The 55528-nt window shown below is 60.2% G+C and carries 55 protein-coding genes and 1 pseudogene (1 of these 56 running past the window's edge); 34 read left to right on the forward strand and 22 right to left on the reverse strand.

Translation table 11 applies throughout. The annotated features are described in order from the left end of the window. Nucleotides 1-88: 88 nt before the first annotated feature. A complete protein-coding gene (locus tag OC445_RS01935) occupies nt 89-1090 on the reverse strand; it encodes an LLM class flavin-dependent oxidoreductase (protein ID WP_198790682.1) in 1002 nt (333 codons plus the stop codon). Between the two features lie 217 nt (nt 1091-1307). Here OC445_RS01935 and OC445_RS01940 point away from each other — a divergent pair, with 217 nt between their 5' ends. Beyond that, entirely contained in the window at nt 1308-1739 is a 432-nt protein-coding gene (locus OC445_RS01940; protein WP_003187311.1) for an OsmC family protein, read from the forward strand. A 211-nt stretch (nt 1740-1950) separates the two neighbouring features. Further along, nucleotides 1951-2190, forward strand: a complete 240-nt coding sequence (locus OC445_RS01945; RefSeq protein ID WP_003187312.1) for a DUF1161 domain-containing protein — start codon at nt 1951-1953, stop codon at nt 2188-2190. A gap of 1 nt (nt 2191) precedes the next feature. Here the strand turns inward: OC445_RS01945 and OC445_RS01950 are convergent, their stop codons facing one another. Beyond that, the gene (locus OC445_RS01950; RefSeq protein WP_034134140.1) at nt 2192-2614 is read right to left on the reverse strand and encodes a hypothetical protein; all 423 of its coding nucleotides are present in this window, start codon (nt 2612-2614) and stop codon (nt 2192-2194) included. Between the two features lie 110 nt (nt 2615-2724). On the opposite strand from OC445_RS01950, the gene OC445_RS01955 reads away from it, so the two are divergent. After that, entirely contained in the window at nt 2725-3768 is a 1044-nt protein-coding gene (locus OC445_RS01955) for an aminopeptidase (RefSeq protein ID WP_181125164.1), read from the forward strand. 95 nt (nt 3769-3863) lie between these two features. Here the strand turns inward: OC445_RS01955 and OC445_RS01960 are convergent, their stop codons facing one another. Beyond that, nucleotides 3864-4523 (reverse strand): HAD family hydrolase, encoded by a 660-nt coding sequence (locus tag OC445_RS01960; protein ID WP_034129215.1) that lies wholly within the window; start codon nt 4521-4523, stop codon nt 3864-3866. Then, a complete protein-coding gene (locus OC445_RS01965; RefSeq protein ID WP_127880299.1) occupies nt 4520-5062 on the reverse strand; it encodes a gamma carbonic anhydrase family protein in 543 nt (180 codons plus the stop codon). The genes OC445_RS01960 and OC445_RS01965 overlap by 4 nt, the downstream gene beginning before the upstream one ends. A 101-nt stretch (nt 5063-5163) precedes the next feature. On the opposite strand from OC445_RS01965, the gene prlC reads away from it, so the two are divergent. Next, nucleotides 5164-7215 carry an oligopeptidase A gene (gene prlC / locus OC445_RS01970; RefSeq protein ID WP_054897247.1) on the forward strand — a complete coding sequence of 684 codons (2052 nt, stop codon included), beginning with the start codon at nt 5164-5166 and terminating at the stop codon, nt 7213-7215. Further along, nucleotides 7212-7487: a YheV family putative zinc ribbon protein gene (locus tag OC445_RS01975; RefSeq protein WP_020301415.1), complete on the forward strand. Its 276-nt coding sequence runs from the start codon at nt 7212-7214 to the stop codon at nt 7485-7487. Before prlC ends, OC445_RS01975 begins: the two co-directional genes overlap by 4 nt. Before the next feature lie 108 nt (nt 7488-7595). Here OC445_RS01975 and OC445_RS01980 read toward each other — a convergent pair whose 3' ends face one another. After that, nucleotides 7596-8246: a dual specificity protein phosphatase family protein gene (locus OC445_RS01980; protein WP_181125177.1), complete on the reverse strand. Its 651-nt coding sequence runs from the start codon at nt 8244-8246 to the stop codon at nt 7596-7598. A gap of 275 nt (nt 8247-8521) precedes the next feature. Here OC445_RS01980 and OC445_RS01985 point away from each other — a divergent pair, with 275 nt between their 5' ends. The 6 genes from OC445_RS01985 (at nt 8522) to OC445_RS02010 (ending at nt 16100) form a co-directional block, all read left to right on the forward strand. Then, the gene (locus OC445_RS01985; RefSeq protein ID WP_072445699.1) at nt 8522-9274 is read left to right on the forward strand and encodes a gluconate 2-dehydrogenase subunit 3 family protein; all 753 of its coding nucleotides are present in this window, start codon (nt 8522-8524) and stop codon (nt 9272-9274) included. 2 nt (nt 9275-9276) lie between these two features. Beyond that, nucleotides 9277-11061: a GMC family oxidoreductase gene (locus OC445_RS01990; RefSeq protein ID WP_262019921.1), complete on the forward strand. Its 1785-nt coding sequence runs from the start codon at nt 9277-9279 to the stop codon at nt 11059-11061. 12 nt (nt 11062-11073) lie between these two features. Continuing rightward, nucleotides 11074-12372 carry a cytochrome c gene (locus OC445_RS01995; RefSeq protein ID WP_072445700.1) on the forward strand — a complete coding sequence of 433 codons (1299 nt, stop codon included), beginning with the start codon at nt 11074-11076 and terminating at the stop codon, nt 12370-12372. A gap of 82 nt (nt 12373-12454) precedes the next feature. Beyond that, complete coding sequence (locus OC445_RS02000) at nt 12455-13513, forward strand: PA0069 family radical SAM protein (protein ID WP_034129221.1); 1059 nt, start codon at nt 12455-12457, stop codon at nt 13511-13513. A gap of 228 nt (nt 13514-13741) precedes the next feature. After that, the gene (locus OC445_RS02005; protein WP_003187331.1) at nt 13742-14473 is read left to right on the forward strand and encodes a carbonic anhydrase; all 732 of its coding nucleotides are present in this window, start codon (nt 13742-13744) and stop codon (nt 14471-14473) included. Between the two features lie 85 nt (nt 14474-14558). After that, nucleotides 14559-16100: a SulP family inorganic anion transporter gene (locus OC445_RS02010; protein WP_034129222.1), complete on the forward strand. Its 1542-nt coding sequence runs from the start codon at nt 14559-14561 to the stop codon at nt 16098-16100. Between the two features lie 130 nt (nt 16101-16230). On the opposite strand, the gene OC445_RS02015 is transcribed toward OC445_RS02010, so the two are convergent. Beyond that, nucleotides 16231-16878: a hypothetical protein gene (locus OC445_RS02015; protein WP_003187334.1), complete on the reverse strand. Its 648-nt coding sequence runs from the start codon at nt 16876-16878 to the stop codon at nt 16231-16233. Nucleotides 16879-17247: 369 nt separating this feature from the next. Between OC445_RS02015 and coxB the strand changes: the two genes are divergently transcribed. From coxB to OC445_RS02035, 4 genes are all read left to right on the forward strand, one after another. Beyond that, nucleotides 17248-18375 carry a cytochrome c oxidase subunit II gene (coxB, locus tag OC445_RS02020; protein ID WP_014716323.1) on the forward strand — a complete coding sequence of 376 codons (1128 nt, stop codon included), beginning with the start codon at nt 17248-17250 and terminating at the stop codon, nt 18373-18375. Nucleotides 18376-18433: 58 nt separating this feature from the next. Then, nucleotides 18434-20017 (forward strand): cytochrome c oxidase subunit I, encoded by a 1584-nt coding sequence (gene ctaD / locus OC445_RS02025; protein WP_003187339.1) that lies wholly within the window; start codon nt 18434-18436, stop codon nt 20015-20017. Between the two features lie 135 nt (nt 20018-20152). Then, the gene (locus OC445_RS02030) at nt 20153-20704 is read left to right on the forward strand and encodes a cytochrome c oxidase assembly protein (RefSeq protein WP_054897242.1); all 552 of its coding nucleotides are present in this window, start codon (nt 20153-20155) and stop codon (nt 20702-20704) included. A gap of 35 nt (nt 20705-20739) precedes the next feature. After that, on the forward strand, nt 20740-21627 hold the full coding sequence (locus OC445_RS02035; RefSeq protein WP_003187344.1) for a cytochrome c oxidase subunit 3: 888 nt from the start codon (nt 20740-20742) through the stop codon (nt 21625-21627). A gap of 6 nt (nt 21628-21633) precedes the next feature. Here the strand turns inward: OC445_RS02035 and OC445_RS02040 are convergent, their stop codons facing one another. Continuing rightward, entirely contained in the window at nt 21634-21837 is a 204-nt protein-coding gene (locus OC445_RS02040; RefSeq protein ID WP_003187345.1) for a twin transmembrane helix small protein, read from the reverse strand. Nucleotides 21838-21868: 31 nt separating this feature from the next. Here OC445_RS02040 and OC445_RS02045 point away from each other — a divergent pair, with 31 nt between their 5' ends. Genes OC445_RS02045 through OC445_RS02065 form a run of 5 tightly spaced genes read left to right on the forward strand, consistent with a single transcriptional unit; the run spans nt 21869 to nt 25792 of the window. Then, a complete protein-coding gene (locus tag OC445_RS02045) occupies nt 21869-22633 on the forward strand; it encodes an SURF1 family protein (RefSeq protein WP_054920932.1) in 765 nt (254 codons plus the stop codon). After that, the gene (locus OC445_RS02050) at nt 22599-23183 is read left to right on the forward strand and encodes a hypothetical protein (RefSeq protein ID WP_198791741.1); all 585 of its coding nucleotides are present in this window, start codon (nt 22599-22601) and stop codon (nt 23181-23183) included. The genes OC445_RS02045 and OC445_RS02050 overlap by 35 nt, the downstream gene beginning before the upstream one ends. Before the next feature lie 10 nt (nt 23184-23193). Next, nucleotides 23194-24273: a COX15/CtaA family protein gene (locus OC445_RS02055; RefSeq protein ID WP_127880290.1), complete on the forward strand. Its 1080-nt coding sequence runs from the start codon at nt 23194-23196 to the stop codon at nt 24271-24273. Next, entirely contained in the window at nt 24261-25160 is a 900-nt protein-coding gene (gene cyoE, locus OC445_RS02060) for a heme o synthase (protein WP_054920928.1), read from the forward strand. The genes OC445_RS02055 and cyoE overlap by 13 nt, the downstream gene beginning before the upstream one ends. Further along, entirely contained in the window at nt 25157-25792 is a 636-nt protein-coding gene (locus OC445_RS02065; protein ID WP_054897237.1) for an SCO family protein, read from the forward strand. Before cyoE ends, OC445_RS02065 begins: the two co-directional genes overlap by 4 nt. Before the next feature lie 127 nt (nt 25793-25919). On the opposite strand, the gene OC445_RS02070 is transcribed toward OC445_RS02065, so the two are convergent. From OC445_RS02070 to OC445_RS02080, 3 genes are read right to left on the reverse strand one after another with little or no spacing between them, the layout of a single operon-like run. Then, the gene (locus tag OC445_RS02070) at nt 25920-26690 is read right to left on the reverse strand and encodes a MetQ/NlpA family ABC transporter substrate-binding protein (RefSeq protein ID WP_014716331.1); all 771 of its coding nucleotides are present in this window, start codon (nt 26688-26690) and stop codon (nt 25920-25922) included. Nucleotides 26691-26741: 51 nt separating this feature from the next. Further along, nucleotides 26742-27416: a methionine ABC transporter permease gene (locus tag OC445_RS02075; protein WP_003187354.1), complete on the reverse strand. Its 675-nt coding sequence runs from the start codon at nt 27414-27416 to the stop codon at nt 26742-26744. After that, nucleotides 27416-28423, reverse strand: a complete 1008-nt coding sequence (locus OC445_RS02080) for a methionine ABC transporter ATP-binding protein (RefSeq protein ID WP_034129230.1) — start codon at nt 28421-28423, stop codon at nt 27416-27418. The genes OC445_RS02075 and OC445_RS02080 overlap by 1 nt, the downstream gene beginning before the upstream one ends. Nucleotides 28424-28688: 265 nt before the next feature. Between OC445_RS02080 and katE the strand changes: the two genes are divergently transcribed. Continuing rightward, nucleotides 28689-30830 carry a catalase HPII gene (katE, locus tag OC445_RS02085; protein WP_054897236.1) on the forward strand — a complete coding sequence of 714 codons (2142 nt, stop codon included), beginning with the start codon at nt 28689-28691 and terminating at the stop codon, nt 30828-30830. 86 nt (nt 30831-30916) lie between these two features. On the opposite strand, the gene OC445_RS02090 is transcribed toward katE, so the two are convergent. Genes OC445_RS02090 through zur form a run of 4 tightly spaced genes read right to left on the reverse strand, consistent with a single transcriptional unit; the run spans nt 30917 to nt 33707 of the window. Next, entirely contained in the window at nt 30917-31636 is a 720-nt protein-coding gene (locus tag OC445_RS02090; protein ID WP_014716334.1) for a PA5502 family lipoprotein, read from the reverse strand. A gap of 37 nt (nt 31637-31673) precedes the next feature. Next, nucleotides 31674-32462: a zinc ABC transporter permease subunit ZnuB gene (gene znuB, locus OC445_RS02095; RefSeq protein WP_034129232.1), complete on the reverse strand. Its 789-nt coding sequence runs from the start codon at nt 32460-32462 to the stop codon at nt 31674-31676. Next, nucleotides 32455-33225 (reverse strand): zinc ABC transporter ATP-binding protein ZnuC, encoded by a 771-nt coding sequence (znuC, locus tag OC445_RS02100; RefSeq protein WP_003187361.1) that lies wholly within the window; start codon nt 33223-33225, stop codon nt 32455-32457. The genes znuB and znuC overlap by 8 nt, the downstream gene beginning before the upstream one ends. Continuing rightward, nucleotides 33225-33707 carry a zinc uptake transcriptional repressor Zur gene (gene zur / locus OC445_RS02105; RefSeq protein WP_014716336.1) on the reverse strand — a complete coding sequence of 161 codons (483 nt, stop codon included), beginning with the start codon at nt 33705-33707 and terminating at the stop codon, nt 33225-33227. The genes znuC and zur overlap by 1 nt, the downstream gene beginning before the upstream one ends. 58 nt (nt 33708-33765) lie before the next feature. Between zur and OC445_RS02110 the strand changes: the two genes are divergently transcribed. Then, nucleotides 33766-34695: a zinc ABC transporter substrate-binding protein gene (locus OC445_RS02110; RefSeq protein ID WP_034129234.1), complete on the forward strand. Its 930-nt coding sequence runs from the start codon at nt 33766-33768 to the stop codon at nt 34693-34695. A gap of 107 nt (nt 34696-34802) precedes the next feature. On the opposite strand, the gene OC445_RS02115 is transcribed toward OC445_RS02110, so the two are convergent. After that, complete coding sequence (locus OC445_RS02115) at nt 34803-35756, reverse strand: homoserine kinase (RefSeq protein ID WP_054920916.1); 954 nt, start codon at nt 35754-35756, stop codon at nt 34803-34805. A 56-nt stretch (nt 35757-35812) separates the two neighbouring features. Further along, nucleotides 35813-36103 carry a DUF2782 domain-containing protein gene (locus tag OC445_RS02120; protein WP_016978788.1) on the reverse strand — a complete coding sequence of 97 codons (291 nt, stop codon included), beginning with the start codon at nt 36101-36103 and terminating at the stop codon, nt 35813-35815. Nucleotides 36104-36177: 74 nt separating this feature from the next. On the opposite strand from OC445_RS02120, the gene polA reads away from it, so the two are divergent. Then, entirely contained in the window at nt 36178-38973 is a 2796-nt protein-coding gene (gene polA / locus OC445_RS02125; RefSeq protein ID WP_072445702.1) for a DNA polymerase I, read from the forward strand. Nucleotides 38974-39244: 271 nt separating this feature from the next. Here polA and yihA read toward each other — a convergent pair whose 3' ends face one another. Further along, nucleotides 39245-39886: a ribosome biogenesis GTP-binding protein YihA/YsxC gene (gene yihA, locus OC445_RS02130; protein WP_003187369.1), complete on the reverse strand. Its 642-nt coding sequence runs from the start codon at nt 39884-39886 to the stop codon at nt 39245-39247. A gap of 192 nt (nt 39887-40078) precedes the next feature. Here yihA and OC445_RS02135 point away from each other — a divergent pair. The 6 genes and pseudogenes from OC445_RS02135 to OC445_RS02160 all read left to right on the forward strand — a co-directional run bounded on the left by OC445_RS02135 (nt 40079) and on the right by OC445_RS02160 (nt 45558). Continuing rightward, nucleotides 40079-40286 (forward strand): annotated as a pseudogene (locus tag OC445_RS02135) (cytochrome). A gap of 33 nt (nt 40287-40319) precedes the next feature. Then, nucleotides 40320-40946 (forward strand): c-type cytochrome, encoded by a 627-nt coding sequence (locus tag OC445_RS02140; protein WP_014716340.1) that lies wholly within the window; start codon nt 40320-40322, stop codon nt 40944-40946. 167 nt (nt 40947-41113) lie between these two features. Then, nucleotides 41114-41749, forward strand: coding sequence for a thiol:disulfide interchange protein DsbA (dsbA, locus tag OC445_RS02145; RefSeq protein WP_003187375.1), 636 nt, complete (start codon nt 41114-41116; stop codon nt 41747-41749). Nucleotides 41750-41759: 10 nt separating this feature from the next. Next, complete coding sequence (locus OC445_RS02150) at nt 41760-42638, forward strand: endonuclease/exonuclease/phosphatase family protein (protein ID WP_003187377.1); 879 nt, start codon at nt 41760-41762, stop codon at nt 42636-42638. After that, nucleotides 42635-44692 carry a GGDEF domain-containing protein gene (locus tag OC445_RS02155; protein ID WP_198791743.1) on the forward strand — a complete coding sequence of 686 codons (2058 nt, stop codon included), beginning with the start codon at nt 42635-42637 and terminating at the stop codon, nt 44690-44692. Before OC445_RS02150 ends, OC445_RS02155 begins: the two co-directional genes overlap by 4 nt. 89 nt (nt 44693-44781) lie before the next feature. Next, nucleotides 44782-45558 (forward strand): N-acetylmuramoyl-L-alanine amidase, encoded by a 777-nt coding sequence (locus tag OC445_RS02160; RefSeq protein WP_054897230.1) that lies wholly within the window; start codon nt 44782-44784, stop codon nt 45556-45558. Nucleotides 45559-45586: 28 nt separating this feature from the next. On the opposite strand, the gene OC445_RS02165 is transcribed toward OC445_RS02160, so the two are convergent. Continuing rightward, nucleotides 45587-47374 carry an ATP-binding protein gene (locus OC445_RS02165; RefSeq protein ID WP_054920898.1) on the reverse strand — a complete coding sequence of 596 codons (1788 nt, stop codon included), beginning with the start codon at nt 47372-47374 and terminating at the stop codon, nt 45587-45589. 10 nt (nt 47375-47384) lie between these two features. Further along, a complete protein-coding gene (gene algB, locus OC445_RS02170; protein ID WP_089041588.1) occupies nt 47385-48731 on the reverse strand; it encodes a sigma-54-dependent response regulator transcription factor AlgB in 1347 nt (448 codons plus the stop codon). A 389-nt stretch (nt 48732-49120) separates the two neighbouring features. On the opposite strand from algB, the gene OC445_RS02175 reads away from it, so the two are divergent. From OC445_RS02175 to OC445_RS02195, 5 genes are all read left to right on the forward strand, one after another. Then, on the forward strand, nt 49121-49405 hold the full coding sequence (locus OC445_RS02175; protein ID WP_020301400.1) for a hypothetical protein: 285 nt from the start codon (nt 49121-49123) through the stop codon (nt 49403-49405). A 77-nt stretch (nt 49406-49482) separates the two neighbouring features. Next, nucleotides 49483-49647 (forward strand): DUF1328 domain-containing protein, encoded by a 165-nt coding sequence (locus tag OC445_RS02180; protein ID WP_003187386.1) that lies wholly within the window; start codon nt 49483-49485, stop codon nt 49645-49647. A gap of 2 nt (nt 49648-49649) precedes the next feature. Beyond that, nucleotides 49650-50117, forward strand: coding sequence for an inhibitor of vertebrate lysozyme family protein (locus tag OC445_RS02185; protein WP_089041590.1), 468 nt, complete (start codon nt 49650-49652; stop codon nt 50115-50117). 712 nt (nt 50118-50829) lie between these two features. Then, nucleotides 50830-52161, forward strand: coding sequence for a glutamate/aspartate:proton symporter GltP (gene gltP, locus OC445_RS02190; RefSeq protein WP_003187390.1), 1332 nt, complete (start codon nt 50830-50832; stop codon nt 52159-52161). A gap of 97 nt (nt 52162-52258) precedes the next feature. Next, the gene (locus OC445_RS02195; RefSeq protein WP_198791744.1) at nt 52259-53488 is read left to right on the forward strand and encodes a nucleoside recognition domain-containing protein; all 1230 of its coding nucleotides are present in this window, start codon (nt 52259-52261) and stop codon (nt 53486-53488) included. Nucleotides 53489-53580: 92 nt separating this feature from the next. Here OC445_RS02195 and lptE read toward each other — a convergent pair whose 3' ends face one another. The 3 genes in view from lptE to OC445_RS02210 are tightly spaced (at most 1 nt apart) and all read right to left on the reverse strand, a layout consistent with a single transcriptional unit that may run on beyond the window. Beyond that, the gene (gene lptE, locus OC445_RS02200; protein ID WP_054897226.1) at nt 53581-54192 is read right to left on the reverse strand and encodes an LPS assembly lipoprotein LptE; all 612 of its coding nucleotides are present in this window, start codon (nt 54190-54192) and stop codon (nt 53581-53583) included. After that, on the reverse strand, nt 54189-55127 hold the full coding sequence (locus OC445_RS02205) for an MlaD family protein (RefSeq protein WP_003187394.1): 939 nt from the start codon (nt 55125-55127) through the stop codon (nt 54189-54191). The genes lptE and OC445_RS02205 overlap by 4 nt, the downstream gene beginning before the upstream one ends. A gap of 1 nt (nt 55128) precedes the next feature. Beyond that, nucleotides 55129-55528: the final stretch of an ABC transporter ATP-binding protein gene (locus OC445_RS02210; protein ID WP_014716351.1), read on the reverse strand. It continues 404 nt past the right edge of the window; the window shows 400 of its 804 coding nt (coding positions 405-804); the start codon falls outside the window, past its right edge — the gene reads right to left on this strand; its stop codon occupies nt 55129-55131.

Consider the following 55528-nt stretch of genomic DNA (forward strand, 5'->3'; position numbering starts at 1 on the left):
TGGGCTGCGTAGCGGCCCCAAAAAAATGGGAGCGCTGCGCACTCCAGCGGGAGCAAGCTCCCTCGCCACAGGTATATCGTTTGACCATTCAGCCCTTCATTACTTGTGCAAGCAGCTCGTAGGAATGAATCCGGTCGGCGTGCTCATACAGGTCACTGGTAAAAATCAGCTCATCGGCACCGGTCTGCTCGATCAACACCTCCAACTTGCCGCGAATCTTCGCCGGGCTGCCCACCATGGCCAAGCCGAGGAAGCTACCGACCGCATCTTTTTCATGGGGCAACCACAGGCCGTCCATGGTTTTCACTGGAGGGCGCTGCACCAGGCTCTGGCCGCGCATCAACGCCAGAATACGCTGGTACACCGAGGTGGCCAGGTAATCGGCCTGCTCATCGGTGTCCGCGGCCACCAGCGGAATGCCGAGCATCACGTAGGGCTTGACCAGCACCGCCGAAGGCTTGAAGTGATTGCGATACACGCGAATCGCCTCATGCATCAAGCGCGGCGCGAAATGGGAGGCGAAGGCGTAAGGCAAGCCACGCTCACCGGCCAATTGCGCGCTGAACAGGCTTGAACCCAGCAGCCACACCGGCACATTGGTGCCGGTGCCCGGTACCGCGATAACCCGTTGGTCGGGCGTACGCGGGCCGAGGTAGGCCATCAGCTCGGCCACATCTTCGGGGAAGTCATCGGCACTGCCGGAGCGTTCACGGCGCAGGGCGCGGGCGGTCATCTGGTCGGAACCGGGCGCGCGCCCCAGGCCCAGGTCAATACGACCGGGGTAGAGGCTTTCCAGCGTACCGAACTGCTCGGCGATCACCAGTGGCGCGTGGTTTGGCAACATCACCCCGCCAGACCCCACGCGAATGGTCGAGGTGCCGCCTGCCAGGTAACCGAGCAGCACCGAAGTGGCCGAACTGGCGATGCCGTCCATATTGTGGTGCTCAGCTACCCAAAAGCGGTGGTAGCCGAACTTCTCCACATGCTGGGCCAGGTCCAGGGAATTGCGCAGCGACTGCGCCGGGCTGCCGTTGGCGCGTACGGGCACCAGGTCGAGGGTCGAGAATTTTACGTCGGACAGCGATTTCATAAGCCTGCTTCTCCAATGGGGGCGCAGGCTTTCTAGACGAACCAAAACCTGCCGCTTCATGTGCATGCTCTATGCAATGAGGGCATATACCCGAGATTCAATAGGTAGCTCTGAAATTTCCTACTGAATTGCTAGGTTTCTCTTACGAATGAACTTTGTTTTGACGTCTATCCTCAGAACCCTTACCGACGCAAAACCACCGTTCGAGGAGAAAGCTATGAGTATCGTTAAAAAGGCATCCGCGCATTGGGAAGGCGACCTGAAGACTGGCCTGGGCTCCATTTCCACCGAAACCGGCGTGCTGCGCGAAGCGCCTTACGGCTTCAAGGCCCGTTTCGAGGGCGGCAAGGGTACCAACCCTGAAGAATTGATCGGCGCGGCTCATGCCGGCTGTTTCTCCATGGCGTTTTCCATGATTCTCGGCGACGCCGGGCTCAAGGCTGACAGCATCGACACCCAGGCCGAAGTGACTCTGGACCAGGTCGAGGGCGGCTTTGCGATTACAGCAGTGCATCTGATCCTGAAAGCCAAAATCCCAGGCGCGAGCCAGGCGCAGTTCGATGAACTGAGCAAAAAGGCCAAGGAAGGGTGCCCGGTGTCCAAGGTGCTGAATGCAACCATCACCTTGGATGCCACGCTGGTCAACTGATACAGCGGTAATCCATGTGGGAGCGGGCTTGCTCGCGAATGCGGTGGATCAGCCGATATCTTCAGTGGCTGATACTCCGTATTGGCGAGCGAGCCCGCTCCCACATGTTTAGTTCTGCGTTAAATCAGAACTCGTGTTTGCAAAATGTGGTCGAATAGCCCATGCAGCCTAGGCGCACACTCGTGCGCAGCGCATTCAGGGAGCTCCACACATGAAACGTTTTGCCTTGGCAATCATCTGCGGTGTATTGGCCACTTCGGCCGTGGCCGCGCCAAAAGATTGTGAAGAGCTCAGGAAAGAAATCGAAGTGAAGATCCAGGCCAAGGCGATTCCGTCCTACACCCTGGAAATCATCACCGCCGAAGAAGCCAAGAACCATGACGAAGCCATGATTGTCGGCTCATGCGAAAACGGCACCAAGCGCATCATCTATCAAAAGAACAACGACTGACTCAGATGCAGTTCACGCTGCGCTCTTCGGCCAATAGCTGGCGGGTTGAGTCGTACAGCCGGATGTTGGGCGTGAACGCCAGTGAGCGCCCTTCCAGCACATAGCGCTGGCCGGCCTGAAAGTGGTCGTACTGCAGCGTCATGAAGCAGGTGCGATACATCATCTGGCTGAGGCCACCCAGGCCGCCGCCGGCGGGCACTTCAAAATCAAAGCGCACCATCAGCTCGTGAGGGCCGGGAGGCATTTGAAAAAAGCGCCCGTCGTCAAGGTTTTTCCCGTCCAGGCGCTGAGCCATCACCAACTTGGAACCCGGTGTCGGCGTGGTGAAATCGACCCAGGCCTGCTGCGGGTCCACGGGGGGGATGGGGGTCGAGGCGCAAGCGCTGAGGAATACAGCGGCGACGGGAAGCAAGAGCTGGCGCATGGCAGGTACTCAACACGAGAAGAGGCTTGAGTATAAACACGCCACGCCGTGGAAAAATCCCCGGCAAGCGCGATAGTCTGGCGAACCCATCACCCAGGAGCAGTCAGTGCATGATCAGGCGTTTTCTTCCAGGACTGATGGTTTTGCTGCTCAGCGGCTGCTCCAGTGTCAGTTATTACAGCCAGTTGGCGAGTGGCCAGTGGCACCTGTTGCGGGCACGGGAGCCGGTTGCCGAGGTCATCGCCGACCCTGCTCGCCCGCCACTGCTGCGCGAGCATCTGGCTCAATCGCAGAAAGCTCGAACCTTTGCCAGTGAACACCTGCATCTGCCGGACAATCAAAGTTACCGGCTTTATGCCGATATTGGCCGACCCTATGTGGTCTGGAATGTCTTCGCCACGCAGGAATTTTCTCTGTCACCCCAGAACCATTGCTTTCCCATCGCCGGTTGCGTCGCCTATCGCGGCTACTACAACCAAGGTGCGGCCCGGGGCGAGGCGGCGCTGTTGCGGCAACAGGGCATGGATGTGTCGATCGGCGGCGTGGAGGCCTATTCCACCCTGGGCTGGTTCAATGACCCGATCATGAGTTCGATGATGAGCTGGGGCGATGAGCGCCTCGCCACGCTGATCTTCCATGAGCTGGCCCACCAGCGCTTCTACGTGAAGGACGACACCGAGTTCAACGAGTCCTATGCCAGTTTTGTCGAGCAGGAGGGCACGCGCCAATGGCGTGCGGCGCGGGGCCTGGCGCCTGTCGGCGATGCGGCGTTGAAGCAACGCGATCAATTTATCCGGCTGATTCTCGATACCCGTAGACGCCTGGAGGCGTTGTACGCGCAGCCGTTGGCAGCGGACGCGATGCGCCGGGCCAAAGCGGCGCAATTCGAGCAGTTACGTAGTGAATACCGGCACCTGCGTGATAGCCAATGGGGTGGTGACAAGCGTTATGACGCCTGGATTAACCAGCCGATGAATAACGCGCGGCTTTTGCCGTTTGGGTTGTATGACCAATGGGTGCCGGCGTTTGCGGCGTTGTTCGCGCGGGAAGGCGGGGATTGGGTTAGGTTTTATGCGGCGGTGGAGCGGTTGGGTGGGTTGCCGGTGGAGCAGCGTAAAGCGGCGTTGAGGCAGTTGGAGAAGGTTGGCCGTTAGGGCCTCTTCGCAGGCAAGCCAGCTCCCACAGTTGACCGATTTTCAACATGAGCATGCGGTCAACTGTGGGAGCTGGCTTGCCTGCGAAAGCGGTCTCAAGGACGCTGCAAAAACGCCTGATGCATCTGGTCCAACGTCTCGAAATGCCAGGTCGGTGCCTCGGCACTCAGCTCTTCAAAACTACCAAACCCATACCCCACGGCGGCCGAATCCAGCCCATTACTGCGTGCGCCGATCAGGTCATGCTTGCGATCACCGATCATCAAGGTGGTGGCCGGGTCCAGCCGTTCCTCACGCATCAAATGCGCGATCAACTCGACCTTGTTGGTACGCGTGCCGTCCAGTTCGCTGCCGTAGATCACCTTGAAGTACTTGGCAAAGTCGAAATGCCGCGCAATCTCGCGGGCAAATTCCCACGGTTTGGAGGTGGCTACGTACAGCTGACGCCCTTGGCTGTTCAACTCTTCCAATAACGGCATGACGCCGTCGAACACGCGGTTTTCGTACAGGCCGGTGACCTTGAAGCGCTCACGGTAGAAATTCACCGCCTCCCATGCCTTGGCCTCGTCGAAGGCGTAAAACTGCATGAACGCCTGCAGCAAGGGCGGGCCGATGAAGTGTTCGAGTTTGGTCAGGTCGGGCTCATCAATGCCCAGTTTGGCCAAGGCGTACTGGATCGAACGGGTAATGCCCTCGCGTGGGTCGGTGAGGGTGCCGTCCAGGTCGAACAGGACGGTGGGGTGATGCAGGGTCATTGATCGAATCCTTCAGCCAGGTGCAGGTCTTTGAGCTTCACGTAGTTCGCAGCGCTGTAGGTGAAAAAGGCGCGTTCTTTGTCAGTCAATGCGCGAACCTGTTTGACCGGGCTGCCCACATACAAAAAACCACTGTCGAGTTTTTTGCCTGGCGGCACCAGGCTGCCGGCGCCGATGATCACGTCGTCTTCGACCACGGCGCCATCCATCACGATACTGCCCATGCCGATCAGGATGCGGTTACCCACGGTGCAGCCATGCAGCATGACTTTGTGAGCGATGGTCACATCGTCGCCGATCAGCAACGGGTAACCCTGCGGATTGAACGGCCCCGCATGGGTAATGTGCAGCACGCAGCCGTCTTGCACGCTGGTGCGCGCACCGATGCGGATGCGATGCATGTCGCCGCGGATCACTGTCAGCGGCCAAACCGAGCTGTCAGTGCCGATTTCGACATCGCCGATCACCACCGCCGAAATATCGACAAACGCCCCGGCGCCGAGGGTTGGCGTGTGGTTCTGATAGGTGCGAAGGGTCACGATAGCCTCTCTCTCTTCTGCTGATAGCTGCGGTGGGTGTTGATTGTAATTAAGATGGCCCCATCTTTGTTCTACATGTTTCTTCAGCCAAGGTGCCCACCGTGAGCGCGAACAACCCTCTTTTGCAGTCCTACGACCTGCCGCCGTTCTCGGCGATCCGTGCCGAGCACGTGCAGCCGGCCATCGAACAGATCCTCGCCGACAACCGCGTGGCAATCGCAGAGATCCTGCAAAGCCAGGGTAAAAATCCGACGTGGGCAGGCCTGGTCCTGGCCATGGATGAACTCAATGATCGCCTTGGCGCGGCCTGGAGCCCGGTCAGCCACCTCAATGCCGTGTGCAACAGCGCCGAACTGCGCGAAGCCTACGAGGCGTGCCTGCCGGCATTGAGCGCCTACTCCACCGAAATGGGCCAGAACCGTGAGCTGTTCCAGGCCTTCGAAGCCCTGGCCAACAGCCCGGAAGCTGCCGGTTTCGATGTGGCGCAAAAAACCATTCTGGAACACTCCCTGCGTGACTTCCGCCTGTCGGGTATTGATTTGCCGCCGGAGCAGCAAAAACGCTACGCCGAGGTGCAGAGCAAGCTGTCCGAATTGGGCAGCAAATTCTCCAACCAGTTGCTGGACGCCACCCAGGCCTGGACCAAGCACGTCACTGATGAGGCGACACTTGCCGGCCTGACCGATTCGGCCAAGGCGCAAATGGCTGCCGCCGCCCAGGCCAAGGGCCTCGACGGCTGGCTGATCACGTTGGAATTCCCCAGCTACTACGCCGTCATGACCTACGCCCAGGACCGCGCCCTGCGTGAAGAGGTTTATGCCGCCTACTGCACCCGTGCGTCGGACCAGGGCCCGAATGCCGGTCAGAACGATAACGGCCCGGTGATGGAGCAGATCCTCGACCTGCGTCAGGAACTGGCCCAATTGTTGGGTTATGCGTCGTTCTCCGAGCTGAGCCTGGCCACCAAGATGGCCGAATCCAGCGACCAGGTGCTGAGCTTCCTGCGCGACCTGGCCAAGCGCAGCAAGCCGTTCGCCGCCCAGGACCTGCAGCAACTCAAGGCCTACGCCGCCGAGCAAGGCTGCGCTGATCTGCAGAGCTGGGACAGCGGTTTCTACGGCGAAAAACTGCGTGAGCAGCGCTACAGCGTGTCCCAGGAAGCGCTGCGCGCCTACTTCCCCATCGACAAAGTGCTGGGCGGCCTGTTTGCCATTGTGCAGCGCCTGTACGGCATCGAGATCGCTGAGCTTAAAGGCTTCGACACCTGGCACCCGGATGTGCGCTTGTTCGAGATCAAGGAGAACGGCGAGCACGTCGGACGCTTCTTCTTCGACCTGTATGCCCGCGCCAACAAGCGTGGCGGTGCCTGGATGGACGGTGCCCGTGACCGCCGCCGTACACTTGATGGCGTGCTGCAAAGCCCCGTGGCCAACCTGGTGTGCAACTTCACCCCGGCCGACAGTGGCAAGCCTGCCCTGCTGACCCACGATGAAGTCACCACCCTGTTCCACGAATTCGGCCACGGCCTGCATCACCTGCTCACCCGCGTGGAGCACGCCGGCGTATCCGGTATCAACGGTGTGGCGTGGGACGCGGTGGAACTGCCGAGCCAATTCATGGAGAACTGGTGCTGGGAGCCTGAAGGCCTGGCGCTGATCTCCGGCCACTACGAAACCGGCGAGCCCCTGCCCCAGGACCTGCTGGAAAAAATGCTCGCGGCGAAAAATTTCCAGTCCGGCCTGATGATGGTGCGTCAGCTGGAGTTCTCGCTGTTCGACTTTGAACTGCACGCCACCCATGGCGATGGTCGCAGCGTGGCTCAGGTACTTGAAGGCGTGCGCGATGAAGTCTCGGTCATGCGCCCACCGGCCTACAACCGCTTCCCCAACAGCTTCGCGCACATCTTCGCCGGCGGTTATGCGGCGGGTTACTACAGCTACAAATGGGCGGAAGTGCTGTCGGCGGACGCGTTCTCCAAGTTTGAGGAAGACGGCGTGCTCAACGCCCAGACCGGGCGTGCCTTCCGTGAAGCCATCCTGGCCCGTGGCGGCTCCCAGGCGCCGATGGTGCTGTTCGTCGATTTCCGCGGACGCGCGCCGTCGATTGACGCACTCTTGCGCCACAGCGGCTTGAGTGAGGACGCGGCAGCATGAGTGAAGGGCCTGTGATTACCAAAAAGCAATTTATCGCCGGGGCGGTCTGCCCGGCGTGCAGCGAGCCGGACAAGTTGAAGATGTGGACCGAAGACAGCGTGCCGCACCGCGAATGCGTGGCCTGCGGGTATACCGATACGCTGAATGATCAAGGCCTGTCGGTGCCCAAGGAATTGGGCACTAGGGTCAATACCACCGCGTTGAAAGCGCCGGCCGATCCTAAGGTGCAGGCAGTGCAGTTCTTCCCGAACCCGAAGCTGAAAAAAGACTAAGCCGGCACTCACTGTAGGAGCGAGCTTGCTCGCGAAGAACTCAACAGCGCGGCGTTTATCCAGGAAAACGCGCGTTATCGTTAACGTTCTTCGCGAGCAAGCTCGCTCCTACCATTTTTTTTCTTCCTTACCCGTTGTGGTGATCCAGCCTTTCATTGAGCACAACGCAAAGGCGCTGGTGCTGCAATCCCCATTCGCCAAAGCTGTGCGCAACTTGTCGACATCGGCTTTCATCATGTAGCGAACGCCATCCTTGAAACCATTGCTGCTGCCAAAGCCGCCCAAGGTCATTTCGTTCAGCGCGTCCTCCTTGCTCCACCCTTGAACCACCACCCGATACATCGCTGCCATCAGGCCGGTGCGGTCGGCGCCGTGCTTGCAATGCATCAACACAGGGCCATCGGCCTCTGCTGCCTGAATCGCTCTGATTGCCGCCAGCACGTCGGCATCGTCGACGTGGTTGGTTCGATAGCTCAACTGCACCTGTTTGATATCAGAGGATTGGAGCCACTGCGTATCAGATTCTGGCAGGAAGTTGATGACCGTAACGATCTTGAGTTTTTGCAATAACGGCAGCGCATGTCCATCCGGCAATGCGCTGCGATAGAGCGTGGGTGTCATCTGGTGCAGGTTGTATTGGTTACCCACCGGCTGGGCCCACTCCGGCGAGCGGATCGACGCAGCCTCATCGGCTTGTACGGTGCTGAACAGGCTCGTGAGCGCCAGGCCGAGAACGAGGAGTAAGCGTGTGTTGAACATGAACGTTGTGACCGAGCTAGGAAGTGGCTGATGGGCCGCAGATTCACTCAAAGCGGGTCAATACGGCGTGAGGTCCGTGTCAAAGAATCGTGATGCCTGGGATCTGATCCGGTGTTTTTGTCACCGAATCGACGCCTCTGAATTCTTAGCCTGCTATCATTTGTAACTAATGTTTGCCATTGTGCTGTGTCTGCTTGGATCCAATTAGCGGCAAAGCCTTCACGCTGCTCCCAGAAGCGGCGGATAAACCCGTGACCACATGATGAGGTGTACCTATGTCTGATCAAGATCAAGACAACCCCCGGCGTGACTTTTTACGCAAATCCTTGACCTTGATCCCGGTGGTCACGGTTGCCAGCAGCGGCCTTGGCGGTTCGATGTTGATGGCCACGCCGGAACCGGCCCAGGCCGAGCCGGCCAAACCCGCGGTCAGCGACAAAGCCTACGAGCCAAGTTATTTCACGGCCGAGGAATGGGCGTTTATCAACGCCGCCGTCGAGCGCTTGATTCCCGCTGACGCCCAAGGCCCAGGTGCCTTGGAAGCTGGCGCGCCGGAATACATCGACCGCCAGATGAACACCCCTTACGCCAGTGGCGCCCTGTGGTTCATGCAAGGCCCGTTCAACGCTGATGCGGCGCCGGAGATGGGCTGGCAAAGTAAATTGGTACCCAAGGAGATCTATCGCCTCGGCATTGCTGCTACGGATGCGTGGTCGAAAGCGTTCAACGGTAAGGCTTTTGCTGCGCAAGACAGCGCTACCCGAGACGATATGCTGCGACGCCTGGAGGCTGGCGGCAGTGAAGTCGCTGCGCACTTCGACGCGGTGCCGCCCAAGATGTTCTTCAACCTTTTGCTGCAAAACACCAAGGAAGGCTTCTTCTGCGACCCTATCCACGGCGGTAATAAAGGCATGGTCGGCTGGACCATGATCGGCTTCCCCGGCGCCCGCGCCGATTTCATGGATTGGGTGGAACGCAACGAGCAATACCCCTTCCCGGCTGTTTCCATTCGCGGCGAGAGGGCGTAAACGTGGCGACCATCATGAAGAAAGTGGATGCTGTGATTGTGGGCTTCGGCTGGACGGGCGCGATCATGGCCAAAGAGCTGACAGAAGCGGGCCTCAACGTGGTAGCGCTGGAGCGCGGCCCGATGCAGGACACTTATCCAGACGGCAACTATCCCCAGGTCATCGACGAATTGACCTACAGCGTGCGTAAGAAGCTGTTCCAAGACATCTCCAAAGAAACGGTGACCATTCGCCACAGCGTGAATGACGTCGCCCTGCCCAATCGTCAGTTGGGCGCGTTCTTGCCGGGCAATGGCGTTGGTGGTGCGGGGCTGCACTGGTCCGGCGTGCATTTTCGCGTTGATCCAATTGAGCTGCGCATGCGCAGCCATTACGAAGAGCGCTACGGGAAGAACTTCATTCCCAAGGACATGACCATCCAGGACTTCGGCGTCAGCTACGAAGAGCTGGAGCCGTTTTTCGACTATGCGGAAAAAGTCTTTGGCACCTCCGGCCAAGCCTGGACGGTCAAGGGCCAACTGGTCGGTGAAGGCCGTGGCGGCAACCCCTACGCGCCGGATCGCTCCAACCCGTTCCCGCTGGAGGCGCAGAAAAATACCGTCTCCGCCCAGCTGTTTCAGAAAGCGGCGACCGACGTAGGTTACAAACCTTACAACCTGCCTTCGGCCAATACGTCGGGGCCGTACACCAACCCCTACGGTGCGCAGATGGGCCCGTGCAACTTCTGCGGGTTTTGCAGTGGCTACGTGTGCTACATGTACTCCAAGGCTTCGCCGAACGTGAACATCCTGCCGGCCTTGCGCCAGGTGCCCAACTTCGAGCTGCGGCCCAATTCCCACGTGCTCAAGGTCAACCTCGACAGCACCAAGAAGAAAGCCACCGGCGTGACCTACATCGACGCCCAGGGCCGCGAGTGTGAACAACCGGCCGATCTGGTGATTCTTGGCGCCTTCCAGTTCCATAACGTGCGCCTGATGCTGCTGTCCGGCATCGGCAAACCCTACGACCCGATTACCAACGAGGGTGTGGTAGGCCGCAACTTCGCCTACCAGAACATGGGCACCATCAAGGCGTTCTTCGACAAGGACACCCACACCAACAACTTTATCGGCGCGGGCGGCAATGGCGTGGCCATCGACGACTTCAACGCCGACAACTTTGACCATGGCCCCCACGGCTTCGTGGGTGGTTCGCCGATGTGGGTCAACCAGGCGGGCAGCCGGCCGATTGCCGGTACGTCCAACCCGCCGGGTACGCCGGCCTGGGGCAGTGCCTGGAAGCGCGCCACCGCCGATTATTACACCCATCAGGTCTCAATGGATTCTCACGGTGCCCATCAATCCTACCGGAGCAACTACCTGGATCTGGACCCGGTTTACCGCGATGCCTACGGCCTGCCGCTGCTGCGCATGACCTTCGACTGGCAAGAAAACGACATCAAGATGAACCGCTTCATGATGGAAAAAATGGGCAAAGTGGCCCAGGCCATGAACCCCAAGGCCATCGCCGTGCTGGGTAAAAAGGTTGGTGAGCATTTCAATACCGCCTCCTACCAGACCACCCACCTCAACGGCGGCGCGATCATGGGCACCGACCCGAAAACCAGTGCGTTGAACCGCTACTTGCAGAGCTGGGATGTGCACAACGTCTTTGTCCCTGGTGCTTCCGCTTTCCCACAAGGCTTGGGCTACAACCCGACCGGCCTGGTGGCAGCGTTGACCTATTGGTCGGCTCGCGCGATTCGCGAGCAGTACCTCAAAAAACCCGGCCCGCTGGTTCAGGCATAAGGAGCGATGACCATGAAAGCACTCGTTATCGCCTCCCTGGCGCTGTTCAGCAGCTGCTCGATCAGCGCCGCCGAAACCGATCTGATCAAGCAGGGTGAATACCTGGCGCGCGCCGGCGACTGTGTTGCCTGCCATACCGCCAAGGGTGGCAAGCCCTTCGCTGGCGGCCTGCCGATGGAAACGCCCATTGGCGTGATCTACTCCACCAATATCACCCCGGACAAGACCGGCCTGGGCGACTACAGCTTCGAGGATTTCGACAAGGCCGTGCGCCATGGTGTCGCCAAGAACGGTAGTACGCTTTACCCGGCGATGCCTTACCCGTCTTATGCACGTGTCAGCGACAGCGATATGCAAGCGCTGTATGCGTACTTTATGAAGGGGGTCGAACCGGTTGCCCAGGAAAACAAGGACAGCGATATTCCCTGGCCCTTGAGCATGCGTTGGCCGTTGGCGGCCTGGCGCTGGATGTTTGCCCCGGCAGTCGAGGCGCATCAGCCGCAAGCCGCTGCCGACCCGGTGATCGATCGCGGTGCCTACCTGGTGGAAGGTCTCGGACATTGCGGCGCCTGCCATACGCCGCGTGCCCTGACCATGCAGGAAAAAGCCCTGAGTGCCACGGACGGCAGCGCCTTCCTCTCTGGCAGTGCGCCGTTGGAAGGCTGGATTGCCAAAAGCCTGCGCGGCGACCACAAGGACGGCCTCGGCAGCTGGAGCGAAGAGCAACTGGTGCAGTTTCTCAAGACCGGCCGCAGTGACCGCAGTGCGGTGTTCGGCGGTATGAGCGATGTTGTCGTCCATAGCATGCAGTACATGTCGGAAGATGACCTGACCGCTATCGCGCGATACCTCAAGAGCCTGCCGGCAGTCGATCCGAAGGACCAGCCGCACCAATACGACAAGCAGGTAGCGCAAGCGCTCTGGAAAGGTGATGACAGCAAGCCGGGCGCCTCGGTGTATATCGACAACTGCGCGGCCTGCCACCGTACCGACGGCCATGGCTATACGCGGGTATTCCCGGCGCTGGCGGGCAACCCGGTGTTGCAGACGGCAGATGCCACGTCGTTGATCAACATTGTGTTGAACGGCGGCACCTTGCCGGCCACCCATGCGGCGCCATCAACCTTCACTATGCCAGCGTTCGCCTGGCGTCTGTCGGACCAGGAAGTGGCGGATGTGGTCAGTTTTATCCGTGGCAGCTGGGGCAACCAGGGCGCGCCGGTCAAGGCGAGCGATGTGGCGGACCTGCGCAAAAACGATCTGCACACCACCTCGGGCGATGACTTGGGGCAGGTGACGCAAAAGCACTGATAAGTTCGCTGGCCGCCCAACGGCACTGGTCAGAAACCTCGCGCCTCGATACTGTATATAAAAACAGTATCGAGGCGTTTTCATGTCTACTGCGCTGCCGCCCCGTGGCCGGGGTACGGCCACCAATCTGCATAATCGCTTTGCACCCACCGTCAGCGTGGCCGAGGACGACGGTTGGTACCAGGAAGTGCCGCCGACCCAAGGCACCGAAGTGCGTATCGAAACGGCCAAGACCATCATCACCCGCAACAACTCGCCGGACTTGCCGTTTGATCGGTCGATCAACCCGTATCGTGGTTGTGAACATGGTTGCATCTACTGCTATGCGCGGCCCAGCCATGCCTATTGGGACATGTCGCCCGGGCTGGACTTTGAAACCAGATTGATTGCCAAGAGCAACGCGGCCGATGTGCTGGAACAGCAGCTGTCCAAGCCGGGCTACGTGTGTGCGCCGATCAACCTGGGTTCCAATACCGATCCGTACCAGCCAATCGAGCGCGAATACCGGATCACCCGGCAAACCCTTGAAGTACTGCTGCGCTACCGCCACCCAGTGACGATCATCACCAAGGGCTCGCTGATCCTGCGCGACCTCGACCTGCTGACCGAGTTGGCCCGCCAGCGCCTGGTGGGGGTGATGATCAGCCTCACCAGCCTGGACGACGAGCTCAAGCGCATCCTGGAACCGCGCACGGCGGCCCCCAAGGCACGGCTGCGGGCGATTCGGGTAATGCGTGACGCAGGCATCCCGGTGGGCGTGCTTTGTTCGCCAATGATCCCGATGATCAACGACAGCGAGCTGGAAAGCCTGCTTACCGAAGCTCACGCGGCCGGCGCACAAAGCGCGGCGTATATGATGCTGCGCCTGCCGTTGGAGGTGGCGCCGTTGTTCGAGGAGTGGCTGGCGGCCCATTACCCCCAGCGAGCAACCCATGTGATGAGCCTGGTGCGTCAAGTACGCGGGGGTGAGGTGTATGACAGCCGGTTTGGCGTGCGTATGCGCGGTGAAGGGCCGTTTGCCGATTTGCTGGCGCAGCGTTTCAGCAAGGCGATCAAGCGTCTGGGGCTGAATCGGCGGGAAGGGTTCAACCTTGATTGCACGGCGTTTTGCCCACCGGGCAGGCAGATGGCTTTGTTGTAGACTGAGGGAGAGACGTGCACCTTTGCTGTAGGAATAGTCGCGTTTTGACATCACTGAAACCCGCGTTCTAGAGCGGTTCATTCAGTTTGAGTTAAGTTTCGACGTTTACCTTGTTCAGCGAGTGACTGATGAGTCGGCAGCCTGGCCGGTGCTTGTTTTACAACTATTTCACCGCCATGGCGTCGAACTGACCTGAACCCTCCCCTGCATTGATCAAGAGGATGAATCATGAGTGACAAGGATAAACAGCCGTTGGCTGCGTCGGCTTCAGCCCCTCAGGTGGCGGAATCCGCCGATGCAGCGCTGCAGCATATCGTTGACGGCTTTTTGCATTTCCATCACGACGTCTTCCCCCAGCAGGAAGAACTTTTCAAGAAACTCGCCACTGCCCAGAGCCCACGGGCGATGTTCATCACCTGCGCCGACTCGCGCATCGTGCCCGAGCTGATCACCCAGAGCTCCCCAGGCGACCTGTTCGTGACCCGTAACGTCGGTAACGTGGTGCCGCCCTACGGCCAGATGAACGGCGGTGTTTCCACGGCTATCGAATACGCTGTGCTCGCCCTTGGCGTACAGCACATCATCGTGTGCGGGCATTCGGACTGCGGCGCCATGCGTGCCGTGCTCAACCCCGACAGTCTGGAAAAGATGCCGACGGTCAAGGCCTGGTTGCGTCACGCCGAGGTCGCCAAGACCATGGTCCATGACAACTGCGACTGCGCCAACGAAGGCGAGAGCATGGCGGTGCTGACCGAAGAAAACGTCATCGCCCAACTGCAACATTTGCGTACCCACCCTTCCGTGGCTTCGCGCATGGCCAATGGTCATTTGTTTATCCATGGTTGGATCTACAACATCGAGACCAGCGAAATTCGGGCCTACGATGCGGACAAAGCGGCGTTCCGACCGCTGAACGGCACCGAGCCGATCCCTTCAGCGACGCCTAAAGCGCGCTTCTAAAACACTTCCCTGCCGGGTAATGCGGTGGCTGCCATGGATGCAGCCAGGCTTTACCGCGCCCGGCGAATGCCTCGGGAGAGTCATCATGCGTGCTGCTCAATTGAAAGCTGTATTGCCACGGGAGCTGCTCGCCTCGGTGGTTGTTTTTCTGGTCGCCTTGCCACTGTGCATGGGCATCGCGATTGCGTCCGGCATGCCGCCGGCCAAGGGCCTGATCACTGGCATCATCGGCGGCCTGGTGGTGGGCTGGTTGGCCGGCTCGCCGCTGCAAGTCAGCGGCCCGGCGGCGGGTCTGGCAGTGCTGGTGTTCGAGCTGGTGCGCCAGCACGGCATGCTGATGCTGGGGCCGATCCTGTTGCTGGCCGGCTTCCTGCAATTGGTTGCCGGGCGTTTGCGCCTGGGCTGCTGGTTTCGCGTCACCGCGCCGGCGGTGGTCTACGGCATGTTGGCCGGGATTGGCGTGTTGATCGTGCTGTCGCAGGTTCATGTGATGCTCGACGGCGCGCCCAAGCCTTCAGGGCTGGATAACCTGGCCGGCTTCCCGGCAGCGCTGGCTGCAGCAATTCCTACCTTCGGCGGCGGGCTCGGCTGGCAGGCTGGCGTACTTGGTTTGTCGACGATGTTGGTGATGTACCTGTGGGACAAATTCCGCCCGCAACAACTGCGGTTTGTACCTGGCGCGTTGCTTGGCGTGGGCCTGGCGACTGTTGCCAGCCTGGTGCTGGCGTTGCAGGTCAAGCGCGTGGAAGTCCCGGAAAACCTGGCGGACGCTATCGACTGGCTGCGCCCCAGCGACTTGCTGAACCTGGCGGATCCACAGTTGCTGATCGCGGCATTCGCCGTGGCGTTTATTGCCAGTGCCGAAACCCTGCTGTCTGCCGCAGCGGTGGACCGCATGCACAGTGGTCAACGTTCGGATTTCGATAAGGAATTGTCGGCCCAAGGGGTGGGCAACATGCTCTGCGGTCTGGTTGGCGCTTTGCCCATGACCGGCGTGATCGTGCGCAGCTCGGCTAACGTCCAGGCCGGGGCAACCACGCGTCTGTCGGCGATGTTCCATGGCCTATGGCTGCTGGGTTTCGTGCTCTTGCTGTCGAGCGTGCTGCAGAGCATTCCGGTCGCGAGCCTGGCGGGTGTGCTGGTGTACACCGGCATCAAGTTGGTAGACATCAAGGCGTTCAAGGCGCTGGGCCGCTATGGGCGGATGCCGATGTTCACCTATGCGGCCACGGCACTGGCAATCATCTTCACCGATTTGCTGACCGGTGTGCTGGTGGGGTTTGGGCTTACATTGGTGAAGCTGGCGTTCAAGGCGTCGCGCCTGAAAGTCAGCCTGATCGACCTGCCCCAGGAAGGTGAGATGGAGCTGCGTTTGACGGGGGCGGCAACCTTTCTGAAGGTGCCGGCGTTGACTCAGGTGTTGTCGGCGGTACCTGCGGGGACCACCCTGCATGTGCCGTTGAGCAACTTGAGTTACATCGACCACTCTTGCCTGGAGTTGCTGGAAGAATGGGGCCGGGCCAATGCGGCCAAGGGCTCGACGTTGGTGATCGAGGCTCGCGGTTTGAAGCGTCGGCTGGAAGGTCGGGTGAGAACGACAGTGGGGATCGGCTCAGCGCCTGCCTGACCTCTCAAAAAACTGTGGGAGCCGGGCTTGCCCGCGATGGCGGTGGTTCAGTCAACTAATCTGTTGGCTGATACTCCGCCAATCGCGGGCAAGCCCGGCTCCCACAGTTGATCTTTGTAAGCCGGACGATTTACGCAGGTTGATCCAGCGACAGCTCAACCCCAAGCTGGCGCGACAGGCATGGCCAGCGCTTCCAGGACGCTTCGGTCTGCGGGCTCTTGAGCTGTTCGCGATAGGCCTCGACCGATTCCAGCGCAAAGCTTTCCTCGTTAAGCATCTCATCCACCGCCAGGTGCACGGCTTCATCCAATTGGTTGGCGAAGTCTTCACCGATCAGTTGATGGGCGATCACGTTGGCCACGGTGGTATCCGCTGGAATCAGCGGCTGGCCAAAATGCTTGATATACAGATCGTTCACTTCTTCGACCAGGCGATGCGCCAGGTAGGCCTCATCCAGCAGGCCATCAAGGCCGTCGTGTCCGGCCAGAATCGCTGGCGGCTGCAGGAAAAAATGTTCAGCGATTTTCAGTACCGGTTTGATCTGGCTTTCAATCCCGGCCTCACGGGCCACGTCATTGGCGGCGTCGAGCAAATCAGGAACCAGATCGATGTAAGCGGTCACAAAACGGGTCATGACCATATTGCGATCACCGTCAGCCAAGGCGATGGACGAATGCAGGTGCGGCACTTGTTTCTTCAGCTGGCTGACGAGCTGGCCGGTGCTGGCTTCGTGTTGATGGGCACGGGAAATCTGCTCGCGCAATGCGGCGGTGTTCATGAAGGCTCCAGTGAAGCAGGCGTAGGAAAAGGGAGAAGATAAGGTAGTTCGTTTATACGAGCGCCTAAGACGCATTTGTCATAATTATTTCATGGTTATAGGCAGGGGTTATATCGAAATGCCATCGTTCGTCGGATAAACGATTCCGCCGCCCATTTTACGGGCTCCGTCTGTCTGTTTCTATTGATTTGCCCCCACACATTGCGGGGTTGCTACGGCTGTCTATACTCGGTTTTGTACGCAATTAGCTGATGACGCCCAACTGCATGACGCAGGCAAGGCTTGGCGGTTGTAAGCAGTATGGAAGCCGCTCCCTTCGCCGCAGGTGCAAACCGGCGGGATAACAAGAAACATAAAGGGGAACCCGCAATGACGCGACATCCACACGTTTGGATGGGCCTCCTGTTGTGGTCGGTATTCGGCCAGGCGCACGCCGCCTGGACTACGAATATGGCGCCAGGGGCTACTGAAGTCAGCCACGCTGTGTTTGACCTGCACATGACCATTTTCTGGATCTGTGTGGTGATCGGCATCGTCGTGTTTGGCGCGATGTTCTGGTCGATGATCCTGCACCGCCGGTCTACGGGCCAGGTAGCGGCGAAGTTCCACGAAAGTACCACCGTGGAAATCCTCTGGACCGTGGTGCCCTTGCTGATCCTGGTGGCCATGGCCATTCCGGCCACCAAGACCCTGATCAACATCTACGACAGCAGTGAGTCGGATATCGATATCCAGGTCACCGGCTATCAGTGGAAGTGGCACTACAAATACCTGGGCCAGGATGTGGAGTTCTTCAGCAACCTGGCCACACCCGCCGAGCAGATCCATAACCAGGCCACCAAGGGCGAGCACTACCTGTTGGAAGTCGACCAGCCGCTGGTATTGCCGGTGGGCGCCAAGGTGCGCTTTCTGGTGACCGCCGCCGATGTGATCCACTCCTGGTGGGTGCCGGCCTTTGCGGTCAAGCGCGATGCTATCCCTGGCTTCGTCAACGAAGCCTGGACCCGCGTCGAGAAGCCCGGCATCTACCGTGGTCAGTGCGCCGAACTGTGTGGCAAGGACCATGGCTTCATGCCCATCGTGGTGGAGGTCAAGTCCAAGGCCGACTACGACACCTGGCTGGGCGAGCGCAAGGAGGAGGCCGCCAAGCTCAAGGAGTTGACCTCCAAGGAGTGGACGCTGGACGAACTGGTGGCGCGTGGCGACAAGGTCTATCACACCACTTGCGTGGCCTGTCACCAGGCTGAGGGCCAAGGCTTGCCACCGATGTTCCCGGCGCTCAAGGGTTCGAAAATCGCCACCGGGCCGGCCAAAGACCATCTGAGCATCGTGTATCACGGCAAGCCCGGCACCGCGATGGCAGCTTTCGGCAAGCAGCTCTCGGAAGTGGATATCGCCGCTGTGGTGACCTATGAGCGTAACGCCTGGGGCAATAACAAAGGCGACATGGTCACGCCCAAAGACGTGCTGGCTCTGAAACAGGCCCAAAGCAAATGACGACTTTCATTGCCAATGCCCTGAATCGTCCCGCTCACTCGCTTGCAGGAGAACGGCCATGAGCACCGTGATCGACCATGGTCATGCCGACCACGCACACGGCCCCGCCAAGGGCCTGATGCGCTGGGTGCTGACCACCAACCACAAAGACATCGGCACCATGTACCTGTGGTTCGCCTTCACCATGTTCCTGCTCGGCGGCTCGTTCGCCATGGTGATCCGCGCCGAGTTGTTCCAGCCGGGCCTGCAGATCGTGCAGCCGGCGTTCTTCAACCAGATGACCACCATGCACGGCCTGATCATGGTATTCGGCGCGGTGATGCCGGCGTTTGTCGGCCTGGCCAATTGGATGATCCCGTTGATGATCGGCGCGCCGGACATGGCCCTGCCGCGCATGAACAATTTCAGCTTCTGGCTGCTGCCGGCGGCGTTCCTGCTGCTGGTGTCCACCTTGTTCACGCCCGGCGGCGGGCCGAATTTCGGTTGGACCTTCTACGCCCCGCTCTCGACCACCTATGCCCCGGAAAGCGTGACGTTCTTTATCTTTGCCATCCACCTGATGGGCATCAGTTCGATCATGGGCGCGATCAACGTGGTCGCCACCATCCTTAACCTGCGTGCGCCGGGCATGACCCTGATGAAAATGCCGCTGTTCGTGTGGACCTGGCTGATCACCGCGTTCCTGCTGATCGCGGTGATGCCGGTACTGGCGGGCTGCGTGACCATGATGCTGATGGATATCCACTTCGGCACCAGCTTCTTCAGCGCGGCCGGTGGTGGCGATCCCGTGCTGTTCCAGCATGTGTTCTGGTTCTTCGGGCATCCCGAGGTGTACATCATGATCCTGCCGGCCTTTGGCGCGGTCAGCTCGATCATCCCCACCTTCTCGCGCAAGCCGCTGTTCGGCTACACCTCGATGGTCTACGCCACCGCGAGCATCGCGTTCCTGTCGTTCATCGTGTGGGCGCACCACATGTTTGTGGTGGGCATTCCGCTGGTGGGTGAGCTGTTCTTCATGTACGCCACCTTGCTGATCGCCGTGCCTACGGGCGTGAAGGTGTTCAACTGGGTCAGCACCATGTGGCAAGGCTCACTGACGTTCGAGACGCCGATGTTGTTTGCGGTGGCCTTTGTGATCCTGTTCACCATCGGCGGCTTCTCCGGGCTGATGCTGGCGATTGCCCCGGCGGACTTCCAGTACCACGACACCTACTTTGTGGTGGCGCATTTCCATTACGTACTGGTGCCCGGCGCGATCTTCGGGATCTTCGCTTCGGCCTACTACTGGCTGCCTAAATGGACCGGCCACATGTACGACGAAACCTTGGGCAAGCTGCACTTCTGGTTGTCTTTCGTGGGCATGAACATGGCGTTCTTCCCCATGCACTTTGTGGGGCTGGCCGGTATGCCGCGCCGAGTGCCGGACTACAACCTGCAGTTCGCTGACTTCAATATGGTCTCGTCCATTGGTGCCTTCATGTTCGGCGCCACGCAGATCTTCTTCCTGTTCATTGTCATCAAGTGCATCCGTGGCGGCCCGCCTGCGCCGGCCAAACCGTGGGATGGCGCCGAAGGCCTGGAGTGGAGCGTGCCCTCGCCGGCGCCGTATCACACCTTCACCACGCCGCCGGAGGTCAAATGAAGCCCTCCCTATACTCCCCCTGTGGGAGCGGGCTTGCCCGCGATGGCGGTAGGTCAGGCACTGAATCTACCAGCCCTCAGGCCCTCATCGCAGGCAAGCCAGCTCCCACAGAAAGTCCAAAGCCAGGTGGGCGCTATGGCTGAGTCCGTACCGCTCAAGCGCCTGGTCACCCGCCTGCTGATCCTGGTGCTGGCAATGTTCGCCTTCGGCTTCGCCCTCGTGCCGATCTACGACGTGATGTGCAAGGCGTTCGGCATCAACGGCAAGACCGCCGGGCAGTACGAGGGTGAGCAAATGGTTGACCCCTCGCGCCAAGTGCGGGTGCAGTTTCTGTCCACCAACGCCATCGACATGGTCTGGGAATTTCACTCCAAGGCCGATGAGATTGTGGTCAACCCCGGAGCAGTCAACGAGATGCTGTTCGTGGCCTACAACCCCACTGATAAGCCGATGACCGCCCAGGCGATACCCAGTATTTCCCCGGCCGAAGCGGCGATGTACTTCCACAAGACCGAATGCTTTTGCTTCACCCAGCAAGTGTTGCAGCCCGGTGAGCGCATTGAGATGCCCGTACGTTTCATCGTCGACCGAGCGATGCCCACGGATGTGAAGCATTTGACCCTGGCGTACACGCTGTTCGATATCACTGCGCGCCAGCCGCCCGTGGCCGTCAGGACCGGGGGCTAGCTACTGTTTGCCCCCTCAATCAGGAGAGCGAATACATGTCGACTCATGATACGTACTACGTACCAGCGCAAAGCAAATGGCCAATAATTGCCACGATTGGCCTGCTGGTCACCGTGTATGGCCTGGCCGTGTGGTTCAACGACTTGAAGGCCGCGCGCCCTGAATCCCACGGGCCGTGGATCTTTTTCGTCGGCGGTTTGCTGCTGGCCTACATGCTGTTTGGCTGGTTTGGCGCGGTGATCAAGGAAAGTCGTGCTGGGCTGTACAGCGCCCAGATGGACCGCTCGTTCCGCTGGGGCATGACCTGGTTCATCTTTTCGGAGGTGATGTTCTTCATCGCCTTTTTTGGTGCGCTGTTCTACGTGCGCGTCTGGGCTGGGCCTTGGTTGGCGGGCGAGGGGCCCAAGGGCATTGCGCACATGCTGTGGCCGAACTTCGAGTTTGCCTGGCCCCTGCTGAACAACCCCGACCCCAAGCTCTACCCTGCGCCCAAAGGCACCATCAGCCCCTGGGGCCTACCATTGGTCAATACCATCCTGCTGGTGAGTTCCAGCGTGACCATCACCATTGCCCACCATGCCCTGCGCAAAGGCCATCGTGGCGCACTGAAACTCTGGCTGGCGATCACCGTGCTGCTGGGCTTGGCGTTTCTTGGATTCCAGGCCGAGGAATACATCCACGCCTACAAAGAGTTGGGCCTAACCCTGGGTTCAGGCGTGTACGGCGCGACGTTCTTCATGCTCACGGGCTTTCACGGCGCCCACGTGACCATCGGCACCATCATTCTGTTTGTGATGCTGATGCGCATCCTGCGCGGGCATTTCAATGCCGAGCACCAGTTCGGTTTCGAGGCGGCCAGTTGGTATTGGCACTTTGTGGACGTGGTGTGGATCGGGCTGTTTTTCTTTGTCTATGTGCTGTGACGCCGTTTACCACGGCGCATGAGAGACCAATTGGCCGCTGAAAAAGCCCCAGGCGATCAAGCCCACGGTGATCACGGCCAGCGTGACACGCACGGTCAAGGCAGTGACGAGGCGGTTGGAGTTGCCCTCGTCCTTGACCAGGAAGAACAAGCCACTGAACAGGCTCACGACGGTCGCGATCAGCATCAGGGCAATGGCGGCTTTGAGCATGGTCTGGCTCCGGGCTAATTGGGGAGGGGCGATGAGATCGAGTATAGCCAGTGCCATGCAACGCTTTCGTCCGGGCATCGCGCCGACGCTGGTGGTACTGGTGTTGCTGCCATTGATGGTGGGCCTGGGGTTTTGGCAATTGTCCCGCGGGCACGAAAAGCAACTGTTGGTAGACCGTTATGCCGAGCGCCGCGCCGCCGAGCCGGTCAGCAGTACGCAGCTCAATGACATGGCTGATCCAGCCTTCCGTCGTGTTCACCTTCGCGGGCAACTGGATGGTGAACACAGCGTATTGCTGGATAACCGCATGCGTGACGGCAAGGCCGGTGTCGAGTTGCTGCAACCCTTTCATGACCAGGCCAGCGGCCTCTGGCTGTTGCTCAATCGCGGCTGGCTGCCCTGGCCGGACCGGCGTATCGCGCCCGCCTTTACTACTCCTGAACAGACGCTGAACCTCGACGCCTGGGTGTACGTCGCCCCCGGCGAGACCTTCCAACTGCATGCCGACCCGGCCAGCACGCAATGGCCGCGCCTGCTTACCGCACTGCACCCCGCCGCGCTGTGGGACGAACTGGGGCGCAGCGGTTTTGACTATGAACTGCGCGCCGAAGCGGGCCCCGGTACCTACGAAACCACCTGGCCCGTCGTCGCCATGGGCCCGGAAAAACACCTGGCCTACGCTGTGCAATGGTTCGCCATGGCCATGGCGTTGCTGGCGCTTTACCTCTACCTCGGATGGCATAACAAAAAGGAGAAGCCCCATGGGAGCGGCCATGAATCCACCCAGCACATCTGACACGCCTGATCGGCGCAAGGGGCGCTGGCAGCTGATTTTGATCTTGATGATGGTGATCGGCCCGATGGCGCTGGCCACCTTCATGTACAAATTGCAGTTCTGGGTGCCGGACAGCCGCTGCTATCACGGCGAACTGATCGGCAACGGCCAGACCCGCGCCGACATTGGCGTGCAGGCCGATGAACAGCGCTGGCAACTGCTGGTCACCGCCCCCGCCGCCTGTGCCGCTGATTGCCAGCAACTGGTGTACCTGGCGCGCCAGCTGCAGATCAGCCTTGGCCGGGATGCATCCCGTGCCAGCCATGCCCTGGCCGGCGCGCAACCGTTGAGCAGCGAATACGAGGCCAAGCTCAAGGCCGAATATCCACAGCTGCAGCGCTACCCGCTGGATGTGTCGACCTTTACCAGGAACGCTGCTGCGCCCGGCGAGGCGCAACTGTGGATCGTCGACCCCCACGGCAATCTGGTGCTGCGCTACGACGCCAAGGTCAAGGGCAAGGACTTGCTCAACGACCTGCGCTTGCTGCTGAAACTGTCGAACATCGGATAAGGGCACCCTCATGGCCAAGCCTGGATTTCGCCTCGCGCTGTTTGCCACGCTTCTGGCGTTGTTTGTCGTGCTGCTCGGCGCCTATACCCGCCTGACTCACGCCGGTCTCGGCTGCCCGGACTGGCCGGGCTGCTATGGCTTTATCAGCGTGCCGCAAAGCGAAGCCCAACTGGCCCATGCCGAGTTGCACTTTCCCGACACGCCGGTGGAGGCCGACAAAGGCTGGGCCGAGATGACCCATCGCTACTTCGCGGGCAGCCTGGGCCTGTTGATCGCGCTGCTGGCGGCGCGTTCGTGGCGTCATCGACGTGATCCGGGCCAGCCCGTGAAGCTGCCGCTGTTCCTGCTGGCGGTGGTGTTCGCCCAAGCGGCGTTTGGCATGTGGACCGTGACCTTGAAGCTCTGGCCGCAAGTGGTCACAGGGCACCTTTTGGGCGGCTTTGCGACCTTGAGCCTGCTGTTTCTGCTGACCCTGCGGCTGTCCGGCGTACTACCGGCGCTGGTCGTGCCCAAGCGCCTGCAATATTGGGCGACGGCGGGCCTGGTGCTGGTGATCGGGCAGATCGCCCTAGGCGGCTGGGTCAGTTCCAACTACGCGGCGGTGGCCTGTGTCGATTTGCCTACCTGCCATGGTCAGTGGTGGCCGACGGCGGACTTTGCCAATGGCTTTCACCTGACCCAGCACATCGGCCCCAATTACCTGGGCGGGCAACTCGACAGCGAGGCGCGCACTGCTATCCACCTGACGCATCGCATCGGCGCAGTGCTGGTCACGCTGGTGTTGCTCGGCTTGGCCTGGCAACTGCGAGCAGTAGGGATGACGCGCCTGGCCGGCCTGCTGTTGATCGCCCTGGCTGCGCAGATCTGCCTGGGGGTGAGCAATGTGGCGTTCGGCTTGCCCCTGCCGGTGGCGGTCGCACACAACGCCGGCGGGGCAGCGTTGTTGTTGACGCTGGTGCTGGTCAATTATCACGCGCGCACCAGCCTGGTTCGGGTGCGTCACCCGCGCCTGTTCGGCTGGCGTTTTATCCCGCGCAAACAGGTGTCGGGCCTTATCACCCTTAAAGGAGAGCTGCCATGGCGACCGTGATCGGCGCACGTCGCGACCGGGCGATCTGGCGTGACTATTTGGAGCTGACCAAGCCCAAAGTAGTGGTGCTGATGCTGATTACTTCGCTGGTGGGCATGTTCCTTGCCACCCGCGCCGGGGTGCCCTGGACAGTGCTGGTGTTCGGCAACCTCGGCATTGCCCTGTGTGCCGGCGGCGCGGCGGCGGTGAACCATGTGGTCGATCGACGGATTGATGCCGTGATGGCGCGCACTCACAAGCGGCCGATGGCTGAGGGGCGTGTCTCGCCGATGGCGGCGTTAGCGTTTGCGTTGTTCCTGGCTATTGCAGGATTAGCCCTGCTGCTCGCGTACACCAACCCGCTGGCGGCCTGGCTGACCTTGGCTTCGCTGCTGGGTTATGCGGTGATCTATACCGGCTTTCTCAAGCGAGCAACGCCGCAGAATATCGTCATCGGCGGTCTGGCCGGTGCGGCGCCGCCGCTGTTGGGTTGGGTGGCTGTTACTGGGCATGTGAGTGCCGAACCCTTGCTGCTGGTGCTGATCATCTTCGCCTGGACTCCGCCACATTTCTGGGCCCTGGCCATTCACCGCAAAGAGGAATACGCCAAGGCCGACATCCCGATGCTGCCGGTCACCCATGGCGAACACTACACCAAGGTGCATATCCTGCTGTACACCTTCGCCCTGCTGGCGGTGAGCCTGATGCCCTACGTTATCCACATGAGCGGGCTGCTCTACCTGGGCTGTGCGCTGGTATTGGGTGCGCGCTTTCTGCAATGGGCCTGGGTGTTGTACCGTGGCAGCCAGCCGCACGCGGCGATCAACACGTTCAAGTACTCTATCTGGTACTTGCTGCTGCTGTTTATCGCCCTGCTCGTAGACCACTACTTATTGTTGAACCTATGACTCGAACTCAAAAAACCGTCTTCATCCTCGTGGCCCTGGTGGCGTTGATCATGGGCCTGACCGTCAACAAAGTGCTCTCGGGCAAAGGCCAGGGCGATCCCACTGCGCTGATCGACGCCGGCATCATTCTGCTGCCGCAAAGCCGCCAGTTGCCAACGGTGACCATGACCGACCAGGAAGGCCAGCCGGTGGTGGTCAATGAGTTGAAGGGCAAGTGGAGCCTGCTGTTTTTCGGTTACACCTTCTGCCCGGATATCTGCCCGACCACCCTCGCCCAGCTTCGCCAGATCAAGAGTGAGCTGCCCAAAGAGGCTGTGGACAAGTTGCAGGTGATCCTGGTCAGCGTCGATCCACACCGCGATACCCCGGCGCAGCTCAAGCAGTACCTGGGTTACTTCGACCCACAGTTCCAAGGCCTGACTGGCGCTAACGTGGAGGATGTGCAGAAGGTCTCGAATGCGGTGAGCATTCCCTTCATTCCGGCGGATACCAGCAAGCCGAACTATACAGTCGACCACAGCGGTAACCTGGCACTGATCGGCCCGGATGGTACTCAGCGTGGGTTTATTCGTGCGCCATTGAACAACCAGAAGCTGGTGGCGCAGTTGCCGGGGTTGCTTCAGCGCAAGTGAGCACCTGATGATCGTTCCAACGCTCTGCGTGGGAATGCAGCTAGGGACGCTCTGCGTCCCCAAGCGTGACGCAGAGCGTCACAAGAGGCGTTCCCACGCGGAGTGGGAACGATCAGATCAGGAGAGATCAGAACGCTGGCTTGATCGCGCCTTTGTACTTCTCTTCGATGAATTTCTTCACTTCAGGCGTGTGCAAGGCTGCAACCAGCTTCTTCACCGCGTCTGCATCCTTGTTGTCTTCGCGGGTTACCAGAATGTTCACGTAAGGCGAGTCGTTGCCTTCGATCACCAGGGCATCCTTGGACGGGTCCAGCTTGGCTTCCAGGGCGTAGTTGGTGTTGATCAGCGCCAGATCGACCTGGGTCAGCACGCGCGGCAAGGTGGCGGCTTCCAGTTCGCGGAATTTCAGGTTTTTATCGTTGCCGGTGATGTCCTTGATGGTCGACAGGATGTTGGTCGGGTCCTTCAGGGTGATCAGGCCGTTCTTGGCCAGCAGCAACAGCGCACGGCCGCCGTTGGTGGCGTCGTTCGGGATCACCACGTTGGCGCCGTCAGGCAGGTCGGCCAGTTTTTTGTACTTGCTGGAGTAAGCGCCCAGAGGTTCGAGGTGCACAGCGCCGACGCTCACCAAGTGAGTGCCTTTGGCCTTGTTGAATTCATCCAGGTACGGCTGGTGCTGGAAGAAGTTGGCATCCAGGCGCTTTTCAGCCACCTGTACGTTCGGCTGCACGTAGTCGGTGAAGACTTTGACCTTCAGATCCACGCCTTCTTTGGCCAGGGCAGGCTTCACGAATTCGAGGATCTCGGCGTGAGGCACCGGCGAAGCAGCGACCGTAATGGTCTCGGCGTGGGCGGAAAACGCAGCCACGGCGGCGAAAGCAACCAGTAGTTTTTTCATCCAGCAAGCTCCTTGTTCGGGCATCTGCCGGCTATGTGCCGGCAATGGCCGTTATTTACGAGAAAAGTGCACCACCAGCCGGTCGCCGACGGTTTGCAGAATTTGCACCAGAATCAACAGCATCACCACAGTGACCACCATCACATCGGTCTGGAAACGCTGGTAGCCAAAACGGATTGCCAGGTCGCCCAGGCCGCCAGCACCGACCACACCAGCCATCGCGGTGTAGGAAACCAGTGTAATCGCCGTCACCGTAATCGCCGCGAAGATGCCAGGGCGGGCCTCGGGCAATAGGGCATTGGTGATGATCTGGCGGGTGGTGGCGCCCATGGCCTGGGTGGCTTCGATGATGCCACGGTCCACTTCGCGCAGGGCGGTTTCCACCAGGCGAGCAAAGAATGGCGTGGCACCGACGACCAGTGGTGGGATCGCGCCGGCGACACCCAGCGACGTGCCGGTGATCAGTACCGTGAACGGAATCATCACGATCAACAGGATGATGAACGGCAGCGAGCGCAAGATATTCACGATCAGCGACAACAGCGCGTACAGGCCTTTTTGTTCGAACAGCTGGCGCGGGCTGGTCAGGAACAACAGCACGCCCAGGGGCAGCCCCAGTAGCACGGTGAAGAACAGCGAGCCGAACAGCATGGTCATGGTGTCGCCGGTGGCGAGCCAGATTTCAGACCAGTCGATATTGGCGAAGAAACTCAGGAAAACGTCCATCAGCGCAGGACCTCCATGTGAACGTCGGCGGCGGTGAAGCGTGCGAACGCGGCTTCCATGTCACCGCCGGTGACGGCGAGGGTCAGTTGCCCGTAAGGGATGTCTTTGATGCGGTCGATACGACCGGCAAGAATGCTGTAGTCCACACCGGTTTCCCGTGCGACGGTACCCAGCAGTGGCGCATAGGTCGCGTCCCCTTGGAACGTCAGGCGCACGATACGGCCTGGCACATGGGCAAAGTCGTCGCGCTGCTCGCCTTCGTCCACCTGTTCGGCTTCTTGTACGAAGCGCTTGGTGGTCGGGTGCTTGGGGTGCAGGAACACGTCGGCCACCGAGCCTTGCTCGACGATTACCCCGGCGTCCATGACGGCGACCTGGTCGCATACGCGGCGGATCACGTCCATTTCATGGGTGATCAACACGATGGTCAGGTTCAACTCGCGGTTGATCTCGGCCAGCAGTTGCAGGACCGACGCCGTGGTTTGCGGGTCGAGGGCGCTGGTGGCTTCGTCACAAAGCAGGATTTTTGGCTTGGTCGCCAGGGCTCGGGCGATGCCGACGCGCTGTTTCTGGCCGCCGGACAACTGCGCCGGGTACTTCTTGGCGTGGTCCGACAAGCCGACGCGGGCGAGCAGCTCAGCCACACGCTGGTCGATTTCCTTGCGCGACAGTTCACCGGCGAGCGTCAGCGGCAGCGCGACGTTGTCGGCCACGGTCTTGGACGCCAGCAAGTTGAAGTGCTGGAAGATCATCCCGACCTGCTGGCGAAAGCGCCGCAGGCCGTTGGCGTCCAGCGCAGTGACTTCTTCGCCATCCACCTTGATCTGGCCGCCACTGGGCTCTTCCAGACGGTTGATCAGGCGCAACAGGGTGCTTTTACCGGCACCCGAGTGGCCAATCAGGCCAAACACCTGGCCGTTCTCGACGCGCAGGCTGGTGGGGTGCAGGGCGGGGATATCCTTACCGGCGACGCGGTAGGTTTTATGGACGTTTTGAAACTCGATCACGTAGCGAACCTTGTGGGGCGCATTGAAAAGGGATCAGCGGTTAGCCGGGCGCGCATTTTAGCCTGTCCGTATAGCGTTTCTTAGCATTTATTTCGTATTCCTCCAGTCATTTGGCAATAACGCGATCAAAGGTCATAAAAAAGGAACGGTGCAAAACCAAGTCAGTCACTACTTAAGCAACTCGATTTCCCAGGTGCCGTGCCTGGGGTTTTGCTCAAACGAGCCGGGGACCGCTCTGGCCACTTTGAATAAGGAGTTTTGACTGATGAGTACCAAGAAGCCAGCCACCCCGCCGAAGAGTGAACTCGCGGGCACTGATACCCTGGACCGTGGCAACACCAACGCCAAGCTGCAGGCGTTGGAAGAATTCCGTTCCGACGCGACCGGCCAGGCCCTGCGCACCAACCAGGGCGTGAAGATTTCCGACAACCAAAACAGCCTGAAAGTCGGCGCCCGCGGCCCTTCGCTGCTGGAAGACTTCATCATGCGTGAAAAGATCACGCACTTTGACCATGAGCGTATCCCCGAGCGCATCGTGCATGCCCGTGGTACGGGGGCCCATGGCTATTTCCAGAGTTACGGCGACCATTCGGCGCTGACCAAGGCAGGTTTCCTGCGCACGCCTGAGCATAAAACCCCGGTGTTCGCACGTTTTTCCACGGTGCAGGGCCCGCGTGGTTCCGGCGACACCGTGCGTGACGTGCGCGGTTTTGCCGTGAAGTTCTTCACCGACGAAGGCAACTTCGACCTGGTGGGCAACAACATGCCGGTGTTCTTCATCCAGGATGCGATCAAATTTCCTGACTTCGTCCACGCGGTGAAACCCGAGCCTCATAACGAGATTCCTACCGGCGGTTCGGCCCACGATACGTTCTGGGACTTTGTTTCGCTGCAACCGGAATCCGCGCACATGGTGATCTGGGCCATGTCCGACCGCGCCATTCCAAAAAGCCTGCGCGCCATGCAGGGCTTTGGGGTACACACCTTCCGTTTGATCAATACCGAAGGTAAGTCCAGCTTCGTGAAGTTCCACTGGCGTCCAACAGTCGGCACCTGCTCGCTGGTATGGGATGAGGCGCAAAAGCTGGCCGGTAAAGATACGGACTACCACCGTCGTGACCTGTGGGAAGCGATTGAAAGCGGCGATTACCCCGAGTGGGAGCTGGGCGTACAGATCGTGGCCGAAGAAGACGAGCACAAGTTTGATTTCGACTTGCTCGACCCGACCAAGATCATTCCAGAAGAACTGGTACCGATCACGCCGCTGGGCAAAATGGTGCTCAACCGTAACCCGGACAACTTCTTCGCTGAAGTCGAGCAGGTTGCGTTCTGCCCGGGTCACATCGTGCCGGGCATCGACTTCACCAACGACCCATTGCTGCAGGGCCGTCTGTTTTCCTACACCGATACCCAGATCAGCCGACTGGGCGGGCCGAACTTTCATGAGATTCCAATCAACCGGCCTGTCGTGCCTTTTCATAACGGCCAGCGCGACGCTCAGCATCGCACCGTGATTGATAAGGGTCGTGCGTCCTACGAGCCAAACTCTATTGATGGTGGTTGGCCGAAAGAAACCCCTGCTGGTCCTACCGATGGTGGCTTTGAGTCCTACTACGAGCGCGTCGATGCCAACAAAGTACGTGAGCGCAGCGAATCCTTCGGTGACCATTTCTCCCAGGCGACGCTGTTCTACAACAGCATGAGCCACCACGAGAAAGAGCACATTATCGCGGCCTACAGTTTTGAGCTGGGCAAGGTGGAGCGCGAGTTCATCCGTGCGCGCCAGGTCAACGAGATCCTGGCCAATATCGACCTGGAGCTGGCCAAGCGCGTTGCGCAGAACCTGGGCTTGCCGGCGCCGACCAAGGGCACCGTGCCTGCCCGTGAAACGTCGTTGAAAGAATCGCCAGCCTTGAGCCAGGTGAACTTGCTGTCGGGCGATATCAAAACGCGCAAAGTGGCGATTCTGGCAGCCAACGGCGTTGATGGTGCGGCCATTGACGCGTTAAAAGCCGCGCTTGAAGCTGAAGGCGCCCATGCCAAGTTGCTGGGGCCTACTTCGGCGCCGGTGACCACCGCGCAGGGCAAGACGCTGCCGGTCGACGCCTCGATGGAAGGCATGCCGTCCATTGCCTTCGACGCAGTGTTTATCCCGGGTGGCAAAGAGTCCGTGAAGGCGCTGAGCGGTGATGGCGTGGCGTTGCATTACGTACTGGAAGCCTACAAACACCTGAAGGCGATTGCGGTAGCCAGCGATGTGAAGCCGTTGCTGGACCTGCTGAAACTGGAGGAGGATGCGGGGTTGATCGTGGGCGCGGATGCCAAGGCGTTCAAGGCCTTCTTTGCGGCGATTGCCCAGCATCGAGTGTGGGCGCGTGAGCCGAAATCCAAGGCGATTCCGGCTTAACTTATCGGTTGTTTGTTAGATCGTCATCGCAGGCAAGCCAGCTCCCACACTGTTCAAATGTGCGAGCTGGCTTGCCTGCGATGCTTTTAATCCGCCTTGCGCGGAATCAGCACAACCTGCGCCGGAATATGTTTCAGGATTTGCCGGTGAATTTTCAGGTCATACCCCGAATCAATTCGCTTCACCCGCTTGGTCAATAACGTGGCCAGCCACGGGTAATCCTGGGTGCGTGGCACCTGGATGCTGACGTCGCACTGGTAATTCACCACATCGGTGGCGATGGCGTCCAACTGATGGCGCATGTCTTCAACATCCGCAAGGTTCAGCGCCACGGTGGTGCTCGGCGCTGCCGGGTCGATGACCTTGGCGGCAGGCTTGGCCTCAGCGGCTTTCAACGCAGCTTCTGCCTGGTCCAATTCGGCTTTGCGCGCATGGCTGATGGCGCTGTTGACGCCACCGGTCAGCGCAGGGGCCTTGGGCATCAAAGCGCGGGCACGGCTCAGGGCCGTGGCGGCCGCGTTGACGTCGCCTTTTTGCAGCACGATCTGGCTGCGCTGCAGGTAGGCTTCGGCCAATTGACGCTGGTAGGCCTCAAGTGCCGGGTCGTTGGGCGATTGGGCCTGCAATGCAGCCAGTTGGTCTTCGGCGGTGGCCAATTCGCTGCTGGCCAGGTTTTGTTCCAGCTGCGCGATGGCCGCAGCCCGCGGATCCGGAGCCTGGGGGGCAGCGGGCGGCGTACTTTGGCAGGCGCCCAGCAGCAGTGAAAATGCGGCAAGGAGCAGATAACGGGAGGTGAACGGCTTCATTCCTGCGACTCTCTATTTGCGCAAAAAGCGAGCAAGTCTACACCCCTCGACGGGGCAGGACAAAACTCAGCAGAAACAGGGCGGCCGCCGTAACCACAATCGACGGCCCGGCCGGTGTGTCCTTGAACCAGGACAGCGCCAGGCCACCACACACTGCAAGCATCCCCAGGAGGCTGGCGCCAATTGCCATCTGCTCCGGAGAGCGAGCGTGGCGCTGGGCAGCGGCGGCTGGAATGATCAGCAGCGACGTGATCAACAATACGCCGACAATCTTCATCGCGACAGCAATCACCACGGCGATGAGCAACATCAAGGCCATACGCAGGCCTGCGACGGGCAAGCCTTCTACCTTGGCCAGTTCTTCATGCACGGTGATCGCCAGCAACGGGCGCCACAGGGCCACCAGCAACACCAGCACCGCAGCGCTGCCGCCGAGGATCCAGGCCAGGTCGGTCGGGCTGATCGCCAGCAGGTCACCGAACAGGTAGGCCATCAGGTCGATGCGCACTTCATGCATGAAGCTCAGCACCACCAGGCCCAGGGACAAGGTGCTGGGTGCGAGGATGCCCAGCAGGGTGTCGGAGGCCAGTGGCTGGCGTTGCTGCAGGGTCACCAGCAGCACGGCCAGCAGCAGGCAGCCGACGGTCACGGCGATGGCCGGGCTTACATCCAGCAGAAAGCCCATGGCCACGCCCAGCAAGGCGGCATGGGACAAGGTGTCGCCGAAATAGGCCATGCGTCGCCAGACCACGAACGAGCCCAATGGGCCCGCCACCAGTGCCAAAGCCAAGCCTGCCAGCAGGGCGTAGAGCAGAAAATCAGCCATGCTTGCAGCTATCTCCATGAACGTGGGGGGTATCGACGACGGCGCCATGCAGGTCATGGGCGTGGTCATGGTGGTGATGGTAGATCGCCAGGCTCTGGGCGTTCTTGCCGAACAGCTCCACGAACGCCGGGTCGCCACTGACCTGTTCCGGGTGGCCGGAGCAGCACACGTGGCGGTTGAGACAGACCACTTGGTCGGTGGTGCTCATGACCAGGTGCAAGTCGTGGGAGACCATCAGTACGCCGCAACCATGGCGGTCGCGCAGGCGGGTGATCAGGCTGTACAGCTCGGCCTGGCCGGCGACATCGACGCCTTGCACGGGCTCATCGAGTACCAGCAGCTCGGGCTCGCGCAGCAAGGCACGGGCCAGCAGCACGCGCTGCATTTCGCCGCCGGAAATACTTTGCACCGGGTTGTCGATGACGTGTTCGGCGCCGACTTCCTTAAGCGCGGCCTGGGCGCGGGCGCGGTCTACGCCAGGCACCAGGCGCAGGAAGCGCAATACGGAGAGCGGCAATGTCGGGTCCACATGCAGCTTTTGCGGCATATAGCCCACGCGCAGCTTGGGCTTGCGCCAAACCGTGCCGCTGTGGGGCTTGAGCAGCCCGAGCACGGCGCGCACCAAGGTGGTCTTGCCAGCGCCGTTGGGGCCGATCAGGGTGACGATTTGCCCCGGTTCCACGCTCAGTGCGATGTTCTCCAGCACGTTTTGCCCGGCGAACGTGACCCCGACCTGCTCCAGGCGGATTAACGCATTGCTCATCAAACCCCCTGGCAGCCTGCGCACAGGCCGACCACTTCGACCGTTTGCCCTTCGACCTTGAAGCCGACGTCGGCAGAGCTTTTGATAATGGCGTCGCTGATGCTTTTTTGTTCAAGCTCAATGGCGGCGTGGCACTCGCGGCAGATCAGGAACTGGCCCTGATGCGCGTGCTCCGGGTGGTTGCAGCCGACAAAGGCGTTAAGCGAGGCGATACGGTGCACCAGGCCGTTTTCCAGCAGGAAATCCAACGCACGGTAAACGGTGGGCGGCGCGGCGCGGCGGCCGTCCTGCTCGCTGAGGACGCCGAGAATGTCGTACGCGCCCAAAGGCTTGTGGCTCTGCCACACCAGCTCCAGCACCCGGCGACGCAAGGCGGTCAGGCGCAAGCCTTTCTTTGCGCACAGGGTGTCGGCCTCTGACAATGCGGTGTGCACGCAGTGAGAGTGGTCGTGGGGACGGCTGGCAAGCGGTGTTTTAGGCATGAGCGGCGACAGATATTTGATAGAGACGTTATTATGTTACCCGTTCCTACGCCATCGAGTGGTCATCGTGTCCCGACTTTTTCCCGTTTTTGTCGTATTTGTCACCAGTTTATTCGTTGCGGGTGCCGCTCAGGCCGAGGTCAAGGTGCTGACGAGCATCAAGCCCTTGCAACTGATTGCCGCTGCCGTGCAGGACGGCGTGGCTGTTCCAGAGGTATTGCTGCCGCCGGGGGCGTCGCCGCATAACTTTGCTTTGCGCCCATCCGACGTACGGCGTGTGCAGTCGGTGGACCTGCTGTACTGGATCGGGCCGGACATGGAAACGTTTTTGCCGCGTGTGCTCAAAGGCCGTACGGCGCCAACGGTGGCCGTGCAAGACCTACCAGGCATGAAACTGCGCGTCTTCGGCGAAGATAGCCACTCTCATGCCGATGAAGCCGACGAACATGATCACGATCACCGCCCAGGCAGTGTGGATGCGCACCTGTGGCTGTCCACGGTCAATGCACGTGTGATCGCCGCTCGGATGGCGGCCGATCTGAGCGCTGCCGACCCAGCCAATGCCGAGCGTTATCAGAGCAATGCGAAGGCCTTCGAAGAGCGCCTGAACGCGCTGGATGCGCGCCTGAAGCAGCGTTTGGCGGGCGTTGATGGCAAACCTTATTTCGTGTTCCACGAAGCCTTTGATTACTTCGAAGAGGCGTACGGTTTGAAGCATGCTGGCGTGTTCAGCGTGGCCGCCGAAGTGCAGCCGGGCGCGCAGCACGTAGCGGCGATGCGCGCTCGTTTGCAGGAAGTGGGCAAGACTTGCGTGTTCAGCGAGCCGCCGTTGCGACCTCGCTTGGCCGAAACCCTGGTGGCCGGGTTGCCGGTGAAGTTGGCGGAATTGGATGCGTTGGGTGGCTATACGCCAGCTACCGCGCAGGGTTATGAGCAGGTACTGGAAAAGCTTGGCAATGACCTGGCCGGTTGCCTGGAGTCGCTCTAACACGCAACACAAAACCCCTGTGGGAGTGGGCTTGCCCGCGATAGCGCAGTGTCAGTCGATACTGCTATTGCAGGCAAGCCAGCTCCCACATTGACCGAGTCGGTCTTTTAAAGTGCGAACGGCAGGTGGACCGTGACCTGTTGACGCTGCGCCAAGCGGTGCTCGAACTCAGCCGGGTCATGAATCAACACATCCTGCCCTGCAAATGATTCGGCCGCGATCAGCCGGGACAGCCAGAACCGTACGCACGCCACGCGCAGCATGGTCGGCCATAGCTCGGCTTCCTTCGCGGTAAACGCCCGTAGCCCCGCGTAAGCGCCCAGCAGCGCCCGGGCACGGTGACCGTCAATCACGCCATCGGCATCCGAGCACCAATCATTCAAGGCGATTGCCACGTCGTAGAGCATCGGCCCCGAACAGGCGTTGTAGAAGTCGATCAGGCCTGTCAGGTGCGTGCCTTCAAACATCGCGTTATCGCGAAACAGATCGGCGTGCACATTCGCCCGCGGCAGGCCGAGGATGTCGGCCTTGTGGGCGTCGATCTCGGCCAGCGCATCGCGCAACAGGCGTTGCTGGGCCTCGTTCAGGTGCGAAATGAGTTGCGCGCCCTCGCAGAGCATCCAATCCAGGCCGCGGTCGGTCTTGCGTTCAAGTACCTTTTCGCCCTGGGTGGCCAAGTGCAGGTGGCCGAGCAGTTCGCCAACCTGGGTGCAATGCTGTGCATTGGCCTCCTTGATGTGCTTGCCCGCCAGGCGCGGTTGCAGCAAGGCCGGTTTGCCCTTGAGTTCGCGCAAAGCGATGCCGTCGGTGGTACGCAGGGCGTACGGCACAGGCAGGTCGGCGTCGTGGAGCACGTCGAGCAGTTCGATGAAGAACGGCATTTCTGCCACCGGGCCACGCTCAACCAGGGTCAGGACGAACTCGCCCTGCTCCAGGCTGATAAAGAAATTGGTGTTTTCGCTGCCGGCGGCAATCCCCTGGAAATCAAGCAGGCGGCCGAGCCCATAAGGGGCGAGAAAGGTTTCCAGCTCAGGCCGAGCCAGGGGGGTGAACACAGACATGGTTAAAACTGCCGTTACGGGCGCTGCGGTGGGCAGCGCCGGTTAAAATTAAGAAATCATTTCCATTCGAAGATCTTCCATGACGGGATCAGCATATCCGGCTGGTCAGAGCGGATGAAGTTCGCGTCGGTGCCGTCCGCACGTACCAGAAAGTACGGTGGTGCGCCCTTCGGGGTGACCTTGATCGCATACAGAAAGCCGTTTTGGCGGTATTCCTGGATGGTTTTGTCGCCTTCCGTGCGAATGGTAACTTCCGGATCACCTCCAGGGGCACTGTCTGCCGCCATGGCAGCCATCGGAGCGAGTGCAATCAAACCGGTCAACAGCAGGCGATTGAATGTACGCATGATAACCTTGTCCCTTTGTTTTCATTGGTCCGGCTATTCTAGCGCCTGACCCGCCGAAAAGGTTGATCCTGCTCATGAGCCAAGCGCCCCTCGTCCTGGTGGACGGTTCTTCTTATCTGTATCGCGCCTTCCACGCGCTGCCACCGCTGACCACCTCCAAAGGCCTGCCCACCGGTGCGGTGAAGGGCGTGTTGAACATGCTCAAAAGCCTGCGCAAGCAGTACCCGGACAGCCCATTTGCGGTGGTTTTCGACGCCAAGGGTGGGACGTTTCGCGATGAGATGTACGCCGAATACAAAGCCAACCGCCCGAGCATGCCTGATGACATGCGCCTGCAGATCGAGCCGCTGCATCAAAGCGTGATCGCTCTTGGCTTCCCGTTGCTGTGCGTCGAGGGCGTCGAGGCCGATGACGTGATCGGCACCCTGGCCCGCAGCAGCGCGGCCGCCAGCCGCCCGGTGGTGATCTCGACCGGTGACAAAGACATGGCGCAGCTGGTGGACGGCCACATTACCTTGGTCAACACCATGACCGGTAGCTCGATGGACATCGAGGGCGTTAAGGAGAAATTCGGCGTCGCTCCGGAGCAGATCATCGACTATCTGGCGTTGATGGGTGACTCGTCCGACAACATTCCCGGCGTTCCGGGCATTGGCCCCAAGACCGCCTCCGGCTTGCTGGTGGGAGTCAATGGCGGCCTCAAAGAGCTTTATGAGCAGCTGGATATTGTGCCGACCCTGCCTATCCGTGGGGCCAAGACCCTGCCGGCCAAGCTGGAGGAGCACAAGGAGATGGCATTCCTGTCCTATCAGTTGGCGACGATCAAGATCGATGTGCCGCTGGATATCGGGTTGGATGATTTGCACCTGATCGAACCGGATCGCGAAAAGCTGCTGGAGCTGTACACGCTGCTTGAGTTCAAGAGCTGGCACGACGAGATTCAGCGCGATGCCAAGCGTGTCGAGCTCAAATCGGCGAGCGAGGTTGCGCCGGCCGCCGAAATGCCGGTCGAGGCTGTTATATCAGTACCGGTAGAGGCGGTTTACACCACTATTCTGGACCGGGCTACCTTCGACGTGTGGCTGAAAAAACTCCACGATGCGCCGTTGTTTGCTTTCGACACCGAAACCACCGGCATCGACGCCCAGCAGGCGCAATTGGTTGGGGTCTCGTTTGCTGTGCAGCCCCATGAAGCCGCCTACATCCCGCTGACCCATTCCTATATCGGCGCTCCGGATCAATTGGATCGCGACACCGTGCTGCTGGCCTTGAAGCCGCTGCTGGAAGATCCGACCAAGCTCAAGGTGGGCCAGCACGCCAAGTTCGACATGAACATCCTGGCCAACTGCGCCATTGGTGGCGACCCTGCCCAGGGCATTACCGTGCGCGGCATCGCCTTCGACACCATGCTCGAATCCTACGTGCTCAATTCCACCGCGACCCGGCACGATATGGACAGTCTGGCGAAGAAGTACCTGGACCACGACACGGTCAGCTTCCAGGACATCGCCGGCAAAGGGGCCAAGCAACTCACGTTCGATCAGATCGCCCTTGAGCAAGCCGGCCCCTATGCGGCCGAAGATGCCGACGTGACCTTGCGCCTGCATCAGCACTTGTACGCGCAACTGGCGGCGATCCCGAGCCTGGCCAGTGTGCTGACGGACATCGAGATCCCGCTGGTGCCGGTGCTGGCACGCATCGAGCGCCAGGGCGCACTGGTAGACAAGGACCTGCTCGGCATTCAGAGCATCGAGCTGGGTAACAAGATGGTCGAGCTGGAGCGCCAGGCGTACGAGATCGCCGGTGAAGAATTCAACCTGGGTTCGCCCAAGCAGCTTGGGGCGATCCTGTACGAGAAGCTCGGCATGCCGGTGCTGAAAAAAACCGGCAAGGGCCAGGCATCCACGGCTGAGGAAGTGCTGGCCAAACTGGCCGAAGATGATTTTCCGCTGCCCAAGGTACTGATGCAGTACCGCAGCATGAGCAAGCTCAAAAGTACTTATACCGACCGTCTGCCGGAACAGATCAACCCACGTACCGGGCGTATTCATACGTCTTACCATCAGGCCGTCGCGGCGACCGGGCGCTTGTCCTCCAGTGATCCGAACTTGCAGAACATCCCGGTGCGCACCGCCGAGGGGCGGCGTATTCGCCAGGCGTTTGTCGCGCCCAAGGGCTACAAGCTGCTGGCGGCGGACTATTCGCAGATCGAGCTGCGGATCATGGCGCATTTGTCCAAGGACGAAGGCTTGATGAACGCCTTCCGCAATGACCTGGACGTGCACACGGCCACGGCGGCCGAAGTGTTCAAGGTCGAGTTGAATGAGGTCACGTCCAACCAGCGCCGCAGCGCCAAGGCGATCAACTTTGGCCTGATTTACGGCATGGGCGCCCAGAAGCTGGGCAAGGACATCGGCGTCGATACCAAGACCGCCAAGGCTTACATCGATGTGTACTTCGCTCGCTATCCAGGGGTGCGCGAATATATGGAGCGAACCCGCGCCCAGGCGGCGGATCAGGGGTATGTCGAAACCTTCTTCGGGCGGCGCCTGTACTTGCCGGATATCAACTCCAACAAGCCCCAGGAGCGCGCGGCGGCCGAGCGCACAGCGATCAACGCGCCGATGCAGGGTACGGCGGCGGACATCATCAAGAAAGCCATGGTGCAGGTGGATAACTGGCTGACCGAGTCGGGCCTGGATGCCAAGGTCATCCTTCAAGTGCACGACGAATTGGTGCTGGAGGTGCGTGAAGACCTGGTCGCGCAGGTCAGCGAGAAGATTCGCGAGCATATGAGCGCGGCGGCTCAGTTGGACGTGCCTTTGGTGGTGGACGTAGGCGTAGGCGATAACTGGGACGAGGCGCACTGATTCCGCGGCTTTGCCATCACCGTCAGTGGTGGCGAAGCGGTTTAGATCGGAAACCGTCGTCAGTTATTTCCAATAGTTTTTTGAGCCTGTCGGAACTTAACCTGTGAACTGCCACTCAGAGTTACTGAATGGGTGGTGAAGCCCTTCAATGCTCCTATGTTGTGTTAAGTGTTGGCAGATAATTCCAGACCCCGCCCTAGCGGTCCGGAACTTGAACCCCGAACTTCCCCTCCCCAAAAGAAGTCCGGGGTTTTTTTTGCCCGCAGAAAAGTTACTCGGCGATTTCTGCGCCCTTGTCCGCCAATTCCATCCAGCCGGCCAGCACGGTGTAGGCCTCTTCAAGGCCCATGCGCTTGGGGGCGGAGAACAGTTGAATCGTGATGGTATCGCCCCAGCCCTTACGGATTTCGGACTGCACTTTGAGCAGGGTGTTCTTGGCTGCGCCGTAGGTGAGCTTGTCGGCCTTGGTCAGCAAAATGTGCATCGGCATGCCGCTGGCGACAGCCCAGTCGAGCATCAGCAAGTCGAAGTCGGTCATTGGATGGCGGATGTCCATCATCAGGATCAAACCCTTCAAACTCTCGCGACCGCCCAGGTAAGCCTCAAGGTGACGCTGCCAGTGCAGCTTCAGCGGGATAGGTACTTTTGCATAACCGTAGCCCGGCAGGTCGACCAGACGCCGATCATCGTCTAGCTTGAAGAAATTGAGTAGTTGCGTGCGGCCCGGGGTTTTCGAGGTGCGCGCCAGGCTGGCGTGAGTCAGGGTGTTCAGTGCGCTGGATTTACCGGCGTTGGAACGGCCGGCAAAGGCGACTTCAAAGCCCTCGTCATCGGGGCATTGGTCCACTTTGGCGGCGCTGAGCATGAAGGTGGACTGTTGGCACAGGCCGAGGATGGGGTTCTTGAGTTGCATGAGATTTCCGATGTGGGCGGTGCCGAGAAAGGGTGCGGCAAGCGGTGTCGTTTCCGTTTCAGTAGCGCCAGTATATAATGCCGCAGATTTTGTGTGTGCTTTGTCCCAGCGAAGGATGAGGTTCACGGGAGCGAAAGACCTTTATTGCGCATTAGAACGCAAAACGCTCTCAAACCCTGAATAGGTCGATGTATGGACCGACGGTTGCTCGCTTCTGCTGCCCTGATTCCGCTTTACGGCGCTCAGGCTACACAGGATCAACCGAGTTTGCATGGTCAGGCTGACGCAGTGCGTGACCCAGGGTTTCAAGGCAATGCCGCCGCGTGGTTTGTGCATGGACTGCAGTACTGAGGATTACCAGGCCGTCATTGATTTGATGGTGAGTAAACCCGGTAGATAACTCTTAAACCCTTAGCCGTAGTTGGATTAGCTGATGAACAAACTGATCGTGAGTCTGCTGTTGACCTTGGGCATCACAGGCGCTGCCGTCGCTGCAGAGGGCCCCGTCAAAGGTGATGCCACTGCCGGTCAAGCGAAGGCCGCCGTGTGTGGTGCCTGCCACGGCCCGGATGGTAACAGCCCGGCGCCGAACTTCCCCAAACTGGCCGGCCAGGGTGAACGCTACCTGAGCAAGCAGATGCACGACATCAAGGACGGCAAGCGCACGGTGCTGGAAATGACCGGCCTGCTGACCAATCTCAACGATCAGGACCTGGCGGACCTCGCGGCGTATTTTGCCAGCCAGAAGGGTAGCGTGGGAGCTGCCGATCCTAAATTGGTCGCCCGCGGAGAGCAGTTGTTCCGTGGCGGTAACCTGGAAAAAGGCTTGCCCGCCTGCACCGGTTGCCACTCGCCCAATGGCGCAGGCAACGCTGCCGCAGGCTTTCCGCACCTGAGCGGCCAGCATGCCACCTACATCGCCAAACAGTTGACCGACTTCCGCAAAGAAGAAGCCGGCCGGGCCAACGATGGGGACGCCATGACCATGCGCACTATCGCTCGCAAGCTGAGCGACGAAGATATCGCAGCCCTCTCCAGTTATATCCAGGGCCTGCACTGACGGGGCTGGGCGTTAACGCTCGATTAATCCCGCGATGCAAGCATAAAAAGGGTGGCTCAGGCCGCCCTTTTTTGTGGCCGCTGCCGTTACACTAACGAACTCATGTCCGCGTAGACCTGTCACAACAAAGGTCGCGTGAGGCGACTTTATTTGTCCAGGAGTAAAGCATGCGTAATCTGATCCTCAGCGCCGCTCTCGTCACTGCCAGCCTCTTCGGCATGACCGCTCAAGCTGCCGATGTGCCGCTTGAAGCCGGTAAAACCTATGTTGAACTGGCTAACCCGGTTCCGGTTGCGGTACCCGGCAAGATCGAGGTGGTGGAGCTGTTCTGGTACGGCTGCCCGCATTGCTACGCCTTCGAGCCGACTATCAACCCATGGGCTGAAAAGCTGCCCAAGGACGTTAACTTCCGTCGCATTCCTGCCATGTTCGGTGGCCCATGGGACGCCCACGGCCAACTGTTCCTGACCCTGGAAGCCATGGGTGTTGAGCACAAGGTCCACAACGCTGTCTTCGAAGCGATCCAGAAACAAGGCAAGCGCCTGACCAAGCCGGACGAAATGGCTGACTTCGTTGCTACTCAAGGTGTCGACAAGGACAAGTTCCTCGCGACCTTTAACTCCTTCGCTATCCAGGGCCAGATCAAACAGGCCAAGGAACTCGCGCAGAAGTACGGCGTGCAAGGCGTTCCAACTCTGATCGTCAACGGCAAATACCGTTTCGACCTGGGCAGCACCGGTGGTCCTGAAGCGACCCTGAACGTTGCTGACCAACTGATTGCCAAAGAACGCGCTGCCAAGTAAGGGGCTCGCCATGCGCCGCTGGGGTACCGAGCGTGTCGTTGGCCTGCATGAACCGCAGGTCAACGAGCATCACCTGGAGTCCACAGGCCTGCCGGCAGACAGCCGCTTGCGCCTGCTCAGCTTCAATATCCAGGTGGGCAACAGTACCGAGAAGTATCGGCACTACCTCACGCGTGGCTGGCAGCACCTGCTGCCCCACAAGGGGCGTACCGGTAACCTGCAGAAAATCGGCGACCTGCTCAGCGACTTCGACTTGGTCGCCCTGCAGGAAGCCGACGGCGGCAGCCTGCGCTCCGGCTATATCAACCAGGTGGAACACCTGGCTCAGCTGGGCGCCTTCCCGTACTGGTATCAGCAACTCAACCGCAACCTGGGGCGCCTGGCGCAGCACAGCAATGGCGTACTCAGCCGCCTCAAACCCACGGCTATTGAAGATCATCCCTTGCCAGGCCCCAAAGGGCGCGGGGCGATCCTTGTGCGTTTTGGCGAAGGCCCGGAAGCCTTGGTGGTGGTGATGATGCACCTGGCCCTCGGGGGGCGTACGCGCAACCTGCAACTGGCCTACGTGCGTGAATTGATTGGTAACTACAAGCACCAGGTGCTCATGGGTGACATGAACACCCATGCCAACGACCTGCTGCAGAATTCTCCGCTGCGCGACCTGGGGTTACTGGCCCCGCAAGTCGAAGCCACGTTTCCCAGCTGGCGCCCGCAGCGCTGTCTTGACCATATCCTGCTCAGCCCAAGCCTCACACTGGAAAGTGTGCAGGTGCTAGCGCAGCCCATTTCCGATCACCTGCCGGTCGCGGTAGAGATTCGTCTGCCGGGTTCGCTCACGGCTGATGCATTACCCGCGTTGAGCCCAGGCCCTCGCGGACCCCTTGCATGAGCGACGACGCCCAGCGCTGGAAAGAGAAATACCTCCAGAGCATCGAGCAACAAGACAAACTCGAACGCCGCTGGGCTGCCCGCCTCGATTTGCTGCGCCGCGGGCTGGTGCGCAGCACGCTGGCCGCTGAAGGCACCGACCGCGCCGTCGATCAATGCATGAAGGAAATGCGCGATGTCGTGCGCACGGACGACATGGACGCTGCCCTCGCCGCTTTACTGCCGCGCCTGGAAAAGGCCGTGCTGGATTCGGAGCAGCGCCGCGAAACCCGTGTCGACCAGATCAGCACCGCGCTCACCGCCTTGGTCACCCAGTTGCAAAAGCTGCCGTTGCCCCGCGAGGTGGCTCGCCCGCTGAAAACCTTCGCCAAGCAACTCGATGGTCGCGTGGCACAAGCGCGGGAGATACCCCTGCTACTCAGTGAGCTGAGCAGCCTGCAGGGGCAGGCGCTGAATAATCTGGAGCCTGAAGGCGATACCGCACGCCCAGGCCCGGGCCTGTTGCAACGCCTGTTCGGTAGTAAGGAGGCCGCCAGTGAAGCATTGCCGGTTGACGCTGAGCCACTGCCGGCAATGCAATTGGCAGCGCCAAAGCCTGCAGCGCCCAAACCCGCACCCGAACCGGAAGAACCTGCGCAATCGGAAGAGCTGACCCAAGCCTTGCGTGCCTTTGCACCGCTGTCACCCACACCCGTGGCCTTGAAGGCTGCGCCTGTTGCCGCGGCCGAAGGGCAAGAGGTCGCCAGAGAAACGCCGGTATTCGACGCTCCAGAGCTGCCGTCGATTGCGCCTGCGCAATTACCGGAGCCCGACGTGCAGGCGCCACCGGTTGCGGAGCCTGCTCACGAAAGCGCACTCGCTGCCTTTATCGAACCGCCGCCGGCTCCAGTCGAAACGCCGGATGAGACCACCATCGGCAGCCTGTCGCTGCCCCCCGTGCTGGAAAGCCCCGAGCCTGACGAGCTGCAACCGGACGGCACCTACGCCCTGCCCGATTCGCCTGAACCGTCCTACAGCTCGGTGGCCAAGCACATTGAAGGCACTTTGCTCGGCCTGCTGGAAGACCTTTCCCTGCCCGAACGTCACCAGCCCCAGGCCGAGGCGATGCGTGAGCGTCTCGCCCATGGTTTGAATTGGTACGAACTGCTGCCGATCCTGGATGACCTGGCCGTGCTGATGCTGGCGGTCACCGACAGTGGCCAGCATGAGTTCGAGGCTTATCTCAAGCAGCTCAACGAGCGTCTCGAGGCATTCCAGGGGCATTTGCAGGTCGCCAGCGACGGCCACGCCGACAGCAGCCTGGCCGCGCGGGAGTTGGACACACAGATTCGCGAGCAGGTGGACGGCCTGCAAAGCAGCGTGCAGGACGCCGCCGACCTGGACAGCCTCAAGCAGGTGCTCGAAAGCCACCTTGAAGGCTTGCTCGGCACCATGGATGAACACCAGCAACAGCGTGACCTGCGGGAACAGGAAGTGGCCGCACGCCTCAAAGGCCTGGCTGAACGCGTGGCCCATATGGAGCAGGAGGCCCAGGGATACCGCGAGCACCTGGAGGTGCAGCGCCAGAAGGCCTTGATCGATCCGCTCACCGGGCTGCCCAACCGTGCGGCGTGGAGCGAACGCCTCGATTACGAGGTCAACGCCTGGCATCAGCGCGGTAATAGCCTGTCGCTGGCCATGCTCGACCTGGACCACTTCAAGCGCATCAACGACGGCTACGGTCACCTGGCAGGGGACAAGGTCTTGAAGATCATCGCCAACGTGCTGAGCAAACGCCTGCGGCCGACTGACTTCATCGCGCGGTTTGGTGGTGAAGAGTTTGTGCTGCTCATGCCCGACTCAGCTTTGGCGGATGCCCTGGCCGTAGGTGAAGTATTGCGTGAGGCCATTGCAGCGTGCCCGTTCCACTTCAAGGGCGAGCCGGTAACGATCACGGTGTCCATGGGCGTGGCGCAGTTTCAGGCCGGCGAGCGCAGTGACCTAGCGCTCAAGCGTGCCGACGAGGCGCTCTACAGGGCAAAGGCTGCGGGACGTAATCAGGTGCAGGCGGCATAAAAGATGTTCCATTTTGTGATTTGACCGCCTAGCCATGAACCTTACGTTACACTGTTGCATTATCGTCTTTCAGTGTAATGCCTCTCGCCATGAAATCCTTGTATATCGCTTTAGCGTTTCTTCTGCTTGCCGGCTGCGCCAGCGGCCCGCGCCTGAACACCAGCCATCCTTCGGTCAACCACGACAACCGCGTGCAGTTCGTTGTGGTGCATTACACCTCGACCAACCTTGAACGTTCCCTGGCGCTGTTGACCCATGGCCAGGTCAGCAGCCATTACCTGATCGGCGACGACGCCTCCGGCACCATCTACAAGCTGGTGGATGAAAGCCAGCGCGCCTGGCACGCCGGGCAAAGCGAGTGGATGGGGCGCACCTGGCTCAATTCCAGCTCCATCGGCATCGAGATCGTCAACCCAGGGTTCAGTGATACGCCGACGGGGCGTGTGTGGTACCCGTATTCCGAAGCGCAGGTGCAGTCGCTGATCGTGCTGCTCAAGGACATCAGCAAGCGCAATGGCATCGACCCCAAGAACATCATCGGGCACAGCGACATTGCCCCACTGCGCAAGCTGGACCCAGGCCCGTTGTTCCCTTGGAAACGCTTGGCGGCAGAAGGTCTGGCCGTGTGGCCGGATGCCCAGGCAGTGGCCCGGTTCCAGGTGCAGTACGCCGCGCAGTTGCCGAGCATTACCTGGTTCCAGGAAGAGCTGGCGCGCCTGGGCTACCAGACGCCGCAGACCGGTGAGCTGGATGTGGCCACAAGGCACGTCATCGCTGCGTTCCAGATGCGCTTTCGCCCGTCATTGTTTGACGGCACCCCAGACGCTGAAAGCGCCGCGATCCTGAAGGCCTTGAATCACCGCTGATGGTGTACAGGTAGGAGCGAGCTCGCTCCTACAGGGGCAATGCCATATAGAACTGCGTACCCTGCCCCGGTCGTGAGTACACACCCATGCGGCCGCCGTGCAATTGCACGATTTCCTTGCACAGTGCCAAGCCCAGGCCCGCACCGCCCTTCTTGCGGCCCACCTGTACAAAGGGTTCGAAGATCCGCCCTTGCTGGCCGTAGGCAATGCCTTCGCCGTTGTCCTCGACGCTGATAATCACCCGCTCGCCATGCCGTCGTGCCTGCAGGCGAATCTGCCCGCCTTCGGCGGTGTGGCGCAGGGCATTGCCCAACAGGTTGTCGAGCACCCGCTCCAGTTGCACTTGGTCGGCATACAGCCGTGGCAACTCAGGTTGAGCTTCTACCAGCAACTCAATGTGCTGGGCGTTCGCAGGCTCAGCAAACCGAGCCCGTGCGTGCTCCAGCAAGTCGGTGACATCGCACGTGCCCAGGGTGAGTTTCTGCAGGCCGTTCTGGTAGCGCGAGAAGTTGAGCAGGTCGTTGATCAACTGCATCAGGCGCTGCATTTCTTCATTCACCGTATCCAGCAGGTCCGCCTCGCGGGAGTCCGGTGGGAACTTGGCCCGCTCACGGAACAAGCCGAAGGCCATGTGCATGCCGGTAACCGGCGTGCGCAGCTCATGGGAGGCGCGCAATACGAACTCGCTGCGCACCCGTTCGAAGGCGCGCTGTTCAGTCACATCATGCAGCACCATTACGGCCCCGAGAATGTGCCCCTGTGTATGGCTGACCGGGGTCAGGCTGTAGGTCAGCAGGCGCAACTCACCCTCGACTTCCACCTCCAGATCGTCCGGGGCCCGCTCCAGGTTGCCGCCGCGCAGCACCAGTTGCAGCTGTTCATCCATTTCCGCACGACCCATGGCTTCGCCAAGGCCTTGACCCAGCCGCTCCTCATCCCAGCCCAATTGGCGCTGCGCTACAGGGTTGAGGTGCTCCAGGCAGCCTTGGCGATCAATCATCAACAGGCCGTCATCGATACTGTCGAGCACCGCTTGCAGGCGCTGTTGGCCGGCCAGCAGCTCATCGATGTTAGTGGCCTGATGTTGGCGCAACGCTTCGGCCATGATGCCGAAACGGCGGGTCAACAGGTTCATTTCCGCTGCGGAGGAGATCGGCAGCGTGACTTCAAAGTCGCCCTGCCCGATCTTGTCGGCGGCCTTGGCCAAGGCTTCGATAGGACCACCGAAACGCCGGGCGATGCCATGGGCCGTGACGAAACCGATGATCAGCACCGCGAGCCCTACCAGCCCGAGCAGGCCCGCTATCAACAGGGCGCGCTCACGGGATTTATGCTCACTGGTACTGATATTTTCCAGGGCCCGCTTGTGGTCGGCGATCAAGCCGTTGCGCAGTATGTTGAAGGTCTCGGTGAGCTTTTCCTTGCTGCCCGCAGGCGGTGATGTCTGCTGGGATTGGTCAAACGCCTTGAGCAGATTCTGGTAATCCGAGCGTGCCTGGCTGAAGCCATGGTTTTTGCCGTCGACCTGCTCATGGGCGATGCCCTGGTCCAACAGATCGAAATAATGCTGCGTGGAGGCTTGCAGGGCGTCTGGGTCGGGACGCTTCTCCAGCATCATGATCAACTGGTCGCCCAGGCTCTGACGCAATTTGAGCCCCAGGTCCAGGGTGATGAAATTACTGCGGATCAGCGATTCCTGGGTCTTGGCCATTTGCATGACGCTGACCAAGCCCAGGACCAACCCCAGCAAAGCCACGGTAATCAAGGCTGAGATGCTCAGGAATAACCGGGTGCGCAGTTTCATCGCGAGCTTCATAAGGTCCTGTTCAAAGGTTGTACTGCTTGCGTTTGCGGTACAGCGTCGACGCATCGATGCCGAGTGTGCGGGCCGCTTGGTCCAGTGTGTCGCTGGTCGCAAGTACGGCGCCGATATGGGCTTTCTCCAGCTCGTCAAGGCTCAAAGCCGACCCGATACGCGGTGCATTGTTGGTCGGTTGCTCAGCCATCCCCAGGTGGCTGATCTCAACCTTCTCCTGGGGGCAGATGATGCTGGCGCGTTCCACTACGTTGCGCAGTTCACGAATATTGCCGGGCCAGCGGTAGTTCAGTAGCGCTTCGCGGGCATTATCGCTGAAGCCGCGCGCCGGGCGTGCGTATTCCTTGACGAAGCGGGCAAGGAAGCGGTCAGCCAGGGTCAGGATGTCTTCACTGCGTTCGCGCAGCGGGGGCAGGTGCAAGGTGATGACATTCAGGCGGTAGAGCAAGTCTTCACGGAAACGGCCATCGCGCACCATGTCTTCCAGGTTCAGGTTGGTGGCTGCGAGGATGCGCACGTCAGCGCGGCGGGTGACTGGGTCGCCCACGCGCTCATACTCTTTGTCTTGGATAAACCTCAGCAACTTGGGTTGCAACGTGAGGGGGAAATCGCCGATCTCGTCGAGAAACAGCGTACCGCCGTCCGCCTGATTCACTCGGCCCAGGGTGCTTTCACTGGCGCCGGTGAATGCGCCGCGGCTATGGCCGAACAGTTCGCTTTCCATCAGTTCGGCGGTCAGTGACGGGCAGTTGATGGTCACGCAGGACTTCTTCGAGCGCTTGCTCCAGCCGTGTATCGCCCGGGCCAACTCACCTTTACCGGTGCCGGACTCGCCGAGAATCAAGATATTGGCGTCCGTCCCGGCCACCTGCCGCGCGGTTTCCAGCACCACCATCATTGCCGGGCTATGGGAGTCCAGGCCGTCTTTGGGCTGGCGCACCTCGCCTTCCAGCGCTTCCAGCCGCGCAGAGAGCTGACGCACCTCCAGCTGTTTGGCCGTGGCCAGGCGCAGTTGGTCAGGGCTGCAAGGCTTGACCAGGTAGTCGGCGGCGCCAGCCTGGATGGCGTCCACGGCGGTATCCACGGCCGAATGGGCGGTCACAATCACCACGCGCATCCACGGAGCCTGCACGCGCATCTGGGCCAGCACGTCCAGGCCATTGTCCTCGCCCAGGCGCAGGTCGAGGAAGCACAGGTCGAACACCTGACGCTGCATCAGGGCATCGGCCTGGGCGGCGCTGTTCGCGGTGGCGACGGTGTAGCCCTCATCTTCCAGGCAATAGCGGAAGGTGCGCAGGATCGCGGATTCGTCATCCACTAAAAGAATGCGGCCTTGAAGTTCCTTGGCTGAATCCATCTGTCCCGCACTCCTTAACTATAAATGTGATGGTGTTTAGTCCCGGAATAATCGGGCAAGTTGCATGGTTTATTCTGATTCATAAAAGGCTTCTTCGTGCAGCTATCTGCGCGCCTTCCTACAGACGACGTCTGAGGGCATTTTCCCTTCCTTTCACCCTTCGATCCTTCGATGTGTGCGCTGGGTGTCTGGTTCCGACCCCCGACCATCGTGCATTTCGCACGGCCTGCAAGGAGGCATCGTGCAGGATGCTAGGCGACGAATCTATCGAGCAAGTGTAAATGCTTGATTTTATTGTGTTTTATTTTGCAATAAAGCTGGCATGCACTCTGCAATATCTCCCCCAAGAGCGTCATGAACGAATAATCAGAATGCGGGAGTAATGCAGCATGACTCGCCAAAGCCTCAGCCAATTGCGTGTATCGCCGCTGCGCTTGCAGCAGGGCCTGTTCGCCAGCCTGGCCTTGATGGTCACGTTGATTGCCGGCCAGCAGTTGCAGCATTGGCAGGAGCGTGCGCAGCCAGCCCCGCAATTTGAACGTCCTGTCATGACCCAGACCCATTTTCGTTCCATTGGCAGCGCCAGCGCCGATGTGACTGCCCCGCAATTGAGCCTGGTAGACCAGGGTTCCACTCTGGACGAACTGCCGGCCCATGACCGTTGGGTGTTCTAGGCAAAAAATGTCGCTCGTGTTGAGCGGCTGCACGGTATCACCGCTGTTACCCCTATAGAAGCATAAGGAGAATCACCATGTTGAGTTGGGCAATCACATTTCTGATCATCGCCATTGTGGCCGCAGTTCTGGGCTTCGGTGGTATCGCTGGCACCGCCACCGGCATCGCCAAGATCCTGTTTGTGGTCTTCCTGGTGATGTTTATCGCTTCGTTCTTCTTTGGTCGCAAAGGCCGAGGTTGAATATGGTCAGCCTGCCTTTTAAAGCCCTTGCTGCCGCCCTGCTGTTGGGCGGCAGCGGCCTGGCCATGGCCGCCAACGACGGCCAATCCCGGGCTAACGAATTGCTCAGCGCGGATCCGCAGTACCGTGAAACCTGGCAAGACGTGGTGAAGAAAGAGGAACGCCTGCCTGAATGGGTGATGAACCTGTCGGGCACGGCCGAGCAAATGAATGCCGTTGAGGAAGATGGCGACAAGTACTTGGTCGGGCCGCTTTGCGAAACCGCAGACAGCTGCCTGAACAAGCGCCTGATCGTTGCCTTCAGCCTCGACAAGGAAGATGCCTACGCCATGTTGGTGGAAGTCCCGGCGGGTTTGCCAGCGGACAAGTCCCCGACACGGCACGCCGATTACCGTTTCCTCGGTAAGCCGGACGAGGGTATGCAAAAGCTGCTGATGGAACAGCTCAAGAAAGATCCGAATTGGTACTAGGTTCCGTCTGACGGAGCCGGCGTCCATAGAAGGAAGCCCTTGTGCTTCTTTCTGTTTGCATCGCTCCTTGAGTGATGCATGACCAGGGGGCCGGGTTGCTCTGATCGATCAGGATCGGCGTGACCTACGGGTACAGGGAGTACCTGCGCAAGGGCCGGGTCAGGCGAAAAGCTGCGACGCAAGTTCACAAGACCTCAAGCTTGCTGAACTTGCGGCGGGCTTACGACTCTCATTCCCGCGTTTCATGCCGCCTATAGCCGCAGTTTTGTTTTTTGCGTCTGGCCAACCATTACCGGATATGTCGGTGTGACCATCTATCGAGAATTTTTCAATCGCGCTATAGGATCTTTCCGGCCCTAGGTGATGGATTTCTCAGACATTTCTGCCAGCCAATCGAAGTCGTCCAGTATCTCTGCGCGAGCCTGATTTGGCTGCTTAACGGCATATTCACCCGCTCGAATGGCGGATACGAACTGACCGTTTGGACAAATATTTTCAAAAAAAGCCATGCCGATTCGGCATAGGGTAGGCGTTTACGGCATTAGACGTCGCTCCCTTGCATGGGAATAGTTGCGCCTTTTTTCGCCTGCCAGTAAGCCATTTCGGCCACGCTGCGGTGACCTTCCATGGAGGCAGATGCACACACTTTTTCGCTTTCGAGCGTTGCAGCTGGCGCATTTGCCGTAAGTCCACTTGAAGCAAGGGTAATGACATGAAGAAGGCAAAGCTAAGCCTCGCCTGGCAGATCCTCATCGGTTTGGTACTGGGCATTGCAATCGGTGCCGTGCTCAACCATTTCAGTGCTGAAAAGGCCTGGTGGATCAGCAATGTGTTGCAGCCGGCGGGCGATATCTTTATCCGCCTGATCAAGATGATCGTGATCCCGATTGTGATTTCTTCGCTGATCGTCGGCATTGCCGGTGTAGGCGACGCGAAAAAGCTCGGTCGTATCGGCGTCAAAACCATCCTCTACTTCGAAATCGTCACCACCATCGCCATCGTGGTGGGCCTGTTGCTCGCCAACCTGTTCCACCCAGGCGCTGGCATCGACATGAGTACCCTGGGTACCGTCGATATCTCCAAGTACCAGGCGACTGCCGCCGAAGTGCAGCATGAACATGCGTTCATCGAGACCATCCTCAACTTGATCCCCTCGAATATCTTCGCCGCTGTTGCCCGTGGCGAGATGCTGCCGATCATCTTCTTCTCGGTGTTGTTCGGCCTGGGCCTGTCGAGTCTCAAGCCTGAACTGCGCGAACCGCTGGTGACCATGTTCCAGGGCGTGTCCGAGAGCATGTTCAAAGTCACCCACATGATCATGAAGTACGCGCCTATCGGTGTATTCGCGCTGATCGCGGTGACGGTCGCCAACTTCGGCTTCGCCTCGCTGCTGCCGCTGGCCAAGCTGGTGATCCTGGTTTACGTCGCGATCCTGTTCTTCGCCTTCGCGGTCCTGGGTTTGATCGCACGCCTGTTTGGCTTCTCGATCCTCAAGCTGATCCGCATCTTCAAAGATGAGTTGGTATTGGCTTACTCCACCGCCAGCTCCGAAACCGTGCTGCCGCGTGTGATCGAGAAGATGGAAGCCTACGGCGCGCCGAAAGCGATCTGCAGCTTCGTGGTGCCGACCGGCTATTCGTTCAACCTCGACGGTTCGACCCTGTACCAGAGCATCGCGGCCATCTTCATTGCCCAGCTGTATGGCATCGACCTGTCGATCGGCCAGCAACTGATGCTGGTACTGACCCTGATGGTGACCTCCAAAGGTATCGCCGGCGTGCCGGGCGTGTCCTTCGTGGTGTTGTTGGCGACGCTGGGCAGCGTGGGCATCCCACTGGAAGGCTTGGCGTTTATCGCCGGTGTCGACCGTGTGATGGATATGGCGCGTACCGCCCTGAACGTGATCGGCAATGCCTTGGCCGTACTGGTTATCTCCCGTTGGGAAGGCATGTACGACGACGCCAAGGGCGAGCGCTACTGGAATTCCCTGCCGCACTGGCGCAGCAAGGAAGCCCTGCCTACGGCACAAGCCACCCGTAGCTGATTGCAGATTGATCGAAAACAAACCCCGGAGAATTCCGGGGTTTGTCGTTTCTGCCAGCCCCGTTATCATTCGCCCCATCTTTCGGGGGATTTATCTGATGCTCAATGGCCTGTGGCTTGGCTTCTTTGTCGTGGCAATGGTGTCAGCGGTGGCGCAATGGCTGGTGGGCGGTAACGCCGGGATCTTCGCGGCGATGGTCGAAAGCATTTTCGCCATGGCCAAATTGTCGGTGGAGGTCATGGTGCTGCTGTTCGGTACCCTGACGTTATGGCTGGGCTTTCTGCGGATTGCGGAAAAAGCCGGGATCGTCGATTGGCTGGCCAAGGCCCTCGGCCCGCTGTTTCGCCGCCTGATGCCGGAAGTGCCCGCCGGGCACCCCGCGATCGGTTTGATCACCCTCAACTTTGCCGCCAACGGCCTGGGCCTGGACAACGCCGCCACGCCCATCGGCCTGAAAGCCATGAAGGCGCTGCAAGAGCTCAACCCCATCCCCAATACGGCGACCAACGCTCAGATCCTGTTCCTGGTGCTCAACGCGTCCTCGCTGACGCTGTTGCCGGTGACCATCTTCATGTACCGCGCCCAGCAAGGCGCTGCGGACCCGACGCTGGTGTTCCTGCCGATCCTGCTGGCCACCAGCGCCTCGACGCTGGTGGGCCTGCTGTCGGTGGCGGTGATGCAGCGCCTGCGTTTGTGGGACCCGGTGGTGCTGGCCTATCTGATCCCCGGCGCGCTGGTACTGGGCGGCTTCATGGCGCTGCTGGCGACCCTGTCTGCCACAGCGCTGGCCGGTTTGTCGTCGATCCTGGGCAACCTCACGCTGTTTGGCTTGATCATGCTGTTTCTGGTGATCGGCGCGTTGCGCAAGGTCAAGGTGTACGAGGCATTCGTCGAAGGCGCCAAGGAAGGCTTCGACGTAGCCAAGAACCTACTGCCCTATCTGGTGGCGATGCTGTGTGCGGTTGGCGTGTTGCGTGCCTCGGGCGCCTTGGAGTTCGGCCTGGAAGGGATTCGCCATGTGGTTGCCTGGACTGGCCTGGATACGCGCTTTGTCGACGCTCTGCCGACCGCAATGGTCAAGCCGTTCTCCGGCAGTGCGGCACGGGCGATGCTGATCGAGACCATGCAGACCCAGGGTGTGGACAGCTTTGCGGCGTTGGTGGCGGCGACGATACAGGGCAGTACTGAAACCACGTTTTATGTGCTGGCCGTGTACTTCGGCTCGGTAGGCATCCAGCGGGCGCGGCATGCGGTGGGATGTGCGTTGTTCGCGGAGTTTGCTGGTGTGGTCGCGGCTATTTCGGTGTGCTACTGGTTTTTTGGTTAAGGCCACAATCGTTATCGCAGGCAAGCCAGCTCCCACAGTTTGATGTGTGAACGCAGTAAAATGTGGGAGCTGGCTTGCCTGCGATGAGGCCTTCAAGGTTTCAGAGCGGTATTGCCCTGGCTGACTACCCAATCCACCACCTGCTTATTCAGCTGATCCCCAGCCTGGCCAAAAGCAGCCACCACCGCTGGCACCTTGGCGTCACTCATCGGCTGCCTCACTTCAAACCGGCGGCTGGCGATAATCCTTTGATCACGCCCACGCACCAATCGCGCGTCGAGACGAATCACCACCTCCACCGATTTGCCTCGATACTCACTCTGAAACGCCTGCAACTGCCCGCCCAGTTCATAGTCGGCTTGCAGGTTGGTCTCGTCGGTACTCAACAGCGTCACGCGCCCGTCGCGCTGGAAGCCATCCAGCAGGCGATTACGCAGCAGCACCGGCGCCGGGTCGCTCCAGCGTGAATTCGCGTAGTTGCTGATCAAGTTGCCATCTGGCACTACGGCGATGCGCGGGCTATCGAGAAACTCGCTGGTCTGCGGCTTGGTCACGCGCAGCGACCAACTCACCGGCGTGCCTTGGCTGGCCGGTTGGGCGGACGCCAGGCGGTACACGTCCGATGGGTCCGGCTTGGGCAAGATCGAGCACGCGCTGACCAGTGCCAGGGCCATTGGGACGATCATGTGGTAAGCACGCTTCATGGCGTGAACTCCTTGTTCTTGTCACTGCCCAGCAGGTAACCGCTGGGGTTGGCTTCCAGGCGGCGAGAGATGGCGCGCAGCGAGCCGAGGGTTTCACGCAGCTCGCGCACGGCTGGCGCCAGCTCGTTAAGGCCCTGCATGCCGCTGTTCACCGAGTCCTGGTTATTGGTCAGCAAGGTATTGATGGTGGCGGTGCTTTGCTCCAGGGATTTCATCGCCTGCTCGGCGCTGCCGAAGGCTTGCTTGCCTTGTTCACTGAGCAAACCATTGGCGCTGCGCATCAGCACGGTGGTTTGCTCCAGCGCCGCGCCCGCCTGTTTGCTCACCTGCATCAATTGCTGCATCACCACCTTGATGTCGCCGCGTTGCTCGGCAATGGCGCCGGTGGTTTGTTGCAGGTTATCCAAGGTGTTGCTCAGGCGTTCGACGTTTTCCCGTGAGAACAGGTGGTTGGCGTTGTGCAGCAGCAGGTTGACGCTGGTCATCAGGTCGTTGCTGTTATTGAGCAGGCGTGCGATAGGCGATGGCGACGCGATGATTTCCGGCAGGTTGCCGTCCTTGCCCTTGAGCTCCGGGCTCTGCGGGGTGCCCCCACTGAGCTGGATGATCGAGGTGCCGGTGATACCGGTCAGGGCCAGTTTGGCCTGGGTGTCTTCCTTGATTGGCGTTTGCCCGGCCAGGCGGATGCGCGCCAGGACGCGGCGTGGGTCTTTGGGGTCCAGACGCAGGCTGATCACGTCGCCCACCTTGATGCCGCTGTACTGAACCGCACTGCCTTGGGACAGGCCGCTGACCGCTTCGTTGAAGATCACTTCGTAATCCTGGAAGGCGGTATCGACGCTGGACTTGGCCAGCCAAAGGCCAAACAGCATCGCGCCGACCACCACAATTACGCTGAACAGTCCGATCATCACATGATGGGCTCGGGTTTCCATGTCATACCTCGTTGAGCGATTGAGCGGCATCCAATGCCGCGCGGCCCCGGGGGCCGTGGAAATATTCGTGAATCCAGGCGTCGTCCGTTTCCGAAACGACATCGATGGCGTCGGCCACCAGCACTTTCTTCTGCGCCAGCACCGCCACACGGTCGGTGATGGTGTACAGCGTGTCGAGGTCGTGGGTGACCAGGAACACACTCAAGCCCAACGCATCGCGCAGGGTGAGGATCAGTTGGTCGAATTGCGCCGCGCCAATGGGGTCGAGACCGGCGGTGGGTTCGTCCAGGAACAGGATGTCCGGGTCCAAGGCCAGTGCGCGGGCCAGGGCGGCACGTTTGATCATGCCGCCGGATAACGAGGCCGGGTATTTGTCGGCCGCCGACAGCGGCAACCCCGCC

The organism is Pseudomonas sp. Pse35, assembly GCF_024519715.1.
Classification (GTDB): Bacteria; Pseudomonadota; Gammaproteobacteria; order Pseudomonadales; family Pseudomonadaceae; genus Aquipseudomonas; species Aquipseudomonas paracarnis.

What these genes read in the sequence shown, in the direction of transcription:
- katE (WP_054897236.1), top strand. Translation starts at nt 28,689, where the DNA reads ATGAGTACCAAGAAGCCAGCCACCCCGCCGAAGAGTGAACTCGCGGGC.
- cyoE (WP_054920928.1), top strand. Translation starts at nt 24,261, where the DNA reads ATGGCGACCGTGATCGGCGCACGTCGCGACCGGGCGATCTGGCGTGAC.
- OC445_RS01985 (WP_072445699.1), top strand. Translation starts at nt 8,522, where the DNA reads ATGTCTGATCAAGATCAAGACAACCCCCGGCGTGACTTTTTACGCAAA.
- OC445_RS02065 (WP_054897237.1), top strand. Translation starts at nt 25,157, where the DNA reads ATGACTCGAACTCAAAAAACCGTCTTCATCCTCGTGGCCCTGGTGGCG.
- OC445_RS01995 (WP_072445700.1), top strand. Translation starts at nt 11,074, where the DNA reads ATGAAAGCACTCGTTATCGCCTCCCTGGCGCTGTTCAGCAGCTGCTCG.
- OC445_RS02165 (WP_054920898.1), bottom strand. Translation starts at nt 47,374, where the DNA reads ATGAAGCTCGCGATGAAACTGCGCACCCGGTTATTCCTGAGCATCTCA.
- coxB (WP_014716323.1), top strand. Translation starts at nt 17,248, where the DNA reads ATGACGCGACATCCACACGTTTGGATGGGCCTCCTGTTGTGGTCGGTA.
- znuB (WP_034129232.1), bottom strand. Translation starts at nt 32,462, where the DNA reads ATGGCTGATTTTCTGCTCTACGCCCTGCTGGCAGGCTTGGCTTTGGCA.
- OC445_RS01945 (WP_003187312.1), top strand. Translation starts at nt 1,951, where the DNA reads ATGAAACGTTTTGCCTTGGCAATCATCTGCGGTGTATTGGCCACTTCG.
- OC445_RS02075 (WP_003187354.1), bottom strand. Translation starts at nt 27,416, where the DNA reads ATGGACGTTTTCCTGAGTTTCTTCGCCAATATCGACTGGTCTGAAATC.
- OC445_RS02015 (WP_003187334.1), bottom strand. Translation starts at nt 16,878, where the DNA reads ATGAACACCGCCGCATTGCGCGAGCAGATTTCCCGTGCCCATCAACAC.
- OC445_RS02175 (WP_020301400.1), top strand. Translation starts at nt 49,121, where the DNA reads ATGACTCGCCAAAGCCTCAGCCAATTGCGTGTATCGCCGCTGCGCTTG.
- zur (WP_014716336.1), bottom strand. Translation starts at nt 33,707, where the DNA reads ATGCCTAAAACACCGCTTGCCAGCCGTCCCCACGACCACTCTCACTGC.
- gltP (WP_003187390.1), top strand. Translation starts at nt 50,830, where the DNA reads ATGAAGAAGGCAAAGCTAAGCCTCGCCTGGCAGATCCTCATCGGTTTG.
- OC445_RS02000 (WP_034129221.1), top strand. Translation starts at nt 12,455, where the DNA reads ATGTCTACTGCGCTGCCGCCCCGTGGCCGGGGTACGGCCACCAATCTG.
- ctaD (WP_003187339.1), top strand. Translation starts at nt 18,434, where the DNA reads ATGAGCACCGTGATCGACCATGGTCATGCCGACCACGCACACGGCCCC.
- OC445_RS01935 (WP_198790682.1), bottom strand. Translation starts at nt 1,090, where the DNA reads ATGAAATCGCTGTCCGACGTAAAATTCTCGACCCTCGACCTGGTGCCC.
- OC445_RS02030 (WP_054897242.1), top strand. Translation starts at nt 20,153, where the DNA reads ATGGCTGAGTCCGTACCGCTCAAGCGCCTGGTCACCCGCCTGCTGATC.
- OC445_RS02040 (WP_003187345.1), bottom strand. Translation starts at nt 21,837, where the DNA reads ATGCTCAAAGCCGCCATTGCCCTGATGCTGATCGCGACCGTCGTGAGC.
- OC445_RS02185 (WP_089041590.1), top strand. Translation starts at nt 49,650, where the DNA reads ATGGTCAGCCTGCCTTTTAAAGCCCTTGCTGCCGCCCTGCTGTTGGGC.
- OC445_RS02155 (WP_198791743.1), top strand. Translation starts at nt 42,635, where the DNA reads ATGAGCGACGACGCCCAGCGCTGGAAAGAGAAATACCTCCAGAGCATC.
- OC445_RS02140 (WP_014716340.1), top strand. Translation starts at nt 40,320, where the DNA reads ATGAACAAACTGATCGTGAGTCTGCTGTTGACCTTGGGCATCACAGGC.
- OC445_RS02005 (WP_003187331.1), top strand. Translation starts at nt 13,742, where the DNA reads ATGAGTGACAAGGATAAACAGCCGTTGGCTGCGTCGGCTTCAGCCCCT.
- OC445_RS01980 (WP_181125177.1), bottom strand. Translation starts at nt 8,246, where the DNA reads ATGTTCAACACACGCTTACTCCTCGTTCTCGGCCTGGCGCTCACGAGC.
- OC445_RS01975 (WP_020301415.1), top strand. Translation starts at nt 7,212, where the DNA reads ATGAGTGAAGGGCCTGTGATTACCAAAAAGCAATTTATCGCCGGGGCG.
- algB (WP_089041588.1), bottom strand. Translation starts at nt 48,731, where the DNA reads ATGGATTCAGCCAAGGAACTTCAAGGCCGCATTCTTTTAGTGGATGAC.
- lptE (WP_054897226.1), bottom strand. Translation starts at nt 54,192, where the DNA reads ATGAAGCGTGCTTACCACATGATCGTCCCAATGGCCCTGGCACTGGTC.
- OC445_RS01955 (WP_181125164.1), top strand. Translation starts at nt 2,725, where the DNA reads ATGATCAGGCGTTTTCTTCCAGGACTGATGGTTTTGCTGCTCAGCGGC.
- OC445_RS02150 (WP_003187377.1), top strand. Translation starts at nt 41,760, where the DNA reads ATGCGCCGCTGGGGTACCGAGCGTGTCGTTGGCCTGCATGAACCGCAG.
- dsbA (WP_003187375.1), top strand. Translation starts at nt 41,114, where the DNA reads ATGCGTAATCTGATCCTCAGCGCCGCTCTCGTCACTGCCAGCCTCTTC.
- OC445_RS01950 (WP_034134140.1), bottom strand. Translation starts at nt 2,614, where the DNA reads ATGCGCCAGCTCTTGCTTCCCGTCGCCGCTGTATTCCTCAGCGCTTGC.
- OC445_RS02120 (WP_016978788.1), bottom strand. Translation starts at nt 36,103, where the DNA reads ATGCGTACATTCAATCGCCTGCTGTTGACCGGTTTGATTGCACTCGCT.
- znuC (WP_003187361.1), bottom strand. Translation starts at nt 33,225, where the DNA reads ATGAGCAATGCGTTAATCCGCCTGGAGCAGGTCGGGGTCACGTTCGCC.
- yihA (WP_003187369.1), bottom strand. Translation starts at nt 39,886, where the DNA reads ATGCAACTCAAGAACCCCATCCTCGGCCTGTGCCAACAGTCCACCTTC.
- OC445_RS02180 (WP_003187386.1), top strand. Translation starts at nt 49,483, where the DNA reads ATGTTGAGTTGGGCAATCACATTTCTGATCATCGCCATTGTGGCCGCA.
- OC445_RS02055 (WP_127880290.1), top strand. Translation starts at nt 23,194, where the DNA reads ATGGCCAAGCCTGGATTTCGCCTCGCGCTGTTTGCCACGCTTCTGGCG.
- OC445_RS02195 (WP_198791744.1), top strand. Translation starts at nt 52,259, where the DNA reads ATGCTCAATGGCCTGTGGCTTGGCTTCTTTGTCGTGGCAATGGTGTCA.
- polA (WP_072445702.1), top strand. Translation starts at nt 36,178, where the DNA reads ATGAGCCAAGCGCCCCTCGTCCTGGTGGACGGTTCTTCTTATCTGTAT.
- OC445_RS02160 (WP_054897230.1), top strand. Translation starts at nt 44,782, where the DNA reads ATGAAATCCTTGTATATCGCTTTAGCGTTTCTTCTGCTTGCCGGCTGC.
- OC445_RS02050 (WP_198791741.1), top strand. Translation starts at nt 22,599, where the DNA reads ATGGGAGCGGCCATGAATCCACCCAGCACATCTGACACGCCTGATCGG.
- OC445_RS02045 (WP_054920932.1), top strand. Translation starts at nt 21,869, where the DNA reads ATGAGATCGAGTATAGCCAGTGCCATGCAACGCTTTCGTCCGGGCATC.
- OC445_RS02205 (WP_003187394.1), bottom strand. Translation starts at nt 55,127, where the DNA reads ATGGAAACCCGAGCCCATCATGTGATGATCGGACTGTTCAGCGTAATT.
- OC445_RS02035 (WP_003187344.1), top strand. Translation starts at nt 20,740, where the DNA reads ATGTCGACTCATGATACGTACTACGTACCAGCGCAAAGCAAATGGCCA.
- OC445_RS02070 (WP_014716331.1), bottom strand. Translation starts at nt 26,690, where the DNA reads ATGAAAAAACTACTGGTTGCTTTCGCCGCCGTGGCTGCGTTTTCCGCC.
- OC445_RS02010 (WP_034129222.1), top strand. Translation starts at nt 14,559, where the DNA reads ATGCGTGCTGCTCAATTGAAAGCTGTATTGCCACGGGAGCTGCTCGCC.
- OC445_RS02090 (WP_014716334.1), bottom strand. Translation starts at nt 31,636, where the DNA reads ATGAAGCCGTTCACCTCCCGTTATCTGCTCCTTGCCGCATTTTCACTG.
- OC445_RS02115 (WP_054920916.1), bottom strand. Translation starts at nt 35,756, where the DNA reads ATGTCTGTGTTCACCCCCCTGGCTCGGCCTGAGCTGGAAACCTTTCTC.
- OC445_RS01940 (WP_003187311.1), top strand. Translation starts at nt 1,308, where the DNA reads ATGAGTATCGTTAAAAAGGCATCCGCGCATTGGGAAGGCGACCTGAAG.
- OC445_RS01960 (WP_034129215.1), bottom strand. Translation starts at nt 4,523, where the DNA reads ATGACCCTGCATCACCCCACCGTCCTGTTCGACCTGGACGGCACCCTC.